Origin of the sequence: Streptomyces sp. NPDC035033 (genome assembly GCF_040636735.1) — a bacterium.
Taxonomy (GTDB): domain Bacteria; phylum Actinomycetota; class Actinomycetes; order Streptomycetales; family Streptomycetaceae; genus Streptomyces.
Window position 1 is genome coordinate 1 of the sequence record NZ_JBEZUZ010000070.1, and the last position, 42551, is coordinate 42551.

Below are 42551 nucleotides of genomic sequence, written 5' to 3' on the forward strand. Positions count from 1 at the left end.
TGGGCCCGCACCTGTACGAAGCCGTACAAGGGGTGCGGGCCCAGGCCCGGAAAGCCTTGGCCCGGCACGGGGCGCCGTCCCTGTGCCCACCCTCCCCCAAGGACTTCGTCCAGGGGGGACCCCCAGCCCTGCGGGACGATTGCCCACAGCGACGGCGGGCGCGGCCCGCACCGGGGGGCGGTGGGCGCGGATCGCGGGGGAAAGACGGCGCCCCGCCGGGGCTCGGGGCCGGCGGGGCGGGGTCACGGGGGTGCGGGGTCTCCGCTCAGGGGGGCGTCAGTGGCCGCCGCCCTGCTGCTCGTCGCGGCGTCGCTGCCACCGCGCCTCGATCCGGTCCATCATGGAGTGTCGCGCCCGGCCACCACTCTGGCGGCCCCTGGCCTGCTGCTCTCCCGGCTTCGGCGCCTTGCGCCACCCGGTGACGGCCAGGACCGCACAGCCCAGCATGACGAGGAATCCCACCACGCTGATCCAGATCAGGCCGTCCTCGAAAAAGACCAGTCCGGCCATGAGGAGCGCGATACCCACCAGGAAGCCGACAACTGCCTGGTAGACCCGTCGCCGGGTGTACGTACGCAGTCCGCTTCCCTCGAGCGCTGTCGCGAACTTGGGGTCTTCGGCGTACAGCGCTCGCTCCATCTGCTCGAGCATTCGCTGCTCGTGCTCCGAGAGCGGCACGGAGTCCTCCTAGTCGTCGGTCGCGGGGGCGACCGGTTTGCGGCCCTTTCAGGATAGGCAGGGAATCGCCCCCGTGAAACCCGCCCTCAATGCCGATCAGCCCATCCGGGCCGCCATGCGGTTCGGTTGGTGAGGCGTTGATTCCCCAGCCGTCCGCCCGTCATGCCGGATGGTTTCCCTCGATCATACGGCGCGATGCCGCATATGGGGCGGCCTGTGGCAGAGCAGGGCCCGCACCTCCGAACGGGTGGCGCGGGCCCTGAGTTCCGCCGGATCAGACCGGCTTCTCCGCGAGCACGTGGAGCTGGGTCGCGACGGCGTGGAAGGCGGGCAGTTCGGCGGCGGCCGCCTCCAGCTTCAGGAGGGCCTCGGCGGCTCCGGGCTCGGTGTCGACGAGGACGCCGGGGACGAGGTCGGCGAAGATCCGTACGCCGTGGACGGCGCCCACGGCGAGACCGGCCTCCTCGGCCAGACCGGTGAGCTGCTCGGCGGTGAAGCGCCGGGGCACGGGGTCGCCGGCGCCCCAGCGGCCGTCGGGGTCGCCGAGCGCGGTCCGGGCCTCGGTGAAGTGTCCGGCGAGGGCGCGGGCGAGGACCGCCCCGCCGAGGCCGGCGCCGAGCAGGCTGAGCGCGCCGCCGGGGCGGAGCGCGGCCACCGCGTTGCGCACGCCCTCGGCGGGGTCGTCCACGTACTCCAGGACGCCGTGGCAGAGCACCGCGTCGTAGGCGCCGCGCTCGACCACGTCGAAGAGGCCGCGGACGTCGCCCTGGACGCCGGTCACCAGGTCGGCGACGCCGGCCTCCTCGGCCCGGCGCTCCAGCGCGAAGAGCGCGTTGGGGCTGGGGTCGACGACGGTGACGCGGTGGCCGAGGCGGGCCACCGGCACCGCGAAGTTGCCGGAGCCGCCGCCGGTGTCGAGGACGTCCAGGGCGGCCTTCCCGGTGGTCCCGACCCGGCGGTCGAGGGCGTCTTTGAGGACGTCCCAGACGACAGCGGTTCGCAGGGAGGCCCGCGACGGGCGCGACGACGCCTCACGGCCGAAGGCAGGGGAAGGGTCCGGCACGGCTCTCGACTCCTCGGTGACGGGTACGAACGCCCCCACCCTATGACCTCCGGGACGCCTCGCGGATCAACCGGCGGCCCCGTCCGCCGGGGGCTGCCGGGGCAGGACCGGCTGGAGCACGAGCAGCCGCTCGACCAGGCGGAGGAAATGGGCCGCGTCCCTGACCAGGTCGTCGGCGTCGCGCGGGGTCGCGGCGGCGGCGACCCCGGCCTCGGCGAGGGCGCGGCGGGAGGCACCGGAGGCGAACAGGGCGCTCCATTCGGCGAGCTCGGGCGCGAGCTGCGGGAGCAGTTCCCAGGCGCTCCTTATGGCCTGGCGCCGCCGGGTACGGGGCTCGGGGCGGGCGCGGGCGGCGAGGACGGCGGCCGCGGCGCGGAGGGCGGCGAGGTGCGCGGTGGCGTACCTCTCGTGGGGGCGGTCGAGGGCCTCGGCCTCGTCGAGCCCGGCCCGGGCCTTGGCGAGCAGGTCGAGGGCGGCGGGCGGGGCCGCGGTCCGGCGGGACACGGGGTGGACGTCGGCTGCTGCGAAAGGACTGGCCATGACGAGCCTCCTGTCGTCTGTGACGGCCTTGTCGCCGTCTGTGTCCATCGTGTCGCCCCCCACTGACAATCGCCCTGACCTGGGGCTTTGCCAGGAAGGCGACGCGCGGGTAACTTTTGGACTGACCAGTCAGTTCAAAAGTGGGGAAGCGGGGGTGGGTCCGTGGGATCCGAGGACCTGACCACATGGCCGTCTCGGGAGGGGGCCGGCGGGGAGACCGGCGCCGACCGCGACCCGGCGGCGCACGGCGCTGCGGTCGTGGTCGAGGGGCTGGGGCTCAAGGGCCCCCGCGGCTGGGTCTTCCGGGACGTCTCCTTCCGCGCCGGGGCCGGTTCCCTGGTGGCGATCGAGGGCCCGTCCGGCACCGGCCGCACCTGCCTGCTCCTCGCGCTCACCGGCCGGATGAAGATCCGGGAGGGGCACGCCGAGGTCGGCGCGCTGCCGCTGCCGCGCCGGATGGCCGCCGTGCGCCGGATCGCCGCGCTGGGCCAGGTCCCCGGCGTCAGCGAGCTGGACCCGGCCCTCACGGTGGCCGAGCACCTGCGCGAGCGGGCACTGCTCCAGCGCCGTTTCGACGGCTCGGTCCGCGCCCTGCTGCGCCGGCCCGGCGCCCGCGCCGCCGAGACCCGGGCCCGGATCGACGAGGCCGTGGCGGCCGCCGGCCTGGACCTCGCCGCCCTGCCGAAGGGCGAGCGGACCTCCGTACGGGATCTGGAACGCCTGGAGGCGCTGCGCCTGTCGATCGCGCTGGCCCTGCTGGGCCGGCCCCGGCTGCTCGGCGTGGACGACACGGACCTGAAGCTGTCGGACGCCGACCGGGCCGAGGCGTGGGCGCTGCTGCGCGCGGTGGCCGCCGCCGGCACCACCGTCCTCGCCGTCTGCAGCGAGGCCCCGGCCGGCGCCCTGCGGATCACCACGGTCGACACCGCCACGAAGGCGGACGCCGACGACACCGCCACCCCGGCCGAACCGGCCGTCCCCGCTGAACCGGTCGCCCCGGCGGACCCCGACGGATCCGCCGAACCCGCCGACCCGGCCGGCCCCGCCGGACCGGACGCGACCGCCGAAGACGACACCACCGAGGAGGGGGCGGCCGATGCGCTCGCCGAAACTGGCCGCGCTTGAGCTGAGGCGCTTCGGCAGGGGCAAGCTGCCGCGCGCCGCGCTCGTCGCGGTCCTGCTGTTGCCGCTGCTGTACGGCGCCCTGTACCTGTACTCGTTCTGGGACCCGTACAGCAGGCTCGACCGGCTGCCCGTGGCCCTGGTGAACGAGGACCGCGGCGCCACCGCCGACGGCAAGCGGATCACCGCGGGCGAGGACATCACCGAGGGGCTGCTCGACAGCAGGACCTTCGAGTGGCACGAGGTCAGCGACGCCGAGGCGCGCAAGGGCGTCGAGGACGGCACGTACTACCTGTCCCTGACCGTGCCCCGCGACTTCAGCGAGCGGATCGCGTCCAGCTCCGGGGACTCCCCCGAGACCGGCGCCCTGAAGGTCCGCACGAACGACTCCAACAACTACATCGTCGGCCAGATCTCGCGGACGGTCTTCTCCGAGGTGCGCACCGCCGCCTCCACCAAGTCCTCCCGGACCTTCCTCGACAAGATCTTCATCTCCTTCTCCGACATCCACGAGGCCACCGCCGAGGCCGCCAAGGGCGCGGCCGACCTGAAGAAGGGCGTGGACAAGGCGAAGAAGGGCTCCAAGGACCTCTCCGCGGGCCTGACGGACGCCAAGGCCGGCAGCAGCGACCTGGCCTCCGGCCTGAAGAAACTGGACAAAGGATCCAAGGACCTCCAGACCGGGTCCCGCAAGGTCGCGAACGGCACCCAGGCGCTCGCCGACAAGGTGAACGGCACCGCGGACAAGGTCCGCCCGTACCTCGCGAACAACGGCAAGTCGATCCGTGACACCGCCAAGCTCGTCTCCGACTCGGCCACCGCCGCCCGCAACGACCTGGAGGACCTGGTCCGGCGCGCCCCGGCCCTGCGGACCGCCGCCCACAAGGCGGACGAGACCCTGGACCGGCTGCACCGCGAGTCCTGCGCGAAGCCCGGCGCCACCGCCACCCCGCCGGCCGAGCTGCCCGAGGGCGTCACCCTGCCCGAGGGCGTCACGCTCCCCGACCCCACGGAGGTGTGCGCGGCCCTGAAGGAGGCGTCGACGACCGCCGGTGACGTGGCCACCGTCGCGGACGACGTGCACGAGCTGACCAAGGACAGCAAGGGCGACCTGAAGACGCTCGACACCCGGCTGAAGAAGCTGAAGAAGGACGCCGACGAGCTGGCCGCCCGCTCCCCGCGCCTGGACCAGGACGTCAAGGACGCCATCCGGAAGATCAACGAGCTCAACAAGGGCGCCCAGAAGGTCGCCGAGGGCGCGGAGCAGCTGCACACCGGCATCACCGGCGCCCGCGCCGGATCGGTCAGCCTGGACAGCGGGGTCGGCAAGCTGAAGAAGGGCGCCGGCGACCTCGACGGCGGCCTGTTCAAGCTGGCCGACGGCTCCGGTTCGCTCGCCACCGGCCTCAAGGACGGCGTCGACAAGATCCCGGACTACGACGAGGCCGAGCGCGACCGGCGTACGGAGGTCATGGCCGACCCGGTGAAGCTGGCCGCCCAGTCGCTCCACAAGGCGCCGAACTACGGCACCGGCTTCGCCCCGTACTTCATCCCGCTCTCCCTCTGGGTCGGCGCGATGGTCGCCTACATGATCATCCAGCCGATGAACCGGCGGGCCCTCGCCGCGGGCGCCTCCGCCTGGCGGATCGCGCTGGCCGGCTGGTTCCCGGTGGCGGCGATCGGCGTCCTCCAGGTCGGCGCGCTCCTCTCCGTCCTGCACTGGGGGCTCGGCCTGGAGATGACCCGCGCGGCCGGCACGGTCGGCTTCCTCGCCCTGGTGACCTGCTGCTTCGCCGCGATCATCCAGTGGCTGAACGCCCGCTTCGGCGCGGCCGGCCGGATCCTGGTGCTCGCGCTGCTCATGGTCCAGCTGACCTCGGCGGGCGGCACCTACCCGGTGCAGACCAGTCCGGCCTTCTTCAACGCCGTCCACCCCTTCCTGCCGATGACCCACGTGGTCGAGGCGCTGCGCCGGCTCATCACCGGCGGCGGACTCGGACCGGTCTGGGAGGCCGTCGCCGTCCTGACCGCCTTCACCCTGGGCGCGCTCGCCCTGACCGCGGTCACCGCGCGGCGCAAGCAGGTGTGGACGCTGGACCGGCTCCACCCCGAGCTGTCCCTGTGACCCGGCCCGCCTCTGTGAGAATCGACCCCATGGAAAGCAGCAGCACCCGGCGCCAGGCCACCCGCGCCAAGCTCTACGAGGCGGCCGTCACCCTCATCGCCGAGCAGGGGTTCTCGGCCACGACGGTCGACGAGATCGCCGAGCGGGCCGGAGTGGCCAAGGGCACGGTCTACTACAACTTCAAGAGCAAGACCGAGCTCTTCGAGGAGCTGCTGCGCCACGGCGTCTCCCTGCTGACCGCCTCCCTGCGGGCGGCGGCCGAGGAGACGGCGGCGAAGGGCGGCAGCCGGGTCTCCGCGCTGGACGCGATGATCCGCGCGGGCCTGGTCTTCATCGACCGCTACCCGGCCTTCACCCAGCTGTACGTGGCCGAGCTCTGGCGCACCAACCGCGCGTGGAACTCCACGCTCCTGGTCGTGCGCCAGGAGGCGGTCGCCGTGGTGGAGGGGGTCCTGCGCGAGGGCGTCGAGGCGGGCGAGCTGAGCGAGGAGATCGACGTCCAGCTGACGGCGGCGGCGCTGGTGGGCATGGTCCTGGTCGCGGCGCTCGACTGGAAGGCCTTCCAGAGCGAGCGGTCCCTCGACGACGTCCACGCGGCGCTGTCGCTGCTGCTGCACGGGCGGGTGGGCGGGGGCCGCTGAGCCCGGATCCAGGATCCAGGATCCAATATCCGGGACCCGATGTCCTGGACCTCGGGTACTGGATCCAATATCCAGGACATTGGATGCGGGATCCGATGTCCGATGTCCCGGACATCGGATCCAAGATCCGGGATCCAAGATCCAAGATCCAAGATCCGGGATCCGGGATTTTGGACCCCCGGTCCCGGACCCACCATCCGAAAAACGAAAAGCGCCGGTCCCGCGAGGCTCGATCCCCCCGAGCCACGCCGGACCGGCGCTTCCTTCGTACACCCCCGTGCACGTCCCCCGTACCGGCAGGCGCGCGGCCCCGTTCCGCCGCCCCGTGTCGGCGGTGCGGAGCCGCGCCCCTTCCGTGGGCTCCACTCTCTCCTCCGGGGGGCCGTTCCCCCATCCGCGCGGGTACTCATCTCGGCGTCTAGGTACGGGTACTCAGGCGCCGCGCCGGAGCCCGGCCGGAGCGGTCCGCACGGGTGACGGACAAGCGCCGTCTCGTTACGATCGCGAGCGTGTCCGTACTCCCCCTGGTCTTCACCAGCGGCTGGGCGAGCGGGATCAACGCGTACGCGGTGGTCCTGCTCCTCGGCGTCTTCGGCGCGACCGGGCTCACCGACGAGGTGCCCGAGGCGCTCCAGCGCACGGATGTCCTGATCGCGGCCGGCGTGCTGTTCCTGTGCGAGGCCGTCGCGGACAAGATCCCCTATGTGGACAACGTGTGGGACTCGGTCCACACGGTGATCCGGCCGGTCGCGGGGGCCGTGGTGGCGGCCCTGCTCGCCGGCGAGAGCGGTTCGCTGCCGGAGCTGGCGGCGGGGGCGGTCGGCGGTTCGACGGCGCTGATGAGCCATCTGGTCAAGGCGGGGACCCGGATGGCGGTGAACACCTCGCCGGAGCCGTTCTCCAACATCGTGATCAGTACGGGCGAGGACCTCGCGGTGGCGGGGGTCATCACCTTCGCGCTCTTCCATCCGGTGGCGGCGGCGGTGATCGCCGCCGTGCTGCTGGCGCTCGGGGTGTGGCTGCTGGTCTTCCTGGCCTCGCGGATCCGGCGGTTCCGGCGCCGCCGGGCCCAGCGCCGCGAGGAGCGCAGACTGGCCGCGGCCGGGGGCGGGCCACCTGCGGGCGGCCCTGTCGGCGGAGGCCGATAAGGTCCCTGACATGGGACGGATTGTGGTGATCGGCGCGGGTCTCGGCGCCATGGCGGCGGCCGCGCGGCTCGCGGTCGCCGGACACGCGGTGACGGTCTACGAGCGGACGTCGACGTACGGCGGCGCGGTGGGCCGCCTCGAGCGCGACGGCTTCGCCTTCGACACGGGACCGGGGCTGCTGCACCTGCCGGCGGTCTACCGCGACCTGTTCGTGAAGACCGGGAAGAAGCCGCTGGAGGAGTGCGTCGACCTGCGCCAGGTCGACCCGGCCGCCCGGCACGTCTTCGCCGACGGCACGCGCGTGGACCTGCCGAACGCCTCCCGGGCGGGCACGCTCGCCGCCCTGGACGCGGCGCTCGGCGCGGGCGCGGGCGAGCGCTGGGGCGACTTCCTGGTGCGGGCCCGCGAGGCGTGGGACCGCACCCGCCGCCCGCTCCTGGAGGAGCCGCAGCCCGCCGCCCCGAAGGCGCTCGCCCGCGAGCCGTACCCGGCCCTCAAGGCGGGCCTGCTGCGCCGCCCGACGCGGACGCTCGCCCGGATCGGGGAGCGCGAGCTGAGGGACCCCCGGCTGGTCGCGCTGCTCGACTCGTACGCGGAGGCGTACGGCTTCCCGGCGGCCGCCGCCCCGGCGTCCGCCGCCGTCCTGCCGTACATGGAGCAGACCTTCGGCAGCTGGTACGTGGCCGGCGGCATGCGGGCGCTCGCGGACGCGGTGTACGAGCGCTGCCGGGAGCGGCGGGTGGAGTTCGTCTTCGACGCGCCCGTCGACGACGTGCTGACCGAGGGCGAGCGGGCCGTCGGGGTGCGGCTGGAGTCCGGCGAGGCGGTGGAGGCGGACCACGTGGTCGTCGGCGCGCCCGTGCCGGAGCTCTACCGCGAGCAGGTCCTGCCGTGGCAGTACAGCGACGAGTGGACGCACTTCCAGCGGCACGGCACCAGCCGTCTGACGGTCCTGCTGGCCCTCCGCGGGGCCCGTGAGGAGGGGGCCGTGCACCGCACGGTCGTGCACGGGGCCGGAGATCCGCTGCACACGCCCACGGTGACGGTCCTGCGGCCGGACGATCCGGCGCTGCGGCCCGACGCGGACCACGAGTCGGTGACGGTGTCCATGATGCTGGACCTGGTGCCGGAGGAGGACTGGGCGGAGCTCGCCGACCGGATGGTGGAGGCCGCCGCGTCCGCGGTGCCGGGCCTCGCCGAGCGGCTGCTCTGGCGGGAGGTCCGCACCCCGGAGGACGTGCGGGAGGCCACCGGGACGGCCGAGGTGCCGGGCCCGGCGCTGGCGTCCGCCCGGGGGGACTGGCTCCCGGCGCCCAACCTCTCCCCCGTCCCCGGCCTCTACTTCGCGGGCGGCTGGTCGCACCCGGGCGGCGGGCTCGCCCACGCGGGCATGTCGGGCGCGCTGGTGGCCGGGCTGATCGTGGAGGGCGCGGACTTCCGCGGCTCGCAGTGACCGGGCCCGGCCGGGCGGGGCCTCAGTAGCGGTACTGGGACCGCTCGTCCGGGTGCGGCTCGTGGCCGTACTGCCCCGGGGCCTGCGCCTGGGGCGGCTGCGCGTCGGTGTCGCGCTGCTGCGGGACCCAGACGCCGCCGGGCGGGGTGTCGTAGGTGTACGAGGGGGCGTAGGGGTCGCCGTAGTACGAGGTGTACTGCTGGCCGTCCGTGCCGGGGCCGATGTACGGGTCGGAGTAGGCGGCATACTGCTGCGGGCCGCCGGCGGTGCCGTAGTCGTAGCCGGGCTGCTGCTCGTAGCCGGCGGCGTAGGGGTCGTACGCGGGCGTGTTCAGGCCGGCGGGGGCGTGACCGCCGGGGGCGTAGGGGTCGGCCGGGTAGGCGCCGGTCCCGTGGCCGGAGGCGGCGTAGGAGCCGGTGTCGTAGGAGCCGGTGTCGTAGCCGCCGTACGCGGGGGCCTGGGCGGTCCGGTCGTGCTGTCCGCCGCCGTAGACGCCGTACTGACCGGTGTCCTCAGGCAGGGGCTGCGGCTCGTGGACGGAGGTCGGCTCGTCGTGGCCGGCGCGCGGTTCCCCGGCGTCCGGGCCGTCGCCCTCGTAGGAGAGGCCGGAGACCTCCAGGGTGGGGCCGGCCTCGGAAGCCGCCTTGCGGCGGCGGCTGGCGCCGGGGTTGCCGCCGATCGCCCAGCCGGTGGAGAAGCCGCGGCGGAAGGAGAGGGTCACGAAGGTCTGGCCGACGGCGAAGCCGACCGCGCCGGTGATGATGACCGCCACCGAGGGCAGCAGCACGCCGACGACCACGCCGAGGAAGCCGCAGAAGGCGAGGATGCGCCAGCGCAGCCGCGCCTTGTACTGGAGCAGCACCTCGCCCAGCAGCCAGAGGGCCACCAGCCCGAACGCGATGTAGAGGACCGTCCACCCCATGCCCCGCCGCCCCTCTCTACGGCCACCGCCGCGGGTCGGGGCGGGTACGACCGGTCAGGACTGCTGGTGCAGTCCGAGATTCTCGTAGATCTCGAGCGTCGCGGTGGAGCTGTTGAGCGTGATGAAGTGCAGACCGGGGACACCCTCGGCCAGCAGGCGCGCGCAGAACTCCGTCGCGAACTCGATACCGATGGAGCGTACAGCGGCGGGATCGTCCTTGACCGCGAGGATGCGTTCTTTCACATCCGCCGGGAAGGCCGCGTTGCTGAGCTGGGGCAGCCGGTCGAGCGTCTTCACGTTCACGACGGGCATGACCTCGGGGATGATCGGGGTCTCGCAGCCGGCCTTCTCGACGCTGTCGCGGAGCCGCAGGTAGTTCTCGGGGTCGAAGAACATCTGGGTGACCGCGTAGTCGGCGCCGGCCCGGCACTTGTCGACGAAGTGCCGGATGTCGGTGTCCCAGTCGGTGGACCGGGGGTGCATCTCCGGGAAGGCGGCGACGCCCACGCAGAAGTCGCCGGACTCCTTGATGAGACGGACCAGGTCGGCGGCGTAGCGGACGCCCTCGGGGTGCTCGACCCAGTCGCCCAGCGGGTCGCCCGGCGGGTCGCCGCGCAGCGCCAGCATGTTGCGGATGCCGGCGTCGGCGTACTGGCCGAGGACGTTGCGCAGCTCGGCGACCGAGTGGTCGACGGCGGTGAGGTGGGCGACCGGGGTGAGGGTGGTGTCCGAGGCGATCTTCTGGGTGGCCTTGACGGTGCCGCCGCGGGTGGAGCCGCCGGCGCCGTAGGTCACGGAGACGAAGCTGGGGCCGACGGCCTCGACGCGGCGCATGGCGTTCCAGAGGACCTGCTCGCCCTTGGGCGTCCGGGGCGCGTAGAACTCGAAGGAGTACGACGTGCCGGAGGCGAGGATCTCGCGGACCGTGCGGGCGCGGTCCGTACGGACGGAAGCGGTTCCAAGGGCCATACGGGCAGGTTAGACGGGGTCCAGGTGGCCGAGGAAACCGCGTCCGAGTAGTGGACAGCTTTTCGGACACCGGTACGAGGCCGCTCCCGCGCGCCTGGACGAAGCTCCGGACCGCGCCCGGGGCCGCCGCCCGGCCCGGGCGCCGCTCCGCCCCGGTCCCGGTCGGACCCGTCGTCGGGCCCGGGCGCCGGTCCGTTCCCGGCCCCGGTCCCGCGCCCGGTCCCCGTCGTCCGGCTCAGGCGCCGGCCCGCTCCCGGACGCGCTTGGCGAGGGAGGCGGTGGCCGCGGCCGGGTCGTCGGCCTCGGTGATCGCGCGGACCACGACGATCCGGCGGGCGCCGGCGTCCAGCACCTCGTCGAGGTTGCCCTCGTCGATGCCGCCGATGGCGAACCAGGGGCGGTCCTGGGCGAGTCCGGCCGCGTACCGCACCAGGCCGAGGCCGGGGGCGTACCGGCCGGGCTTGGTGGGGGTGGGCCAGCAGGGGCCGGTGCAGAAGTAGTCGACGCCGGGTTCGGCGGCGGCCGCGGCCACCTCGGACTCGGCGTGACAGGAACGGCCGATCAGCACCTCGTCGCCGAGGATCGCGCGGGCGGCGGGGACGGGCAGGTCGCCCTGGCCGAGGTGGAGGACGTCGGAGCCGATGGCGTGGGCGACGTCGGCCCGGTCGTTCACGGCGAGGAGCGTGCCGTGCCGGCGGCAGGCGTCGGCGAACACGGCGAGGTGCTCCAGCTCCTCGGCGGCCTCCATGCCCTTGTCGCGGAGCTGGACGACGTCGACGCCGGAGGAGAGCACGGCGTCGAGGAAGGCGGGCAGGTCGCCCTGGCGCTTCCGGGCGTCGGTGCACAGGTAGAGCCGGGCGTCGGCGAGCCGCTCACGAGGCGTAGGCATGGTGGTTCCCCCCGTCGGGTGGTGCCGGTGGCGCGGCGGCGGACCGCCGCGGCACCGGCTCGGTGGTGGTTCGGTGCGTCAGACGGCGAGCGCCTGGGCGCGGCGCTTCACCTCCGTGCCGCGATTCTCGCCGAGGGCCTGCGCGGGGGTGCCGGGCAGGGTCGGGTCCGGGGTGAAGAGCCACTCCAGCATCTCTTCGTCGGTGAAGCCGTCGTCCTTCAGGAGGGTCAGGGTGCCGGCGAGGCCCTTGACCACCTTGCCGTCCTGGATGAAGGCGGCGGGCACCTGGAGGGCGTTGTTCTCTCCGCGGCGCACGGCGATCAGCTGGCCCTCCTTCACCAGCTGCCGCACACGCGTCACCTCGACGTCGAGCATCTCCGCGATGTCGGGGAGGTAGAGCCAGGCGGGGACGAGAGCATCGATGTTTGCGTCAATCTCGGTCACGGGACAAGCCTGCCATCCGGGACCGACAGCCGGTAGTCGGACCCGTCCCCACCGCCTCCGTACGGGGGTGCTAGAGGGCGGCGGACTTCAGCGGGACGGCCGGGTCGGCGGCGCGCTCGGGGTCGACGGGGGTGCCGGCCTCGATGAGCCTGCGCCCCTGGGCGAGGTCGCGGGGCCGGCCGACGGCCAGCAGCGCCACCGGCACGCCGGCCCGCAGCCAGAGCACCGACCAGGAGGCGCCGGACGGGTCGCCGCGCCGGACCAGCGCGTCGGCGCCGGCGTGGTGGCCCGCGTACTGGACGAAGCGGCCGAACTGCTCGGACCAGAAGTACGGCACGGGGTCGTACGGCTCCGGGGCGGCGTCCAGGATGTCGGCGGCGACCGTGCGGGGGCCCTGGAGGGCGTTGTCCCAGTGGTGGACGAGGAGGCGCTCCCCGTAGCGGGCGGAGGGGAAGGAGGCGCAGTCGCCGACCGCGTACACGTCGGGCAGGGAGGTGCGCAGCCGGTCGTCGGCGGTGACGGCGCCGCTCGGGTCGAGGGCGATGCCGGAGCCGGCGAGCCAGTCGGTGGCGGGGCGGGCGCCGATGCCGACGACGACGGCGTCGGCGGGCAGTTCGCGGCCGTCGGCGAGGACGACGGCGCCGGGCCGGACGGTGTCCACGCGCGCGTGGGTGAGGAGTTCGGCGCCGCTCTCGGCGTACCAGCCGGCCATGGAGGTGGTGACCTCGGCGGGCAGGGCGCCGGCCAGCGGCAGGGCCGAGGCCTCGACGACGGTGACGGCGCAGCCGGCCTCGCGGGCGGCGGTGGCGAACTCGGCGCCGATCCAGCCGGCGCCGACCACGACGACGGCGTGCCGGTTCTCCAGGACGGGGCCGAGGCGGACGGCGTCGTCGAGGGTGCGCAGCAGGTGGACGCCGGGGACGCCCTCGGAGCCGGGGAGGGTGAGCGGGTGGGCGCCGGTGGCGAGGACGAGGACGTCGTACGGGACGGGTCCCGCCTCGGTGTCCAGTTCGTGGTCGGCCGGGCGCAGTCCGGTGACGTCCAGGCCGAGCCGGAGGTCGACGCCGAGGGAGGCGAAGTCGACGTCGAAGGCGGAGTGCTCGGCCTTGCCGAGGAGGACCGCCTTGGAGAGCGGGGGCCGGTCGTAGGGCTGGTGGGGTTCGGCGCCGATGAGGGTGACGGGGCCCTCGAAGCCCTGCTCGCGCAGGGCGACGGCGGTCTGCACGCCCGCCATGCCCGCGCCGACGATCACGACGTGCCGCTGGGTCTGCTTCTGCTCGCTCACCCGTCCACCTTACGCATCTGACATACCGTCAGGAAGGGAGGCCCTCTGTGGCGCCCCGCCGACGGCGGCTAGGGTGGCGGTCACACACACCACTCGCGGGAGCCCGGACGCACCGGGCTGAGAGGGAGGCTGACCGGCCTCCGACCGTACGAACCTGATCCGGGTCATGCCGGCGAAGGGAGGGGCGGTCACGCCCATGCGTTCTTCCGACAGCACCGGAACGCGCTCTTCCGGGAGCGCCGACAGCGGTGCGCACACCGACGTCCTCGTGGTCGGGGGCGGCATCATCGGCCTGGTCACGGCCTGGCGGGCGGCCCTGCGCGGGCTGGCCGTCGCGGTCGTCGACCCCGAGCCGGGCGGCGGCGCCGCGCGGGTCGCGGCCGGCATGCTCGCCGCCGTCACCGAACTCCACTACGGCGAGGAGACCCTCCTCGGGCTCAACCTGGCCTCCGCCGCCCGCTACCCCGCCTTCGTCGCCGAGCTGGAGGAGGCCACCGGCCTCGACGTCGGCTACCGCGCCTGCGGCACCCTGGCCGTGGCGCTCGACGCCGACGACCGGGCCCACCTGCGGGAACTGCACGCCCTCCAGACCCGCTGCGGGCTCGCCTCCGAGTGGCTGAGCGGCCGCGAGTGCCGCCGCCTCGAACCCATGCTGGCGCCCGGGGTGCGCGGCGGGCTCCGGGTGGACGGCGACCACCAGGTGGACCCGCGCCGGCTGGCCGCCGCGCTCCTCGTGGCCTGCGAGCGGGCCGGGGTGGTCTTCCACCGGGCCCTCGCCGCGCGGCTCGCGGTGGCGGGCGACCGGGCGCGCGGCGTCGTCCTCGGCGACGGCACGGAGCTGGCCGCCGGCCAGACCGTCCTCGCCGCGGGCAGCCTCAGCGGCCGGCTCGCGGGCGTGCCCGCGGCGGTCCTGCCGCCGGTCCGCCCGGTGAAGGGCCAGGTCCTGCGGCTGCGGATCCCCGCCCCGTACGCCCCCTTCCTCTCCCGCACCGTCCGGGCCGTGGTCCGCGGCAGCCACGTCTACCTCGTGCCGCGCGAGAACGGCGAGCTGGTCGTCGGCGCCACCAGCGAGGAGCTGGGCTGGGACACCACGGTGACCGCGGGCGGGGTGTACGAGCTGCTGCGCGACGCCCACGAGCTGGTCCCCGGCCTCACCGAGCTGCCGCTCACCGAGACCCTGGCCGGGCTGCGCCCCGGCTCCCCCGACAACGCGCCGCTGCTCGGGCCGAGCGCCCTGCCCGGCCTCCACCTGGCCACCGGCCACTACCGCAACGGGGTCCTCCTGACCCCCGTCACCGGCGACGTCATGGCGGAGGCGCTGACCACCGGCCTCCTCCCCGACGAGGCGCGCCCCTTCTCCCCCCGCCGCTTCCCCACCGTCCTGTCCGCACCCCAGGAGCAGCCCGCATGAACGTGTCCGTGAACGGCGAGCCGCGCACGCTCGCCGGCCCCGTCTCCCTGGCCTCCCTGGTCGCCTCCCTCACCACCGCCCCCTCCGGCGTGGCCGCCGCCGTCAACGAGACGGTGGTGCCGCGCGGCGAGTGGGCGACGACGGCGCTCGCCGACGGCGACCGGGTCGAGGTCCTGACCGCGGTGCAGGGGGGCTGAGCACGATGTCCGACGACGTGTTCGTCCTCGGCGGTGCGGAGTTCTCCTCCCGCCTCGTCATGGGCACCGGCGGCGCCCCCAGCCTGGACGTCCTGGAGCGCGCCCTGGTGGCCAGCGGCACCGAGCTCACCACGGTCGCCATGCGCCGCCTCGACCCCACCGTGCAGGGCTCGGTCCTCTCCGTCCTGGACCGGCTCGGCATCCGCGTCCTGCCGAACACGGCGGGCTGCCACACCGCCGGCGAGGCCGTCCTCACGGCCCGCCTCGCGCGGGAGGCGCTGGGCACGGACTGGGTCAAGCTGGAGGTGGTCGCGGACGAGCGGACCCTCCTCCCCGACGCGGTGGAGCTGCTCGACGCGGCGGAGACCCTGGTGGACGACGGCTTCACCGTCCTGCCGTACACCAACGACGACCCGGTCCTCGCCCGGAGGCTGGAGGACGTCGGCTGCGCCGCGATCATGCCGCTGGGCTCCCCCATCGGCTCCGGCCTCGGCATCCGCAACCCGCACAACTTCGAGCTGATCGTGGAGAAGGCCGGCGTCCCGGTGATCCTCGACGCCGGCGCGGGCACGGCCTCGGACGCGGCGCTCGCGATGGAGCTGGGCTGCGCGGCGGTGATGCTGGCCTCGGCGGTGACCCGTGCGCAGGAGCCGGTCCTGATGGCCTCGGCGATGCGCCACGCGGTCGAGGCGGGCCGCCTCGCCCGCCGCGCGGGCCGCATCCCCCGCCGCCACTTCGCGGAGGCTTCCTCCCCGGCGGAGGGCCGCGCCCGGCTGGACCCGGAACGCCCCGCCTTCTGACCCCGGCGGGGCGCGGGGTACGTCACAGGCGTGCTGCGGTCGGGACCCGGCGGGCGGGCCGTGTCCCTACCGGCTCGTAGACTCGACGCCGTGGACACGACCCTTCAGGACCCCCTCGTCGGTCGGCTGCTCGACGGCCGCTACCGCGTGGACGCGCGCATCGCCGTCGGCGGGATGGCCACGGTCTACCGGGCCGTCGACACCCGCCTCGACCGCGTCCTCGCGCTCAAGGTGATGCATCCCGACCTGGCGGCCGACGCCGCCTTCGTCGAGCGGTTCATCCGCGAGGCGAAGTCGGTCGCCCGCCTCGCCCACCCGAACGTGGTCGGGGTCTTCGACCAGGGCGCCGAGGGCGCGTACGTCTACCTGGCGATGGAGTACGTCTCCGGCTGCACCCTGCGCGACGTGCTCCGCGAGCGCGGCGCGCTCCAGCCCCGCGCCGCGCTGGACGTCCTGGAGCCGGTGCTCGCCGCGCTCGGCGCCGCGCACCGGGCCGGGTTCGTGCACCGGGACATGAAGCCGGAGAACGTGCTGATAGGGGACGACGGCCGGGTCAAGGTCGCCGACTTCGGTCTCGTCCGGGCCGTGGGCTCGGCGACGGCCACCACCGGCGCGGTCCTCGGCACCGTCTCGTACCTCGCCCCCGAGCAGATCGAGCACGGCACCGCCGACACCCGGGCCGACGTGTACGCCTGCGGCGTCGTCCTGTACGAGATGCTGACGGGCGCCAAGCCGCACTCCGGCGACACCCCCGCCCAGGTCCTCTACCGGCACCTGAACACCGACGTGCCGGCCCCGTCCGCGGCCGTCCCCGGGCTGCCGCCGGAGCTGGACGAGCTGGTGGCCGCCGCGACCGCCCGCGACCCCGGGGCCCGCCCGGAGGACGCGGTGGCGCTGCTCGCCCTGGCCCGGGAGACCCGCGCGGCCCTCACCGACGCCCAGCTCGACGCGGTGCCGCCGGGGGCGCGGGCCGAGCAGCGGGACACCGGCGAGGACCGCACCAGCGTGATCGCCCGCCCGGTGCCCGCGCGCGAGGTCACCGATCCGCAGGCGGTGCAGCACACCAGCCGGCTCGCGTCCCCCGGGGCCCCGCCGGCCCGGCCGCGCCGCCCGGCCCCGCGCGGTCCGCTCCTGATCGTCCTCGGCGTCCTGCTCCTCCTGGGCATCGGCGGCGGCGTCTGGTACGTCGGCGCCGGACAGTTCACCCGCGTCCCCGCCGTCCTCGGCCAGCCCGAGGCGACGGCGGCGAAGCGGCTCGCCGACGCCGGCCTGGAGCTGGGCACGACGAAGCGCGCCTTCAGCGACGTGTACGAGCGCGGCACCGTGATGGCCGTCGACCCGGCTCCCGGCGAGCGGGTCCGCGGCGGCGCCACCGTCACCCTCACCCTCTCCCGCGGCCCGGAGATCGTGAAGGTGCCCAACCTGAAGGGCAAGCCGCTCGCCGAGGCCCGGCGGATCCTCACGGAGGAGGGCCTCGCCCCCGGTGTGGTCACCACCGTCTTCAGCGCGACCGTCGCCCAGGGCGCGGTGATCGGCTCCGACCCGGAGCCGGGCACCGAGCGGGCCCCGGACTCGGCCGTGGCGCTCGTGGTCAGCAAGGGCGCCCCCGTCGACGTCCCGGACGTCACCGGCGAGACCGTCGCCGACGCCACCGCCGCCCTCCAGGAGGCCGGCCTCAAGGTGTCGGTCGCGCCGGAGCGGGTGCACTCCCCCGAGGACGCCGGCTCGGTCGCCGCCCAGTCGCTCGCGGAGGGCAGCCGGGCCGCGAAGGGCGACGCGATCACGCTGACCGTCTCCAAGGGGCCGCGGCAGGTCGAGGTGCCGGACGTCGTCGGCATGTCGACCGACGAGGCCCGCGAGGCACTGGAGGCCGCCGGCTTCGAGGTGAAGGTGGAGAAGAAGTTCCCCTTCCTCGGCGACGAGGTCACGGGCCAGTCCGTCGAGGGCGGCGAGACCGCCCCCGAGGGCTCCGCCGTCGCCATCACCATCAAGGGAATCTGAGACACCCATGCGCAACCCCGTCGGCGGCCACGTCCCCGTGGCCGGCGGTCTCGCCACCGTCGGCCTCGGCTACGCCCGCGAGCTGGGCGCCGAGACGGTCCAGGTCTTCGTCGCCAACCCGCGCGGCTGGGCCACCCCGGCCGGCAACCCGGCCCAGGACGAGCGGTTCCGCGCCGAGTGCGCCGCCGCGTCGCTCTCGGCCTGGGTGCACGCCCCGTACCTGATCAACTTCGGCTCCCACACGGAGGCCACCGTCGAGAAGTCGGTGGAGTCGCTGCGGCACTCGCTGCGGCGGGGCCGGGAGATCGGCGCGAAGGGCGTGGTCGTCCACACCGGCTCGGCGACCGGCGGCCGCCCCCGCGCGCAGGCGCTGGCGCAGGTGCGGGAGCGGATGCTGCCGCTGCTCGACGAGCTGACCCACGAGGACGACCCGTACCTGCTCCTGGAGTCCACGGCCGGCCAGGGCTTCTCGCTCTGCTCCCGGGCGGAGGACTTCGGCCCGTACTTCGACGCGCTCGACCACCACCCGAAGCTGGGGATCTGCCTCGACACCTGCCACATCTTCGCGGCCGGCCACGACCTGACGGCGCCGGGCGGGGCGGTACGGACCCTGGACGAGCTGGTCGCCACCGTCGGCGAGGGCCGGCTGCGGCTGATCCACGCCAACGACTCCAAGGAGGCCGCCGGCGCGCACAGGGACCGGCACGCCAACATCGGCGCCGGGCACATCGGCGAGGAGGCGTTCCGGCACCTGCTGCGCCATCCGGCCACCGACGGCGTACCGCTGATCATCGAAACGCCGGGCGGCAAGGAAGGCCACGTCGCGGACATCGAGCTGCTCAAGAAGCTCCGGATGTGATCCGCTTCTGATCATTTCCGATTGATGGGTACCCCTGAGGGGTATACGGTTCCCGTATCGGCAGGAACCGCTGTCCGAGGCTGGGGGCCCCTCATGGAGCACGAAGCGCACGACCACCACACGAGTCACACCGACCACGCCGGCCACCGCGACCCCACCGGCCACGCCGCTCACCACGGCCACGAGGGCCACCACGCCGGGCACGGCGCCGGGAGCGGGGCGAGCTGGAGCATGGCGGCGAGGGCCACCCTCCACTGCCTCACCGGCTGCGCCATCGGCGAGGTCCTGGGCATGGTCGTCGGCACCGCGCTCGGCTGGGGCAACGCCCCGACGATGGCCCTCGCGATCGTCCTGGCGTTCTTCTTCGGCTACGCGCTCACGCTGCGCGGCGTCCTCACCGCCGGCCTGGACCTCCGGTCCGCCGTCAAGGTCGCGCTCGCCGCCGACACGCTCTCCATCCTCGTCATGGAGATCGTCGACAACGGCGTGCTGCTGCTCGTCCCGGGCGCCATGGACGCCCACCTGGACGACGCCCTCTTCTGGGGCGCGCTCGCCTTCGCCTTCGCCGTCGCGTTCCTGGTCACCACGCCGGTGAACAAGTGGATGATCGCCCGGGGCAAGGGGCACGCGGTGGTGCACCGGTACCACCGCTGAGCCGGCGCCGCCGAGGACGGCGGGCGGCGGACCGGGGCGCCTACAGCTCCGGGCCGTCGCCCGGTTCCTCCTGGTACGAGTAGCGCTGCTCGGTCCACGGGTCGCCGAGGTTGTGGTAGCCGCGCTCCTCCCAGAACCCGCGGCGGTCGGCCGTCATGTACTCCACGCCCCGGACCCACTTGGGCCCCTTCCAGGCGTACAGGTGGGGCACGACGAGCCGCAGCGGGAAGCCGTGCTCGGCGGTGAGCAGCTCGCCGTCCTTGTGGGTGGCGAAGATCGTGCGCTCGGCGGCGAAGTCGGCGAGCCGCATGTTGGCGCTGTAGCCGTACTCGGCCCAGACCATGACGTGCGTGACGTGCGGGGCGGGCGGCGCGAGCTCCAGGACCGTCCGGGCGGCGACCCCGCCCCACTCGGCGCCGAGCATGCTGAACTTGGTCACGCAGTGCAGATCGGCCACCACCGTGGTGAACGGCAGGGCCGAGAACTCCTCGTGGTTCCAGCACCGCTTGTCGCCGTCGGCGGTCGCCCCGAAGACGCGGAACTCCCAGCGCTCCGGCTTGAACCGGGGCACGGGTCCGTAGTGGGTGACCGGCCAGCCGCGCTGGAGCCGCTGCCCCGGCGGAAGCCCGGGCGAATCGTCCGGCGTCCCCACGTCCCGGTGTACCCCGCTCTCCGGCTGACCCATGTCATCCATGGTGACAGACCGCGAGGGGTGGTCATGACCAGCCACCCGCCTGGCCGAGCCCATCCGGGCAAGTCCGACTAAGCCTGCACTTACTGGACGCCCCTCAAGGGGGATGCGAGGATGCGGCCATCCTGCCCTGTGACGGGCCGGACACACCCCGTGATGGAAGGAACCTTGAGCGATGCAGGGCGACCCCGAGGTCCTGGAGTTTCTGAACGAGCAGCTGACCGGCGAGCTGACGGCCATCAACCAGTACTGGCTGCACTACCGCATCCAGGACAACAAGGGCTGGACGAAGCTCGCGAAGTACACCCGCGAAGAGTCCATCGACGAGATGAAGCACGCGGACAAGCTGACCGAGCGCATCCTGATGCTCGACGGCCTGCCCAACTACCAGCGGCTCTTCCACGTGCGCGTCGGCCAGACCGTCACCGAGATGTTCCAGGCGGACCGCCAGGTCGAGGTGGAGGCGATCGACCGCCTCAAGCGGGGCATCGAGGTCATGCGCGCCAAGGGGGACATCACCTCGGCCAACCTCTTCGAGGAGATCCTCGCGGACGAGGAGCACCACATCGACTACCTGGACACCCAGCTGGAGCTGATCGAGTCGCTGGGCGAGGCGCTCTACCTCTCGACGCTCATCGAGCAGCCGAGCTAGGCCGCCTCGGTCAGGTCGGTCTCCGCCGCGAGGGCCGGCGCGCCCTGGTCCAGGAGCTCGCGGCGCGGGCAGCCGCCGCGGCCGAGGAGGGCCTGGATGCGCCGCACGCACGAGCCGCAGTCCGTGCCCGCCTTGGAGGCGGAGGCGATCTGGCGGGGCGTGCAGGCGCCGGCCTCCGCGTGCTCCTTGACCTGCTTCTCCGTGACACCGAAGCATGAGCAGACGTACACGCGGTTCACCTCCCGCCGAGATCGATTAGGCTAACCTAACCTTACCCGGCGGGCCGGGAGCGTAAAAGCCTCCGCTATGACGATGGGGCGCGGATCACAAGGATCCGCGCCCCATCGTCATAGCGAGCCGCTTACTGATCGCGGTACATCTCGGCCACGAGGAACGCGAGGTCGAGCGACTGGCTCCGGTTGAGGCGCGGGTCGCAGGCCGTCTCGTAGCGCTGGTGCAGGTCGTCGACGAAGATCTCGTCGCCGCCGCCCACGCACTCGGTGACGTCGTCACCGGTGAGCTCGACGTGGATGCCGCCCGGGTGGGTGCCCAGCGCCTTGTGGACCTCGAAGAAGCCCTTGACCTCGTCGAGCACGTCGTCGAAGCGGCGGGTCTTGTGGCCGGAGGCCGCCTCGAAGGTGTTGCCGTGCATCGGGTCGGTCACCCAGGCGACGGTGGCGCCCGAGGCAGTGACCTTCTCGACCAGCTCCGGGAGCTTGTCCCGGACCTTGTCGGCGCCCATGCGGACGATGAAGGTCAGCCGGCCCGGCTCGCGGTCCGGGTCGAGGCGCTCGATGTAGGTGAGCGCCTCCTCCGGGGTGGTCGTCGGGCCCAGCTTGATGCCGATCGGGTTCGCGATCCGCGACGCGAACTCGATGTGGGCGTGGTCGAGCTGGCGGGTGCGCTCGCCGATCCAGACCATGTGGCCGGAGGTGTCGTACAGCTTGCCCGTGCGGGAGTCGGTACGGGTCAGGGCGCCCTCGTAGTCGAGCAGCAGCGCCTCGTGGGAGGCGTAGAACTCGACGGCCTTGAACTCGGCCGGGTCGGTGCCGCACGCCTTCATGAAGTTCAGCGCGTTGTCGATCTCGCGGGCGAGCGCCTCGTAGCGCTGGCCCGACGGGGACGACTTCACGAAGTCCTGGTTCCAGGCGTGCACCTGGCGCAGGTCGGCGTAGCCACCGGTGGTGAAGGCGCGGACCAGGTTGAGCGTGGAGGCGGAGGCGTGGTACATCCGCTTCAGGCGCTCGGGGTCCGGGACGCGGGCGGCCTCGGTGAAGTCGAAGCCGTTGACGGAGTCGCCCCGGTAGGTGGGGAGCGTCACGCCGTCGCGGGTCTCGGTGGGCTTGGAGCGGGGCTTGGAGTACTGGCCCGCGATGCGGCCGACCTTCACGACGGGCACGGAGGCCGCGTAGGTGAGGACGGCGGACATCTGGAGCAGCGTCTTCAGCTTGGCCCGGATGTGGTCGGCGGACACGGCGTCGAAGGCCTCGGCGCAGTCGCCGCCCTGGAGCAGGAACGCCTCGCCACGGGCGACGGCTCCCATCCGGGCGCGCAGCTGGTCGCACTCGCCGGCGAAGACGAGCGGAGGATACGACTCGAGGTCCGCGATCACATCGCGCAGAGCCTCGGCATCGGGGTACTCGGGCTGCTGCGCCGCGGGCAGGTCTCGCCAGGTCGCCTTGGCGACGGCGTGGGATTCAGCGTTCACGGTCACATGGACACAGTACGGGCTTCTTCGTCCGGACCTGTCCCGTGCCCAGTGGCTGAGACGCGCGCCCGTATCACCCGGGCATGATCTTCACGCCATCGAGTGATGTTACCCTCAGGCCCGTTTCAGCAAACGAGCAAACCTGCTCTCCGATGCATGGCCAAAAACATAGGGGTGGGCGTGACCCAGAGGCACCGCAGGGATCGCAAGAAGAAACGACTCTTGTACGGAGCGGCGGCCGCGGTCGTCGCCACGGCCACGATCGGGACCCTCGCGGTCGCCTCGCCGGGCTTCCTCGGCGCGACCGGCGACGCGAAGCCCGGCGACACGGCCACCCTCCAGGAACAGTTCGCGGCGGCGGCGGAGGAGTTCGACGTACCGCAGAGCGTGCTGATGGCGGTGTCGTACCAGCAGACCCGCTGGGAGTCGCACGACGGCGAGCCGAGCACGACCGGCGCGTACAACGTCATGGGGCTGACGAAGGTCGATCCGGAGGACGTCCAGCAGGAGGTCACCGACGAGCAGATCGACCACTTCAACGGCTCCGGCCGGCCGGAGATCGAGAAGACCTTCGACCGCGAGAAGGTCCGCCGCATCCTGGAGAGCGCGCTCGTCGACACCGACGACCCGCGCCTCCACACCCTGGACAAGGGCGCCGAGCTGATCGGCAGCTCCACCGAGTCCGTGCAGAACGACACCGCCGCGTCCATCCGCGCCGGCGCCGCCCTGCTCGCCGACTACCAGAAGCAGGCGGGCGCCGAGCTGTCGGACGAGCCCGGCGACTGGTACCCGGCCGTGGCCCGGTACAGCCAGTCCCCGGAGAAGAAGGGCGCCGACCTCTTCGCGAAGCGCGTCTTCGAGTCGATCAAGAAGGGCGAGCGGGAGCTCACCCTCGACGGCGAGCAGGTCGCGCTGCCGGCCGACCCCGCGGTCGAGCCCGTCAAGCCGGCGAACGTGCCGCTGGCCGCGACCTTCGCGAGCACCACGGCGACCGCGCTCCCCGAGTGCCCGAGCGGCCTGAACTGCAACGTCAAGCTGACCGTGCCCTCCTCCACCGGCAAGAAGAACTACACCGCCGCCGACCGCCCCAACCAGGGCGTCGACATCCGCCAGATCGTCATCCACGACACCGAGGGCGGCTACGACGGCTCGCTCAAGGTGCTCACCGACCCGAACGGCGGGGGCAGCGCCCACTACCTGATCCGGGCGTCCGACGGCCTGGTCACCCAGATGCTCGAGAACAAGAACCTGGCGTGGCACGCGGGCAACTGGACCCACAACATGCACGCCATCGGCGTGGAGCACGAGGGCTACGCCATCAAGGAGGGCAGCTGGTACACCGAGCCCCAGTACCGCTCCTCCGCGGCGCTGGTGAAGCACCTGGCGACCACCTACGGCGTGCCGATCGACCGCGAGCACATCATCGGCCACGACGAGGTCGCGCTCCAGACGGACGACAAGGTCGCCAACCTGCACTGGGACGGCGGGCCGTACTGGGACTGGAACCACTACATGTCCCTCCTGGGCGCCCCGCAGGGCGACCAGGGCGCGGGCGGCCTGCTCCGGGCCGGCCAGACGGTCCGGGTGGTCCCGCCCTTCACCACGGCGAACCAGCCGAAGCTGAGCGTCGGCGGCACGGAGGTCCCGCCGCGGCCGTCGAACTTCGGCTACCTCTACACGTCGCCCTCGACGAGCGCGACGACGCTGAAGGACCCGTACTTCACCTCCCTCTGGTCCGAGGGCTCCAACTACGGCAACAAGGTCCGCGCCGGCGGCCTGTACGTCGTCGCGGAGGTCCGGTCCAACTGGACGGCGATCTGGTACGCGGGCGAGAAGGCCTGGTTCTACAACCCCGGCGGCCAGTACACCGTGCCGGTGAACGCCACCACGGTGAAGGTGAAGTCCGGCCTGGCCTCGATCAAGGTCTTCGGCCGCTCCTTCCCTGAGACCGCCGCCTACACCGCGGCCGGTCTGTCGGCGCCCGGCAACGAGAACGACCCGCTGTCGAAGTTCACCTTCGAGGCCGGCGAGGCCTACGTGAAGGCCGGTCCCGCCGTGAAGGGCGACGACTGGTTCGGCTCCGCCCAGAAGAACGTCATCGGCTCCACGCTGTTCGTGCCGATCCGCTTCCACCACAAGATCGTCTGGGTGAAGCAGAGCGAGATCACGGAGGCGCCCGGCGCCGCCCCGGTCAGCACCACCGACCGCAACAACATCATCGCCCGCGACGCTTCCGGCGTGCTCTGGCAGTACCAGGGGACCGGCTCCGGCAGCGCGCCGTTCCTGACCAAGTACCGGGTCGGGCCGGGGTGGCAGGTGTACAACACCATCACGCCGATGACGACGCTGAAGGCGGACGGGACCGGGGACGTCGTCGCCCGGGACAAGGACGGCGTGCTCTGGTACTACAAGGGCACCGGCAACCCCTCCGCCCCCTTCACGACGCGGCTCAAGGTCGGCGGCGGCTGGAACATCTACAACAAGCTCCTCGGCGTCGGCGACATGAACGCCGACGGCCGGCCGGACCTGGTCGCCCGGGACACCGCGGGCGTGCTGTGGCTGTACACGAACACGGGCGCGTCCCCGAACCCGTTCGCGACCCGCGTCCGCGTCGGCGGCGGCTGGAACGTGTACAACGAGCTGATCGCCACCGGTGACATGACCGCGGACGGCAAGCCGGACCTGATCGCCCGCGACACGGCCGGCTACCTGTGGCTGTACAAGAACACCGGCGGCTCGCCGAACCCGTACGCCACGCGCGCGAAGGTCGGCGGCGGCTGGGGCGTCTACAACGTCATGGTCGGCCCCGGTGACCTGGACAAGGACGGCAAGCCCGACCTGATCGCCCGGGACAAGTCCGGCGTCCTGTGGTTCTACAAGAACACCAGCGGCTACCCGAACCCGTACGCCACCCGCGTGAACGTGGGCAGCGGCTGGGGGGTCTACAACCTGATCGTCTGATCGGGCACGGCCTCGCACGGGGCCCGTTCCGTACCGTCCACGGTGCGGAACGGGCCCCGTTCCCGTCTCCCGCTGGGTTACAGTGCTCGCATGTACGCGCCTTCGACCCAGAACTGGTGGTGGACCGTCCCTCCGGCGGCCCACTGACTGCGCGTATCCGAAGACCACGCGAAGGCCGCCCGAGGGGCGGCCTTTCTCGTTCCCGCGAGGCCGTTCCTCTCCGCTCCCGCTCCGACCGGAAGGAACCCGCACGCCATGAGCTTCGACCTCTCCCGTCTCCTCGACGACTCCGCCCCGCCGTTCGCCCTGCTCCGCCGCCGCACCCCCGGCCGCGACCACGACACCGTCGAGGTCCTGATCGGCGCCGTCCACGAGGCGGAGCGGCTGGCCGACCTGCCGGTGGGCGGGCGGCCGGCGCTCGCGCTGGTCCCGTTCCGGCAGATCCGGGAGCGCGGCTTCGACGTACGGGACGACGGCACCCCGCTCTCCGTGCTGGTCGCGGAGGAGACGTACGAGCTGCCGCTCGGCGCGGTGCTCGACGCGCTGCCCGCGCACCGGGTCGAGGTGACCGGCGGGGCGTTCGACGTCCCCGACGAGGAGTACGCGGGGATCGTGCGGCGGGTGATCGAGGACGAGATCGGCGCCGGCGAGGGCGCCAACTTCGTCATCCGGCGGACGTACACCGGCGAGATCCCCGGCTTCGGGCGGACCGACGCGCTCGCGCTCTTCCGGCGGCTGCTCGCGGGCGAGCGGGGCGCGTACTGGACCTTCGTCGTGCACACCGGGGAGCGGGTGCTCGTCGGGGCCAGCCCCGAGGTGCACGTGCGGATGGCGGGCGGGACCGTGGTCATGAACCCGATCAGCGGCACGTACCGGTACCCGGACGGGGTCGCGCCGACCGCCGAGGGGCTGCTCGGCTTCCTCGCCGACCGCAAGGAGACCGAGGAGCTCTCCATGGTGGTCGACGAGGAGCTGAAGATGATGTGCACGGTCGGGGACATGGGCGGGGTGGTGATCGGTCCCCGGCTGAAGGAGATGGCCCATCTCGCGCACACGGAGTACGAGTTGCGGGGGCGGTCCTCGCTGGACGTGCGGGAGGTGCTGCGGGAGACGATGTTCGCCGCGACGGTGACCGGCTCGCCGGTGCAGAACGCCTGCCGGGTGATCGAGCGCCATGAAGCGGGCGGGCGCGGCTACTACGCGGGGGCGCTGGCGCTGCTCGGCACGGACGGGAGCGGGGCGCAGACGCTGGACTCCCCCATCCTCATCCGGACCGCCGACATCGCCCTCGACGGGCGGCTGCGGGTGCCGGTGGGGGCGACCCTGGTCCGGCACTCGGACCCGGCGGGCGAGGTCGCCGAGACGCACGCGAAGGCGGCGGCGGTGCTCGCGGCGCTCGGCGTGCGGGAGGGGCGCCCGGCGGAGGACTCCCCCGCCCGGCCGCGGCTCGCGGACGACCCGCGGGTGCGGGCCGCGCTGGACGCCCGGCGGGCGGACCTGGCGCCGTTCTGGCTGCGGATGCAGACCCGTTCGGCGGAGCTGACGGGCCACGCCCTGGTGGTCGACGCGGAGGACACCTTCACGGCGATGCTGGCCCATCTGCTGCGCTCCTCGGGGCTGGAGGTGTCGGTGCTGCGGTACGACGAGCCGGGGCTGCGGGAGCTGGCGCTCGCCCACGAGGGGCCGGTGGTGCTCGGACCCGGGCCCGGCGACCCGTCGGACGCGGCCGACCCGAAGATGCGGTTCCTGCGCGGGCTCACCGCGGAGCTGCTGCGCGGGCACCGGCACGGGCTGCTCGGGGTGTGCCTGGGGCACGAGCTGATCGCGGCGGAGCTGGGCCTGGAGATCGTGCGCAAGCGGACCCCGTTCCAGGGCGCGCAGGTGCGGATCGACCTGTTCGGGCAGGAGCGCGTGGTCGGCTTCTACAACAGCTTCACGGCCCGCTGCGACGAGCGGGAGGCGACGGAGCTGGCGCTGCACCGGATCGAGGTGAGCCGGGAGGCGGGGACGGGCGAGGTGCACGCGCTGCGCGGCCCGGGTTTCGCCTCCGTGCAGTTCCACCCGGAGTCGGTGCTGACGCTGGAGGGCGCGACGGTGACGGCCTCGCTGCTCGCCGGGGTGCTGGTCTAGGACCGGCCGGCCGCGCCCGTCGTCTCCCCGGGCCCGGCCCGGGGAGGCGGTTCAGGAGACGGGCCTCGGGACCAGGACGTTCTCGCCGCGCCGGCCGGCCCGGTAGTCGAGGACGTTCCGGACCGTGGTGTCGACGATCTGGCCGACGGCGTCGGCGGTGTAGTACGCCTGGTGGCTCGTCACCACCACGTTGGGGAAGGTCACCAGGCGGGCCAGGGTGTCGTCCTCGACGCCCGCGAGGGACTTGTCGAGGAAGAAGAGGCCGGCCTCCGCCTCGTAGACGTCGAGGCCGACGCCGGCGAAGCGGCCGGCGCGGAGCTCGGTGACGAGGGCCTCGGTGTCGACGAGGCCGCCGCGGCTGGAGTTCACCAGGATCGCGTCGTCCTTCATGGCCTTGAGGGCGGCGGCGTCGATGATGTGGTGGGTGGCGGGCAGCAGCGGCACGTGGAGGCTGACGAGGTCGGCCTCGGCGAGGAGCCGGTCCTTGTCGGTGTACTCCATGCCGAGCTCGACGCAGGCCGGGTTCTCGGCGACGTCCCAGCCGAGCAGCCGCGTGCCGAAGCCGTGGGCGATCCGGGCGAACGCCTCGCCGATCTTGCCGGTGCCGAGGACGCCCACGGTGCGGCCCCGCAGGTCGCGGCCCATGAGGCCGTCGAGGCGGAAGTCGAAGTCGCGGGTGCGGTTGGAGGCGCGGACGATCCGCCGGTTGACGGCCATGGCGAGGGTCCAGGCGAACTCGGCGACGGAGTACGGCGAGTAGTGCGAGACCCGGGCGACGGTGAGGCCCAGGCGCTCGGCGACCTCCAGGTCGATGTTGTTGAAGCCGGTGGAGCGCTGGGCGATCATCTGGGTGCCGCCGGCCGCCAGGGTCTGCAGGACCCGGTGGTCGAGGACGGCGTTGACGCTGGTGGAGATGACCTCGTAGCCGGCCGCGATGGGCGCGGTGTCCTCGGTGAGGAAGACGTCCAGACAGCGGACGTCGTGGTGACCCTCGAACGCCTTCTCGATCAGCGGCTTCTCGTCCGCCTGCACGCCGAATGCCAGGATCTCCACGCCAGTCCTCTCGCCGGAAAGCCGCATATGCGCCCGAATATACGGCTCTGTCCGCCACCGCGCCCGGCGTCCGGTCCGGTCCAGTCCGGTCAGCCTTCGTCGAGCCCGCGCTCGATCGCGTACCGGACGAGCTCGACGCGGTTGTGCAGTTGGAGCTTGCCCAGGGTGTTCTGGACGTGGTTCTGCACGGTGCGGTGCGAGATGACGAGCCGTTCGGCGATCTGCTTGTAGCTGAGGCCCTTGGCGACGAGCCGCAGGACCTCGGTCTCGCGGTCGGTGAGGCGCGGCGCCTCCGGCTCCCCGGCGCCCGCGGCGGGGGCGGGCTCGGAGGCGAGGCGGCGGTACTCGCCGAGGACCAGGCCGGCCAGGCCCGGGGTGAAGACGGGGTCGCCCGCGGCGGTGCGGCGGACCGCGTCGATCAGCTCCTCGGCGCCGGCCGACTTCAGCAGGTAGCCGGTGGCGCCGGACTTCACGGCCTCCAGGACGTCGGCGTGCTCGCCGCTCGCCGAGAGGACCAGGACCCGCAGTCCGGGCAGCGCCTTGACCAGCTCCTTGCAGACCTGGACGCCCGGCTTGGCCGGCAGGTTCAGGTCCAGGACGAGGACGTCGGGGGCGGCGGCGGGGGCCCGGCGGACGGCCTGCTCGCCGTCGCCCGCGGTGGCGACCACGTCGAAGCCGGCCTCGGCCAGGTCGCGGGCGACGGCGTCCCGCCACATGGGGTGGTCGTCGACGACCATCACCTTGATCGGCCGCGTCTCGTCCCGGTTCTGCGCCTCGTTCACTTCTCTCCTGCCTTCCCCCGTGCGTCCCGCGGCGGTCGCGGGACCTTCAGTTCGACTTCGGTGCCCTGGCCCGGGACCGAGATCAGCTCCGCCGTGCCGCCCAGGTCGCGCAGGCGCCCCCGGATGGAGAGGGCGACGCCCATCCGGCCCTCGCCCTCCGCCTCGGCGAGCCGGCCCTCGGGGATGCCGGGCCCGTCGTCCCGGACGGTGACGACGACCTCGTCGTCCCAGTCCTCGACCAGGATCCACGCGCGCGCGTCCGCGCCCGCGTGCACCCGCACATTGTCCAGGGCGGCGCCGACGGCGGCGGCCAGTTCCCGCGCGGCGGCGGAGGGCAGCGGGACGGGCACGCCGGGGTCGGCGAGGGTGACCCGGGCGCCGGCCCGCGGGGCGAGCAGGGTGCGCAGGTCGACCGGGGCGTCCTCGTCGGGCTCGTCGTCGACCTCGACGACGCGGACCACGGCCCCCTCGGACTCGTCCTCGGAGACGTGGCTCGTACGGGTGAGGCCGCCGGCCACCAGGGTGCGCAGGGCGACCTCCTGCTCGCCCGCCATCCGGCCCAGCTCGGCGGCCTCGCCGCCCAGGGCGGTGCCGCGCCGCTGCACCATGGCGAGGACCTGGAGGACGCTGTCGTGGATGTCGCGGGCGAGCCGCTCGCGCTCCCGGGTGGCGGCCTCGATCTCCAGGGCGCGGGCGAGGGTGCGCTCGGAGGCGCGGGCGACCTCGACGACGTAGCCGATGGCGATGGAGGCGACCCAGACCAGGATCACGTTGTGGACGGTGTCCCGGCTGGGGTGCGACCGCTCGACGATGTTGGCGACGGCGACGAGCGAGGAGGCGAGGGCGGCCCAGCGCCAGCCGCCCTTGAGGGCGAAGGCGAGGACGGAGCCGGCCGTCCATATCGACGGCAGGGTGGGGCCGTCCACGGACTGGGCGTGGGCGTCCGCGAGCGGGGTGAGGAGGATGCCGGTGAGGGCGAGGGTCAGGTCGGCGCCGAGGAACCGCTTGGTGCAGCGGGCCGCGCTCGTCACCCTGGGGAGGGTGGCGAGGGTCCAGACGCAGAGCACCGCGAGGTAGCCGACGGCGATCCAGGGCCGCTCGTAGCGGTCCCGCCCGGTGGCGAAGATCAGCACCGCGTAGATCATCGTCAGGACGCGGTAGCCGGTCAGCGCCCGCCACAGCGGCTGCTCGACCGACATGCGCACGACACGCTCGCGCTTGACCATCTCCCCCACCCCCCCCGTGGACGCTCCCGGACGGGAACGTCAGGCGCCGGACTCTTCCCGAGCGGCGATCTCGGCCTTCACGGCCTCCTTGGCGGCCTTCTCGGCCTCCGCGATCTGCCGCTTGGCGGCCGTCGCGTAGATGTCGACGTACTCCTGCCCGGAGAGCTTCATGATCTCGTACATGACCTCGTCGGTCACCGAGCGCAGGATGAAGCGGTCGCCGTCCATGCCGTGGTAGCGGGAGAAGTCGAGCGGCTTGCCGATCCGGATGCCGGGACGCATCAGCTTCGGGACGATCTTGCCGGGCGGCTGGATCTTCTCGGTGTCGATCATGGCGACCGGGATCACCGGGGCGCCGGTGGCCAGCGCCACCCGGGCGAGGCCGCCGGGCTTGCCTCGGTAGAGGCGGCCGTCGGGCGAACGGGTGCCCTCGGGGTAGATGCCGAAGAGGCCGCCGCCCTCGATGACCTCGATGCCGGCCTTGATGGCCGCCTCGCCGGCGCCGCGGGCGCCCGAGCGGTCCACCGGGAGCTGGCCGACGCCCTTGAAGAAGGCGGCGGTCAGCCGGCCCTTCACGCCGGGCGTGGTGAAGTACTCCGCCTTGGCGATGAAGGTGACCTTGCGGTCGAGGACCGCGGGCAGGAAGAAGGAGTCGGAGAAGGACAGGTGGTTGCTGGCCAGGATCGCGGGACCCTCGGCGGGCACGTTCTCCAAGCCCTCCACCCAGGGCCGGAAGGCGAGCTTCAGGGACCCTCCGATGGAGAACTTCATTGCGCCGTAGATCAACTCGCCATGCCTTCCGTGTGCCGTCGTGACGACTTTATCCCGTGCGGGCGCGCCTCCCCCGCTGCGGCCCTGGTCGGTGTCGGTCCGGTCGCGTACCGTGAAGGTCCTTCCCCCATCGCCGTACGACTCTGGCGCCCTCGACGCGCCGGAGCCGCAACCGAACAGGAGACCCCGGTGCCGGTCCTTCCCGGAGCCGAGCCGTACCGCCATGAGGGCGGAGAGGTCGGCGTCCTTCTCTGTCACGGATTCACCGGTTCCCCGCAGTCGATGCGCCCGTGGGCCGAGTACCTCGCGGACCGCGGCCTGACGGTGTCGGTGCCGCTGCTGCCCGGGCACGGCACCCGCTGGCAGGACATGCAGCTCACCACCTGGCACGACTGGTACGCGGAGGCGGACCGGGCGCTGCGCGAGCTCACCGCCCGCTGCTCGGCCGTCTTCGTCTTCGGCCTCTCCATGGGCGGGGCGCTGACCCTGCGGCTCGCCGCGAAGCACGGCGACGCGGTGCGGGGCATCGTCCTCGTGAACCCGGGCAACAAGGTGCACGGCCTCGCCGCGCGCGCCCTGCCGGTCGTGCGGCACCTCGTCCCGACGACGAGCGGCGTCGCCAACGACATCGCGAAGGAGGGCGTGACCGAGGTCGGGTACGACCGGGTGCCGCTGCACGCGGCCCACTCGCTGCGGCAGTTCTTCCGGCTGGTGGACGGCGAGCTGCCGCAGGTCACCCAGCCCCTCCTGCTGCTGCGCAGCCCGCGGGACCACGTGGTGCCGCCGGCCGACTCGGCCCGGGTGCTCAGCCGGGTCTCCTCCACCGACGTCAAGGAGGTCCTGCTGGAACAGAGCTACCACGTGGCGACGTTGGACCATGACGCGGAGAGGATCTTCGAGGAGAGTCTGGCGTTCGTCGAGCGTCTCGCCCCGGGACTCGTGGGCGGGAAGGGGAGCAGGAGCGGTGGCTGACCAGCAGGACGGCGGCGGCGAGCGGGAGCCGCAGCCCATCGACGAGGAGGCGGCGTGGGCCGCGATCGTCGCGGGGTACGGCGAGGAGCCGGCGGACCCGCCGGGGGCGCGCCCGTTCCGGCCGATCGAGAACCTGACGCTGCCGGAGCCGGAGGAGCTGGAGGCCCGCGAGGCCCGGTCCGCCTCCGGCGGTGACCTGCCGAAGCCGGACAAGCCGAGGCCGGAGCAGCCGAAGCGGGAGTCGCCCTCGCCGCTCGCGCCGGAGCCCGAGCCGGGCCCCGACTCGGACGACGGCGACGACGACGGGAAGCCGGCCCTCGGCAGCTCGATCACCTTCGCGCCCGGGGTGCGCCCGAGCGGCGGCCCGCGCGACTACAGCCTGGCCGAGCCCGAGGAGGGCCCCGGCGGCGCGGACGAGGGGCACTTCGTGCCGCCGGAGCCGCCCCCGCTCCCGGAGGCGGACACCACCACCAAGTTCGCCTGGCTGGCGGTGGTCGGCGGCCCGGTCCTGATGCTGCTGGCGGTCCTCTTCCAGTGGGACATGACCTGGTGGCTCACCACCCTGTGCGTCGGCGGCTTCCTGGGCGGCTTCGCCACCCTGGTGGCCCGCATGAAGGGCGACGACGAGGACGGCGACGGCTACGACGACCCGGGCCGCGGCGCGGTGGTGTGACACCGCCTCACGCACGCGGCCGGAAGCCGGCCGGCGGTCACGCCGGTGCCCGGAGCCTGACCGCCGCCAGGACCGGAAGGTGATCGGTGGCGGCGGTCAGGTCGGCGGGGTCGAGGTCCCGGGGGACGCCGCAGCCGAGGAACTCGACGCCCTCGGTCGCCAGGATCGCGTCGATGCGCCGGCGGGGGCCGACGGGCGGGTGGGTGTGCTCGGTGCCCCGGGGAGCGGCCTCCCAGCCGTCGCGGAGCGTCGCCGTGAGCCGGGTGAAGGCGCGGCCGCCGGGGCCTTCGTTGAGGTCGCCGGCGACGATCGTGTACGGGGTGCCCAGCGCGGCGACCCGGTCGAGGACCAGGCCCGCCTGGGCGTACCGCTCGTCCTCCGCCAGGCTCAGGTGGCAGCTGACGAGCCCCAGCCGGACCGCGCCGAAGCGGACGACGGCGGTGGCGAGGCCGCGCCGGTGCAGTCCGGGGGTGAGCGGCAGGAGGACGTCCTCGGTCCGCTCGACGGTGGCGCGCAGGGAGCAGAGCAGCAGCGGCCCCGCGGCGGTGGCCCCGCCGGAGAGGACGACCAGCTCGCTCTTGGCGGCCAGCCGGGCCGCGTGCTTGCGCCAGCGGAAGAACCGGGGGGCCTCCTGGACGAGGACGACGTCGGGGGCGCAGGCCCGGATCACCCGGGCGAGGGCGTCCTCGTCGTCACGCATCGAACGGATGTTGTAGCTGAGGATCCGGACCACGGCCGAACCGTCCGGCTCGGTACGGGAGGCGGGCAGCGCGCCGGTCGCGTCGAGGGCCATGACCCCCAACATAGGCCGGATGCCCGCCCCGCCCCAGGGGGCGCGGCGGGCATCGACCGGAAAGGGCGGACCGGGGTCAGCCCTGGCGGGCCAGGTCCGCGGCGCCGACGAGGCCGGCCTTGTTGCCGAGCTGGGCGGCGAGGACCTGGGCGTGCGGGCGCCACTGGCCGCCGATCAGCCAGCGCCGGAAGGACTTTCGGATCGGGTCGAGGACGAGGTCGCCCTCGTCCGAGACGCCGCCGCCGACGATGAACGCGGACGGGTCGAAGAGCGAGGCGAGGTCGGCCAGGCCCGCGCCGGCCCAGCGGGCCAGCTCGCGGAAGGAGTCGACGGCGACCGGGTCGCCCGCCCGGGCGGCCTCGCTGACGTGCTTGCCCTGGATGCCCTCGGGGGTGCCGTCGCCGAGGCCGAGGAGGATCTCGGCGCGCTCCGGGGTGGCGTTGGCGCGCTGCCGGGCGTACCGGACGAGGGCGCGGCCGGAGGCGTACTGCTCCCAGCAGCCCTGGCTGCCACAGCCGCAGAGCAGGCCGTCGGGGACGACCCGGATGTGGCCGAACTCGGCGGCGACGCCGAAGCGTCCGCGGCGCAGCTTGTTGCCGATGATGATGCCGCCGCCGAGGCCGGTGCCGAGGGTGATGCAGATGACGTCCTCGTGGCCCTGGCCGGCGCCGAAGCGGTACTCGCCCCAGGCGGCCGCGTTGGCGTCGTTCTCGACCACGACGGGGAGGCCGACGCGCTGCTCGACCTTGTCCTTCAGCGGCTCGTGCCGCCAGTCGATGTTCGGCGCGAAGAGGACGGTGGCCCGCTTGTCGTCGACGTAGCCGGCCGCGCCGATGCCCACGGCCTCGATCTGGTGGCCCTTGCCGGCCTCGGAGACGGCCGCGCCGATGGCGTCGACGATGCCGTCGGGGGTCGGCGGGGTGGGCACCGTGTGCGTGTCGAGGATGTTGCCCTCCTCGTCGACCACGCCGGCCGCGATCTTCGTGCCGCCGATGTCGACGCCGATGGTGAGTCCCATGTGTCCCTCAGTTTTCGGTCGAGCCCCGCTAGGGCCCACCGTACCCGAGGGGAGGCGCCCTACCGATCAGTCCAGGTCGATGGGGCGGCCGGTGGTGGGGCCGCCCTCGTCGTCCGGGCGGTCCTCGGGGGCGGGCTCGCCGGGGGTGCCGGCGGCGCGGCGGGGGTCGTCCTCGGAGAGGCCGGGGCCGCGGGTCCAGCGGGTCTCGTGGCCCTCGACGGCCGAACGGTAGGCGGCGAGGAGTTCGCCGCCGGCGGCGGCGAGGTGGTCGAAGACCTGCGGGTTGCGCTCGATGACCGGCTCGACGGCGGCCTTCGCCTGGTTGACGAGGCCCTTGACGACCTCGGCGGCCCCGGCGGCGTTCTGCCCGCCGAACAGCGGGGCCGCGGCGCCGAGTCCGCCGGTGACCTTCTCGGCGACGGCCTCGAAGAGCTTGCGGAACTCCTCGGCGGGCGAGCCGGGCTCCGTCCCGTGCTCGGCGCGGCGGCGGGCCTTCTCCGCCTTCAGGTCCTCGGCGCACGCCTCGGCCCAGGCGTCCGGATCGCTGCTCATGGCGTACTCCTCCGTCGCGCTCTTCGGATCCTCCCTTCGACGGTACACGCCGGGGACGGGCGTCAGGAGGGCCCGGGCCACAGTCCGGGGTCGGGGGCGAAGCGGATCCTGAGGTCGCCGTCGACGAGCCCGGCGCCGGTGACGGTGCAGCGGCGCAGGGCGGGCGGCAGGGGCAGGGTGCGGCGGAAGGGACCGGCGCCGAGCAGCAGTTCGTCGCCCCGGCGAACGAGGGAGAGCTCCCGCTTGACGGCGCCGGGCAGCGGCAGGTGCCAGACGAGCACGCCGTCCTCCGTGCGCCGGTCCTCGACGGTCGCGGCGGGCGCGGGGGCGGGCGGCGGGCCGCTCCCCGCGGCGGCGAGCAGGACGAGGTCCTCGGGGCCGCGCGGGTCGCGGCCGAGGTGCGGCAGCTCGTGCAGGAGGTCCCCGGCCTCGGCGCGCAGGGTCTCCAGGTGGCGGTGCTGCTGGGCGGTCAGGGCGGCGAGCCAGGGGTCCTCGGAGGCGGCGGGCAGCATCCGGTTGGCGATCACGGCGTCGAGGGCGAGGCCCTGGAGGGCGAGGCCGAGGCGGGCCTCGCGGAGGGCGGCGGCGGCCGCGGGGCCGGGTTCGAGGACGAGCCGGACGGTGGTGCCGGGGGCCTCGACGACGGCCTGGACGGCGGCGAGCTCCCGCTCCCACCGGGCGGTGGTCTCGTACAGCCACTGGGCGGGCATGGGGACGCCGGCGAGCTGGGCGAGCATCGGGCGCAGCGCGCGGGCGGCCTGCCGCTCGGGCGGCAGCAGCCGGCGCAGGTAGCGGCGGAGCTGCTCGGGCAGGGCGAGGACGGCGAGGGCCTCGCGGAGCGGCGGCAGGTCGACGACGACGAGGTCGTGGTCCCCGGCGGCCGCCTCCCGCAGCGCCCGCAGCAGGGCGAACTGGCGGCTGCCGGGCAGCTCGGTGAGCTCGGCGTCCTCGAACGGCGCGGCCCCCAGGAGGTCGAGGACGGCCCCCGACCGCTCCTGGAGCGCGAGGAACTCCCGCCGGAAGTCCCCGGCGGGGTCGGGCCGCAGCACGGTGAGCCCGCCGGGGGCCGCGCCCGTGCCGGGTCCGGCGTCCCCGGGGCCGGGGAGGGGGGCCATGGGCCCTTCGCCGCAGAACGGGGCGGCGGGCGCCTCGTCCGCGCCGGGGGCCGCGCCCGTGGTCGTTCCCGGGTCCGCGTCCGTGCCGGCGTCCCCGTCGGGGCCGGTGGGGGCCGGGTCCGTGCCGCCGGCCGGGACGAGCAGGACGCGGCGGCCCGCGTGGGCCTCGGCGAGGGCGGTCGCCGTGGCGACCGTGGTGCGCCCGGCGCCGCCGGCTCCGGTGACGAGGATGATCCGCATGCGGGTGACGCTACCGCGCCCCCGCCGGGGCTCAGGCGCCGGACTCCACGCGCTTCTTCAGGCCGTCGAGGGCGCGGTCGATGATGACCTTCTCGGCCTTGCGCTTGATCATGCCGAGCATGGGGATCTTGACGTCGACGGTGAGCTGGTAGGTGACCTCGGTGCGGTCGCCGGCGAGCGGGGTGAGCCGGTAGGAGCCGTCGAGGGAGCGGAGCATCTGGGACTTCACCAGGGTCCAGCTGACCTCGTGGGCGCCGGTCCAGGTGTACGCGAGGGTGTGGTCGTCCTTGATGGCGCCGGCGTCGAGGACCAGCCGGACCTTCTCGGCGCGGCCGGCCCCGTCGGTCTCCAGGACCTCGGCCCGGGTGACCTCACCGGTCCACTCGGGGTAGCGGGCGAAGTCGGCGATCACGCCCATGACGTCGGCCGGCGCCGCCTCGATGGTGATGCTCGAGCTGGTGTGTTCGGCCATCGCGGTGGCTCCTCCACTGTGCGGTCCGGCGGACGTACAAAGGGCACACACGTGCCGACGGAAGGCTATCGCGCCCCCGTGGCGGCCCCGTCACCACTCCAGGGCGAAGGGGCGGCCGGTGGCCGCGAAGTGTCCGACGTTCACGCACTCGGTGGCGCCGATCCGCATCCGGCGGGCCAGCGGCTGGTGGACGTGGCCGAAGAGGGCGTAGCGGGGGCGGGTGCGGCGGACGGCGTCGAGGAGGGCGCGGCTGCCGCGCTCGAAGCGGCGGGCGACGGTGTCGTAGGTGAGGTCGGGGACGTCCGGCGGGATGTGGGAGCAGAGGACGTCGACCTCGCCGAGGGCCTCGACCTTGGCGGCGTACTCCTCGTCGGAGATCTCGTACGGGGTCCGCATGGGGGTGCGCAGGCCGCCGCCGACGAAGCCGAACACGAGGCCGCCGAGCTCGACCCGCTGCCCGTCGAGGACGGTGGTGCCGGGCCGCGCGTACTCGGGCCAGAGGGCGGGGATGTCGACGTTGCCGTAGGTGGCGTAGGTGGGGGTGGGGAAGGCGGCGAAGAGTTCGGCGTACTGGTGGCGGACGGCGGTCTCGATGGCGGTCGCGCGGTCGACGGCGAGCCCGGCCCACAGGGCGCGGCCGAAGTCCCGGGCCTCGTCGAAGCGGCGGGCGGTGCGCAGCTCGACGAGCCGGTCGGCGTTCGCCACGCCGAAGAGGTCGGGGAAGATGCCCCGGCTGTGGTCGGCGTAGTCGAGGAAGAGGACCAGGTCGCCCAGGCATATGAGGGCGTCGGCGCCGTCCCCCGCCCGGGCGAGGGCGTCGGCGTTGCCGTGCACGTCGCTGACCACATGGACTCGCATGTCCCCACCTTAGGGGGTCGGACCTGCGGTTACTTGGGAGTCGGGAAAGCCGTGGACTACTGTGCGGAGAGGGCCGTCACGCTGGTGTGACGCACGGAACATCTGACCGGGACCCCCTATCGGGAACCACGTACTGGTGGGTAACGTCCGGGCAGTCCACAGTCGTGCTCACCCCCACGGAGCACCTGCCCGATCATGGACCGCACTGGTGCATCCACACAGAGCCGTGGCACCGGAGCCCGATGAGGAGCAGCAGTCTTGCGCGAGTTCAGCCTTCCGGCCCTGTACGAGGTCCCTTCGGACGGCAACCTGACGGATCTCATCCGCCGCAACGCCTCCCAGCACCCAGACGTCGCCGTGATGGCCCGCAAGGCCGCCGGCGGCTGGACGGACGTCACCGCCGCGGAGTTCCTCGCCGAGGTGCGCGGGGCCGCCAAGGGCCTGATCGCGGCCGGGGTCGAGGTGGGCGACCGCGTCGCGCTGCTCTCCCGCACCCGGTACGAGTGGGTGCTCCTCGACTTCGCGATCTGGAGCGCGGGCGGCGTGACCGTGCCCGTGTACGAGACCAGCTCGCCGGAGCAGATCCAGTGGATCCTCGGCGACTCGGGCGCCTCGCTGGCGGTCGTGGAGTCCGCCGCGCACCAGGCGTCGGTGGAGTCGGTGCGGGACGGGCTGCCGGCCCTGAAGGGGCTGTGGCAGATCGAGGACGGCGCGGTCGCGAAGCTGACGGCCGCCGGCGCGGAGGTCTCCGACGAGACGCTGGACGCCCGGATGTCGGCGGCGAACGCGGACGACCCGGCGACGATCGTCTACACCTCGGGCACGACGGGCCGCCCCAAGGGCTGCGTGCTGACGCACCGGGCGTTCTTCGCCGAGTGCGGCAACGTGGTGGAGCGCCTGAAGCCGCTCTTCCGCACCGGCGAGTCCTCGGTGCTGCTCTTCCTGCCCGCCGCGCACGTCTTCGGCCGGCTGATTGAGGTGGCCTCGGTGATGGCCCCGATCCGCCTCGGCTGCCTCCCGGACATCAAGACCCTCACCGACGAGCTGGCCTCCTTCCGGCCGACGCTGATCCTGGGCGTGCCCCGCGTCTTCGAGAAGGTCTACAACTCGGCGCGGGCCAAGGCGCAGGCCGACGGCAAGGGCAAGATCTTCGACAAGGCCGCGCACACGGCCATCGCCTACAGCCGGGCGCTCGCGACCCCGCAGGGCCCCTCGCTCGGCCTGCGGCTCAAGCACAAGCTCTTCGACAAGCTGGTCTTCTCGAAGCTGCGGGCGGTGCTCGGCGGGCGCGGCGAGTACGCGATCTCCGGCGGCGCGCCGCTGGGCGAGCGGCTCGGCCACTTCTTCCGCGGCATCGGCTTCACCGTCCTGGAGGGCTACGGCCTGACGGAGTCGTGCGCGGCGACCGCCTTCAACCCGTGGGACCGCCCGAAGATCGGCACGGTCGGCCAGCCGCTGCCGGGTTCGGTGGTGCGGATCGCCGACGACGGCGAGGTGCTGCTGCACGGCGAGCACGTCTTCTCGAAGTACTGGAACAACGAGGCGGCGACCGCCGAGGCGCTGGCCGACGGCTGGTTCCACACCGGTGACATCGGCACCCTCGACGAGGACGGCTACCTCGCGATCACCGGCCGCAAGAAGGAGATCCTGGTCACGGCGGGCGGCAAGAACGTCGCCCCGGCGGTCATCGAGGACCGGATCCGCGCCCACGCCCTGGTCGCGGAGTGCATGGTGGTCGGCGACGGCCGTCCCTTCGTCGGCGCGCTGGTCACCCTGGACGAGGAGTTCCTGGGCCGCTGGGCCGCCGAGCACGGCAAGCCCGCCGGCACCACGGCCGCCGCCCTGCGCGAGGACCCCGACCTCCTGGCCGAGGTCCAGCGCGCGATCGACGACGGCAACGCGGCGGTCTCCAAGGCGGAGTCGGTCCGCAAGTTCCGCGTCCTGGGCTCCCAGTTCACCGAGGAGGCGGGCCACATCACCCCGTCCCTGAAGCTGAAGCGCAACGTGGTGGCGAAGGACTTCGCGGACGAGATCGAGGCGATCTACGCCAAGTGAGTCCACGGGGAAGGGGCCCGGCGCGCGTGCGCCGGGCCCCTTCCCCGTGGTTCACAGCAGGTCCCTGAGCTTCTCCGCGAGCAGGTCCCAGCGCCACTTCTCCTCCACCCAGGCGCGGCCGCGCTCGCCCATGCGGGCGCGGAGGGCCGGGTCGAGCAGGAGGGTGGCGACGCGGTCGGCGGTGTCCTCGGCGGACTCGCCGCGGACCACCCAGCCGGTCTCGCCGTCGAGGACCGCGTCGGGGGCGCCGCCGGAGTCGCCGGCGACGACCGGGAGGCCGGTCGCGGACGCCTCCAGGTAGACGATGCCGAGGCCCTCGACGTCGAGGCCGCCGCGGCGGGTGCGGCAGGGCATGGCGAAGACGTCGCCGGCGCCGTAGTGGGCCGGGAGCTCCGACCACGGGACCGCGCCGGTGAAGCGGACGGAGCCGGCCACGCCGGTCTCGGCGGCGAGCCGGCGCAGGTCCTTCTCGTACGGTCCGCCGCCGACGATCAGCAGGACCGCGTCCGGCACCCGCCGGAGGATCCGGGGCAGGGCGCGGATCAGGGTGTCCTGGCCCTTGCGCGGGACGAGGCGGGAGACGCAGACCACGACCGGGCGGTCGGTGAGGCCGAGGCGGGCCCGGACCTCGTCGCCGCCGGAGCCGGGGTGGAAGGTCTTCTCGTCGACGCCGGGCGGCAGCTGCACCATGCGGCCGGCGGCGGCCGGGGTGAGGGCGGAGGCGATCCGGGAGCGGGTGTACTCGCCGAGGTACGTGATCGTGTCCGTGCCCTCGCCGATCCGCCGCAGCAGCTGCCGGGCGGCGGGCAGCTGCGCCCAGCCGGCCTCGTGCCCGTGGGTCGTGGCGACCAGCCGCTCCGCCCCGGCCCTGCGCAGCGCGGGGGCCATCAGTCCGAGCGGCGCGGCGGCCCCGAACCAGACCGACTCGCAGCCGTGTTCGCGCAGCAGCGCGGTGGCCCGGGCGGTGACGCGTGGTGTGGGCAACAGCATGGTGGTGCGGTCCCGGACAACCGTGAAAGGCTGTTCCGCGTCGAACAGAGCGGTGGCCTCCGCCCCTTCGCGGCCTCGCTTCCACGTGGAGGCGTAGACCACGAGCCGGTCGGGGTCCAGCCGCAGCGCCATGTTGTGCAGGAACGCCTGGATTCCGCCGGGACGGGGCGGGAAATCGTTCGTTACGATCAGGGTCTTGTGCATCGTGACAGACAGTACGTGATGGCACGCGGTCGCACCCTTCGCCCGGCACCACCCCCCTCCGCGCGAGCGGACCGACAGGACAGGAACAGGACAGGTATGACGGGCGCAGTGGGGATCGGCTCGCGCACGGCCGCGCGCTTGCGAGAGGCGCGGCTCCCGCTCGGTCTGTGGGCGCTGACCAGGATCGTGCTGCTGGTGTGCGTCTTCAGGATCGTGGTCGTACCGGGCCCGGACGTCACCAGTGACGTGGAGCAGATCTACCAGAGCTGGTACGAGGTCCTGAAGACCGGCACGTACCCGCAGGACGACGTCACCTGGCAGTACCCCCCGGCGGCGGCCCTCGCGATCCTCTCCCCCGCGCTGCTGCCGTTCCTGAACTACTCGGCCGCGTTCTTCGTGCTGGCCTTCCTCTGCGACGCCGCCGTCTTCGGACTCCTGGTGTACACGGGCGGCCGGCCGGGCCGCTCGATGCGCGGCGCGTGGCTGTGGCTGGCGGCGGTGCCGCTGATGGGCCCGACCGCGTACGCCCGCTACGACATCATGGTCACCGCCGTGGCCGTGGCGGGGCTGCTCGCCGCGATCCGCAGCCCGCGGGTGCTCGGCGCGCTCGCCGGGTTCGGCGCGGTCCTCAAGGTGTGGCCGGCGCTGATCCTCGCGGGCACCCCGAAGGGGCGGGCGACCTGGCGTTCCTGGCCGGTGGCGGCCGGGACGGCGGCGGGCGTGCTGGCGCTGTGCATGGCCTGGATGCCGGGCGGTCTCGCCTTCCTCTCCTTCCAGAGCGAGCGGGGCACCGAGGTCGAGTCGCTGGGCGCGATGGTCTTCCACGTCGCCCGGCACTTCGGCTGGGACGGCGAGGCGCGGATGAACTACGGCTCGATCGAGTTCCTCGGCCCGTACGTCTCCTGGGTCTCCAAGGGCGCGATGGCGCTGACCGTGGCCGCCTTCGGCTGGCTGCTGCTGTGGCGGTTCAGGGCGCGCCGCTTCACCTCCTCGACGGTCGCCGACGCGGCCTTCGTCGCGGTGCTGCTCTTCACCGCCACGAGCCGGGTGATCTCCCCCCAGTACATGATCTGGCTGGTCGGCCTCGCCGCGGTCTGCCTGGTGTACCGCTCCAGCCGGATGCGGACGCCCGCGTACCTGATCCTGTGGGCGACGGCGGTGACGCAGTTCGAGTTCCCGGTCTGGTTCTCGCACGTGACGCAGAGCGACTGGCTGGGCATCGGCGTGCTGTTCCTGCGCAACGGCCTGCTGATCGCGGCGACCCTCATGGCCTGCCGGATCCTGTGGCGGCACACGGTCACCGAGGCCGGCACGGTGACGATCCCGGTCCCGGCCGGTCAGCCGGAGCGCGAGAAGGTGCTCACCGGCTCGGCCTGACCGGCGCGCGGTACGGCGGTGCGGCACCGCCGCCGCGCCGCCCTGCGCGGCCGCGGC

General features: G+C 73.6%; 41 protein-coding genes and 1 riboswitch. Of the genes, 19 read left to right on the plus strand and 22 right to left on the minus strand.

All coding sequences use genetic code 11. The features are described from left to right. Positions 1–276: 276 nt before the first annotated feature. From AB0E83_RS25010 to AB0E83_RS25020, 3 genes are all read right to left on the minus strand, one after another. A complete protein-coding gene (locus AB0E83_RS25010) occupies positions 277–678 on the minus strand; it encodes a DUF3040 domain-containing protein (RefSeq protein WP_362115995.1) in 402 nt (133 codons plus the stop codon). Between the two features lie 274 nt (positions 679–952). Continuing rightward, the gene (locus tag AB0E83_RS25015; protein WP_362115998.1) at positions 953–1741 is read right to left on the minus strand and encodes a methyltransferase; all 789 of its coding nucleotides are present in this window, start codon (positions 1739–1741) and stop codon (positions 953–955) included. Positions 1742–1807: 66 nt separating this feature from the next. Beyond that, the gene (locus AB0E83_RS25020; RefSeq protein WP_362116001.1) at positions 1808–2281 is read right to left on the minus strand and encodes an SAV_6107 family HEPN domain-containing protein; all 474 of its coding nucleotides are present in this window, start codon (positions 2279–2281) and stop codon (positions 1808–1810) included. Between the two features lie 258 nt (positions 2282–2539). On the opposite strand from AB0E83_RS25020, the gene AB0E83_RS25025 reads away from it, so the two are divergent. The 5 genes from AB0E83_RS25025 (at position 2540) to AB0E83_RS25045 (ending at position 8770) form a co-directional block, all read left to right on the plus strand. Continuing rightward, the gene (locus tag AB0E83_RS25025) at positions 2540–3406 is read left to right on the plus strand and encodes an ATP-binding cassette domain-containing protein (RefSeq protein WP_362116104.1); all 867 of its coding nucleotides are present in this window, start codon (positions 2540–2542) and stop codon (positions 3404–3406) included. Continuing rightward, positions 3378–5528 carry a YhgE/Pip domain-containing protein gene (locus AB0E83_RS25030; RefSeq protein ID WP_362116004.1) on the plus strand — a complete coding sequence of 717 codons (2151 nt, stop codon included), beginning with the start codon at positions 3378–3380 and terminating at the stop codon, positions 5526–5528. Before AB0E83_RS25025 ends, AB0E83_RS25030 begins: the two co-directional genes overlap by 29 nt. Before the next feature lie 29 nt (positions 5529–5557). Next, on the plus strand, positions 5558–6169 hold the full coding sequence (locus AB0E83_RS25035) for a TetR/AcrR family transcriptional regulator (RefSeq protein WP_362116007.1): 612 nt from the start codon (positions 5558–5560) through the stop codon (positions 6167–6169). A gap of 509 nt (positions 6170–6678) precedes the next feature. Beyond that, positions 6679–7317 (plus strand): DUF4126 domain-containing protein, encoded by a 639-nt coding sequence (locus AB0E83_RS25040; protein ID WP_362116010.1) that lies wholly within the window; start codon positions 6679–6681, stop codon positions 7315–7317. Positions 7318–7327: 10 nt separating this feature from the next. Then, the gene (locus AB0E83_RS25045) at positions 7328–8770 is read left to right on the plus strand and encodes an NAD(P)/FAD-dependent oxidoreductase (protein ID WP_362116013.1); all 1443 of its coding nucleotides are present in this window, start codon (positions 7328–7330) and stop codon (positions 8768–8770) included. A 22-nt stretch (positions 8771–8792) separates the two neighbouring features. Here AB0E83_RS25045 and AB0E83_RS25050 read toward each other — a convergent pair whose 3' ends face one another. The 5 genes from AB0E83_RS25050 to AB0E83_RS25070 form a co-directional block, all read right to left on the minus strand. After that, positions 8793–9692, minus strand: coding sequence for a hypothetical protein (locus tag AB0E83_RS25050; RefSeq protein WP_362116016.1), 900 nt, complete (start codon positions 9690–9692; stop codon positions 8793–8795). 54 nt (positions 9693–9746) lie between these two features. Further along, positions 9747–10661 (minus strand): methylenetetrahydrofolate reductase [NAD(P)H], encoded by a 915-nt coding sequence (metF, locus tag AB0E83_RS25055; protein ID WP_362116019.1) that lies wholly within the window; start codon positions 10659–10661, stop codon positions 9747–9749. Between the two features lie 235 nt (positions 10662–10896). Beyond that, entirely contained in the window at positions 10897–11550 is a 654-nt protein-coding gene (gene thiE, locus AB0E83_RS25060; protein WP_362116022.1) for a thiamine phosphate synthase, read from the minus strand. A 78-nt stretch (positions 11551–11628) separates the two neighbouring features. After that, positions 11629–11994, minus strand: a complete 366-nt coding sequence (locus AB0E83_RS25065; RefSeq protein WP_362116025.1) for an Rv2175c family DNA-binding protein — start codon at positions 11992–11994, stop codon at positions 11629–11631. A gap of 70 nt (positions 11995–12064) precedes the next feature. Beyond that, entirely contained in the window at positions 12065–13279 is a 1215-nt protein-coding gene (locus tag AB0E83_RS25070; protein WP_362116028.1) for an FAD-dependent oxidoreductase, read from the minus strand. Between the two features lie 85 nt (positions 13280–13364). After that, positions 13365–13478: riboswitch (TPP riboswitch) on the plus strand. On the opposite strand from AB0E83_RS25070, the gene thiO reads away from it, so the two are divergent. From thiO to AB0E83_RS25100, 6 genes are all read left to right on the plus strand, one after another. Next, positions 13476–14690 (plus strand): glycine oxidase ThiO, encoded by a 1215-nt coding sequence (gene thiO / locus AB0E83_RS25075; protein ID WP_362116031.1) that lies wholly within the window; start codon positions 13476–13478, stop codon positions 14688–14690. Its footprint overlaps the riboswitch before it by 3 nt. Continuing rightward, a complete protein-coding gene (gene thiS, locus AB0E83_RS25080; RefSeq protein ID WP_362116034.1) occupies positions 14687–14887 on the plus strand; it encodes a sulfur carrier protein ThiS in 201 nt (66 codons plus the stop codon). The genes thiO and thiS overlap by 4 nt, the downstream gene beginning before the upstream one ends. 5 nt (positions 14888–14892) lie before the next feature. Beyond that, entirely contained in the window at positions 14893–15687 is a 795-nt protein-coding gene (locus AB0E83_RS25085) for a thiazole synthase (RefSeq protein WP_362116037.1), read from the plus strand. Between the two features lie 90 nt (positions 15688–15777). After that, positions 15778–17688 carry a Stk1 family PASTA domain-containing Ser/Thr kinase gene (gene pknB / locus AB0E83_RS25090; RefSeq protein ID WP_362116040.1) on the plus strand — a complete coding sequence of 637 codons (1911 nt, stop codon included), beginning with the start codon at positions 15778–15780 and terminating at the stop codon, positions 17686–17688. Between the two features lie 7 nt (positions 17689–17695). Then, positions 17696–18547 carry a deoxyribonuclease IV gene (locus AB0E83_RS25095; protein WP_362116043.1) on the plus strand — a complete coding sequence of 284 codons (852 nt, stop codon included), beginning with the start codon at positions 17696–17698 and terminating at the stop codon, positions 18545–18547. A 93-nt stretch (positions 18548–18640) separates the two neighbouring features. After that, positions 18641–19201, plus strand: coding sequence for a DUF4396 domain-containing protein (locus tag AB0E83_RS25100; RefSeq protein WP_362116046.1), 561 nt, complete (start codon positions 18641–18643; stop codon positions 19199–19201). Between the two features lie 40 nt (positions 19202–19241). Here AB0E83_RS25100 and AB0E83_RS25105 read toward each other — a convergent pair whose 3' ends face one another. After that, on the minus strand, positions 19242–19886 hold the full coding sequence (locus AB0E83_RS25105) for a sulfite oxidase-like oxidoreductase (RefSeq protein ID WP_362116049.1): 645 nt from the start codon (positions 19884–19886) through the stop codon (positions 19242–19244). A gap of 181 nt (positions 19887–20067) precedes the next feature. Here AB0E83_RS25105 and bfr point away from each other — a divergent pair, with 181 nt between their 5' ends. Next, complete coding sequence (bfr, locus tag AB0E83_RS25110; protein WP_030493020.1) at positions 20068–20544, plus strand: bacterioferritin; 477 nt, start codon at positions 20068–20070, stop codon at positions 20542–20544. On the opposite strand, the gene AB0E83_RS25115 is transcribed toward bfr, so the two are convergent. Both AB0E83_RS25115 and AB0E83_RS25120 read right to left on the minus strand, forming a co-directional pair. Beyond that, positions 20541–20783 carry a (2Fe-2S)-binding protein gene (locus AB0E83_RS25115; protein WP_362116052.1) on the minus strand — a complete coding sequence of 81 codons (243 nt, stop codon included), beginning with the start codon at positions 20781–20783 and terminating at the stop codon, positions 20541–20543. The two genes, bfr and AB0E83_RS25115, sit on opposite strands and share 4 nt — an antisense overlap. 122 nt (positions 20784–20905) lie before the next feature. Next, positions 20906–22258 (minus strand): class II 3-deoxy-7-phosphoheptulonate synthase, encoded by a 1353-nt coding sequence (locus tag AB0E83_RS25120; RefSeq protein WP_362116055.1) that lies wholly within the window; start codon positions 22256–22258, stop codon positions 20906–20908. Positions 22259–22408: 150 nt separating this feature from the next. On the opposite strand from AB0E83_RS25120, the gene AB0E83_RS25125 reads away from it, so the two are divergent. The 3 genes from AB0E83_RS25125 (at position 22409) to AB0E83_RS25135 (ending at position 27343) form a co-directional block, all read left to right on the plus strand. Further along, positions 22409–25213, plus strand: a complete 2805-nt coding sequence (locus AB0E83_RS25125) for an N-acetylmuramoyl-L-alanine amidase (protein WP_362116058.1) — start codon at positions 22409–22411, stop codon at positions 25211–25213. Between the two features lie 90 nt (positions 25214–25303). After that, on the plus strand, positions 25304–25360 hold the full coding sequence (locus AB0E83_RS25130; RefSeq protein WP_189850365.1) for a trp operon leader peptide: 57 nt from the start codon (positions 25304–25306) through the stop codon (positions 25358–25360). A gap of 108 nt (positions 25361–25468) precedes the next feature. Beyond that, on the plus strand, positions 25469–27343 hold the full coding sequence (locus tag AB0E83_RS25135; protein WP_362116061.1) for an anthranilate synthase family protein: 1875 nt from the start codon (positions 25469–25471) through the stop codon (positions 27341–27343). A 51-nt stretch (positions 27344–27394) separates the two neighbouring features. Here AB0E83_RS25135 and AB0E83_RS25140 read toward each other — a convergent pair whose 3' ends face one another. The 4 genes from AB0E83_RS25140 to AB0E83_RS25155 all read right to left on the minus strand — a co-directional run bounded on the left by AB0E83_RS25140 (position 27395) and on the right by AB0E83_RS25155 (position 31175). Beyond that, entirely contained in the window at positions 27395–28396 is a 1002-nt protein-coding gene (locus tag AB0E83_RS25140) for a 2-hydroxyacid dehydrogenase (protein WP_362116064.1), read from the minus strand. An 89-nt stretch (positions 28397–28485) separates the two neighbouring features. Then, on the minus strand, positions 28486–29133 hold the full coding sequence (locus AB0E83_RS25145; protein WP_362116107.1) for a response regulator transcription factor: 648 nt from the start codon (positions 29131–29133) through the stop codon (positions 28486–28488). 41 nt (positions 29134–29174) lie between these two features. Next, positions 29175–30404 carry a DUF5931 domain-containing protein gene (locus AB0E83_RS25150; RefSeq protein ID WP_362116067.1) on the minus strand — a complete coding sequence of 410 codons (1230 nt, stop codon included), beginning with the start codon at positions 30402–30404 and terminating at the stop codon, positions 29175–29177. A 39-nt stretch (positions 30405–30443) separates the two neighbouring features. Further along, the gene (locus tag AB0E83_RS25155; protein ID WP_362116070.1) at positions 30444–31175 is read right to left on the minus strand and encodes a lysophospholipid acyltransferase family protein; all 732 of its coding nucleotides are present in this window, start codon (positions 31173–31175) and stop codon (positions 30444–30446) included. Between the two features lie 189 nt (positions 31176–31364). On the opposite strand from AB0E83_RS25155, the gene AB0E83_RS25160 reads away from it, so the two are divergent. Both AB0E83_RS25160 and AB0E83_RS25165 read left to right on the plus strand, forming a co-directional pair. Next, on the plus strand, positions 31365–32147 hold the full coding sequence (locus AB0E83_RS25160) for an alpha/beta fold hydrolase (protein ID WP_362116073.1): 783 nt from the start codon (positions 31365–31367) through the stop codon (positions 32145–32147). Further along, entirely contained in the window at positions 32140–32820 is a 681-nt protein-coding gene (locus AB0E83_RS25165) for a hypothetical protein (RefSeq protein WP_362116076.1), read from the plus strand. Before AB0E83_RS25160 ends, AB0E83_RS25165 begins: the two co-directional genes overlap by 8 nt. Before the next feature lie 37 nt (positions 32821–32857). Here the strand turns inward: AB0E83_RS25165 and AB0E83_RS25170 are convergent, their stop codons facing one another. From AB0E83_RS25170 to AB0E83_RS25195, 6 genes are all read right to left on the minus strand, one after another. After that, positions 32858–33613, minus strand: a complete 756-nt coding sequence (locus AB0E83_RS25170) for an endonuclease/exonuclease/phosphatase family protein (RefSeq protein ID WP_362116079.1) — start codon at positions 33611–33613, stop codon at positions 32858–32860. 76 nt (positions 33614–33689) lie between these two features. Then, positions 33690–34631: an ROK family glucokinase gene (locus tag AB0E83_RS25175; protein WP_362116082.1), complete on the minus strand. Its 942-nt coding sequence runs from the start codon at positions 34629–34631 to the stop codon at positions 33690–33692. A gap of 66 nt (positions 34632–34697) precedes the next feature. Beyond that, a complete protein-coding gene (locus AB0E83_RS25180; RefSeq protein WP_362116084.1) occupies positions 34698–35183 on the minus strand; it encodes a DUF5304 domain-containing protein in 486 nt (161 codons plus the stop codon). A gap of 62 nt (positions 35184–35245) precedes the next feature. Continuing rightward, positions 35246–36538 carry an ArsA-related P-loop ATPase gene (locus tag AB0E83_RS25185; RefSeq protein WP_362116087.1) on the minus strand — a complete coding sequence of 431 codons (1293 nt, stop codon included), beginning with the start codon at positions 36536–36538 and terminating at the stop codon, positions 35246–35248. A gap of 31 nt (positions 36539–36569) precedes the next feature. Further along, positions 36570–37010: an SRPBCC family protein gene (locus AB0E83_RS25190; protein ID WP_362116090.1), complete on the minus strand. Its 441-nt coding sequence runs from the start codon at positions 37008–37010 to the stop codon at positions 36570–36572. Positions 37011–37100: 90 nt separating this feature from the next. After that, positions 37101–37868 carry a metallophosphoesterase gene (locus tag AB0E83_RS25195; RefSeq protein WP_362116093.1) on the minus strand — a complete coding sequence of 256 codons (768 nt, stop codon included), beginning with the start codon at positions 37866–37868 and terminating at the stop codon, positions 37101–37103. 258 nt (positions 37869–38126) lie between these two features. On the opposite strand from AB0E83_RS25195, the gene AB0E83_RS25200 reads away from it, so the two are divergent. Continuing rightward, positions 38127–39923, plus strand: coding sequence for an AMP-dependent synthetase/ligase (locus AB0E83_RS25200; protein ID WP_362116096.1), 1797 nt, complete (start codon positions 38127–38129; stop codon positions 39921–39923). Positions 39924–39974: 51 nt separating this feature from the next. On the opposite strand, the gene AB0E83_RS25205 is transcribed toward AB0E83_RS25200, so the two are convergent. Next, a complete protein-coding gene (locus AB0E83_RS25205) occupies positions 39975–41117 on the minus strand; it encodes a glycosyltransferase family 4 protein (RefSeq protein ID WP_362116099.1) in 1143 nt (380 codons plus the stop codon). A 96-nt stretch (positions 41118–41213) separates the two neighbouring features. Between AB0E83_RS25205 and AB0E83_RS25210 the strand changes: the two genes are divergently transcribed. Further along, positions 41214–42494 (plus strand): glycosyltransferase family 87 protein, encoded by a 1281-nt coding sequence (locus AB0E83_RS25210; protein WP_362116102.1) that lies wholly within the window; start codon positions 41214–41216, stop codon positions 42492–42494. Positions 42495–42551: the final 57 nt, after the last annotated feature.

What these genes read in the sequence shown, in the direction of transcription:
- AB0E83_RS25205 (WP_362116099.1), bottom strand. Translation starts at nt 41,117, where the DNA reads ATGCACAAGACCCTGATCGTAACGAACGATTTCCCGCCCCGTCCCGGC.
- AB0E83_RS25100 (WP_362116046.1), top strand. Translation starts at nt 18,641, where the DNA reads ATGGAGCACGAAGCGCACGACCACCACACGAGTCACACCGACCACGCC.
- AB0E83_RS25095 (WP_362116043.1), top strand. Translation starts at nt 17,696, where the DNA reads ATGCGCAACCCCGTCGGCGGCCACGTCCCCGTGGCCGGCGGTCTCGCC.
- AB0E83_RS25185 (WP_362116087.1), bottom strand. Translation starts at nt 36,538, where the DNA reads ATGCGGATCATCCTCGTCACCGGAGCCGGCGGCGCCGGGCGCACCACG.
- AB0E83_RS25150 (WP_362116067.1), bottom strand. Translation starts at nt 30,404, where the DNA reads ATGGTCAAGCGCGAGCGTGTCGTGCGCATGTCGGTCGAGCAGCCGCTG.
- AB0E83_RS25180 (WP_362116084.1), bottom strand. Translation starts at nt 35,183, where the DNA reads ATGAGCAGCGATCCGGACGCCTGGGCCGAGGCGTGCGCCGAGGACCTG.
- AB0E83_RS25035 (WP_362116007.1), top strand. Translation starts at nt 5,558, where the DNA reads ATGGAAAGCAGCAGCACCCGGCGCCAGGCCACCCGCGCCAAGCTCTAC.
- AB0E83_RS25105 (WP_362116049.1), bottom strand. Translation starts at nt 19,886, where the DNA reads ATGGGTCAGCCGGAGAGCGGGGTACACCGGGACGTGGGGACGCCGGAC.
- AB0E83_RS25135 (WP_362116061.1), top strand. Translation starts at nt 25,469, where the DNA reads ATGAGCTTCGACCTCTCCCGTCTCCTCGACGACTCCGCCCCGCCGTTC.
- AB0E83_RS25190 (WP_362116090.1), bottom strand. Translation starts at nt 37,010, where the DNA reads ATGGCCGAACACACCAGCTCGAGCATCACCATCGAGGCGGCGCCGGCC.
- thiE (WP_362116022.1), bottom strand. Translation starts at nt 11,550, where the DNA reads ATGCCTACGCCTCGTGAGCGGCTCGCCGACGCCCGGCTCTACCTGTGC.
- AB0E83_RS25045 (WP_362116013.1), top strand. Translation starts at nt 7,328, where the DNA reads ATGGGACGGATTGTGGTGATCGGCGCGGGTCTCGGCGCCATGGCGGCG.
- AB0E83_RS25210 (WP_362116102.1), top strand. Translation starts at nt 41,214, where the DNA reads ATGACGGGCGCAGTGGGGATCGGCTCGCGCACGGCCGCGCGCTTGCGA.
- metF (WP_362116019.1), bottom strand. Translation starts at nt 10,661, where the DNA reads ATGGCCCTTGGAACCGCTTCCGTCCGTACGGACCGCGCCCGCACGGTC.
- AB0E83_RS25030 (WP_362116004.1), top strand. Translation starts at nt 3,378, where the DNA reads ATGCGCTCGCCGAAACTGGCCGCGCTTGAGCTGAGGCGCTTCGGCAGG.
- AB0E83_RS25170 (WP_362116079.1), bottom strand. Translation starts at nt 33,613, where the DNA reads ATGGCCCTCGACGCGACCGGCGCGCTGCCCGCCTCCCGTACCGAGCCG.
- AB0E83_RS25145 (WP_362116107.1), bottom strand. Translation starts at nt 29,133, where the DNA reads ATGGTCGTCGACGACCACCCCATGTGGCGGGACGCCGTCGCCCGCGAC.
- bfr (WP_030493020.1), top strand. Translation starts at nt 20,068, where the DNA reads ATGCAGGGCGACCCCGAGGTCCTGGAGTTTCTGAACGAGCAGCTGACC.
- AB0E83_RS25155 (WP_362116070.1), bottom strand. Translation starts at nt 31,175, where the DNA reads ATGAAGTTCTCCATCGGAGGGTCCCTGAAGCTCGCCTTCCGGCCCTGG.
- AB0E83_RS25175 (WP_362116082.1), bottom strand. Translation starts at nt 34,631, where the DNA reads ATGGGACTCACCATCGGCGTCGACATCGGCGGCACGAAGATCGCGGCC.
- AB0E83_RS25125 (WP_362116058.1), top strand. Translation starts at nt 22,409, where the DNA reads ATGGCCAAAAACATAGGGGTGGGCGTGACCCAGAGGCACCGCAGGGAT.
- AB0E83_RS25020 (WP_362116001.1), bottom strand. Translation starts at nt 2,281, where the DNA reads ATGGCCAGTCCTTTCGCAGCAGCCGACGTCCACCCCGTGTCCCGCCGG.
- AB0E83_RS25050 (WP_362116016.1), bottom strand. Translation starts at nt 9,692, where the DNA reads ATGGGGTGGACGGTCCTCTACATCGCGTTCGGGCTGGTGGCCCTCTGG.
- AB0E83_RS25195 (WP_362116093.1), bottom strand. Translation starts at nt 37,868, where the DNA reads ATGCGAGTCCATGTGGTCAGCGACGTGCACGGCAACGCCGACGCCCTC.
- thiO (WP_362116031.1), top strand. Translation starts at nt 13,476, where the DNA reads ATGCGTTCTTCCGACAGCACCGGAACGCGCTCTTCCGGGAGCGCCGAC.
- thiS (WP_362116034.1), top strand. Translation starts at nt 14,687, where the DNA reads ATGAACGTGTCCGTGAACGGCGAGCCGCGCACGCTCGCCGGCCCCGTC.
- AB0E83_RS25085 (WP_362116037.1), top strand. Translation starts at nt 14,893, where the DNA reads ATGTCCGACGACGTGTTCGTCCTCGGCGGTGCGGAGTTCTCCTCCCGC.